At 73.8% G+C, this 46718-nt stretch carries 48 protein-coding genes and 1 pseudogene; 29 read left to right on the top strand and 20 right to left on the bottom strand.

The window, feature by feature from the left end; genetic code table 11:
• Positions 1-254: 254 nt before the first annotated feature.
• Complete coding sequence (locus LG396_RS37110) at positions 255-689, top strand: hypothetical protein (protein WP_225798067.1); 435 nt, start codon at positions 255-257, stop codon at positions 687-689.
• 107 nt (positions 690-796) lie between these two features.
• On the opposite strand, the gene LG396_RS37115 is transcribed toward LG396_RS37110, so the two are convergent.
• Together LG396_RS37115 and LG396_RS37120 are read right to left on the bottom strand one after the other, a co-directional pair.
• Positions 797-1477: a hypothetical protein gene (locus LG396_RS37115; RefSeq protein ID WP_225798068.1), complete on the bottom strand. Its 681-nt coding sequence runs from the start codon at positions 1475-1477 to the stop codon at positions 797-799.
• A gap of 157 nt (positions 1478-1634) precedes the next feature.
• Positions 1635-1916, bottom strand: a complete 282-nt coding sequence (locus LG396_RS37120; protein ID WP_225798069.1) for a hypothetical protein — start codon at positions 1914-1916, stop codon at positions 1635-1637.
• Positions 1917-2390: 474 nt separating this feature from the next.
• On the opposite strand from LG396_RS37120, the gene LG396_RS37125 reads away from it, so the two are divergent.
• Positions 2391-3197 (top strand): TrmH family RNA methyltransferase, encoded by an 807-nt coding sequence (locus LG396_RS37125; RefSeq protein WP_037751857.1) that lies wholly within the window; start codon positions 2391-2393, stop codon positions 3195-3197.
• 101 nt (positions 3198-3298) lie between these two features.
• On the top strand, positions 3299-3640 hold the full coding sequence (locus LG396_RS37130) for a DUF5713 family protein (protein WP_018840591.1): 342 nt from the start codon (positions 3299-3301) through the stop codon (positions 3638-3640).
• A 189-nt stretch (positions 3641-3829) separates the two neighbouring features.
• Here LG396_RS37130 and LG396_RS37135 read toward each other — a convergent pair whose 3' ends face one another.
• Positions 3830-4390 (bottom strand): hypothetical protein, encoded by a 561-nt coding sequence (locus LG396_RS37135; RefSeq protein WP_037751860.1) that lies wholly within the window; start codon positions 4388-4390, stop codon positions 3830-3832.
• Positions 4391-4662: 272 nt separating this feature from the next.
• Between LG396_RS37135 and LG396_RS37140 the strand changes: the two genes are divergently transcribed.
• Positions 4663-6225, top strand: a complete 1563-nt coding sequence (locus LG396_RS37140) for a carboxylesterase/lipase family protein (RefSeq protein WP_225798070.1) — start codon at positions 4663-4665, stop codon at positions 6223-6225.
• Positions 6226-6241: 16 nt separating this feature from the next.
• Here LG396_RS37140 and LG396_RS37145 read toward each other — a convergent pair whose 3' ends face one another.
• From LG396_RS37145 to LG396_RS37160, 4 genes are all read right to left on the bottom strand, one after another.
• Positions 6242-6487 carry a hypothetical protein gene (locus LG396_RS37145; protein ID WP_225798071.1) on the bottom strand — a complete coding sequence of 82 codons (246 nt, stop codon included), beginning with the start codon at positions 6485-6487 and terminating at the stop codon, positions 6242-6244.
• A 149-nt stretch (positions 6488-6636) separates the two neighbouring features.
• A complete protein-coding gene (locus tag LG396_RS37150) occupies positions 6637-7599 on the bottom strand; it encodes an IS481 family transposase (protein ID WP_225798072.1) in 963 nt (320 codons plus the stop codon).
• Between the two features lie 110 nt (positions 7600-7709).
• A complete protein-coding gene (locus LG396_RS37155; protein ID WP_225798073.1) occupies positions 7710-8120 on the bottom strand; it encodes a GatB/YqeY domain-containing protein in 411 nt (136 codons plus the stop codon).
• A gap of 65 nt (positions 8121-8185) precedes the next feature.
• Positions 8186-8953: an SDR family oxidoreductase gene (locus LG396_RS37160; protein ID WP_225798074.1), complete on the bottom strand. Its 768-nt coding sequence runs from the start codon at positions 8951-8953 to the stop codon at positions 8186-8188.
• A 103-nt stretch (positions 8954-9056) separates the two neighbouring features.
• Between LG396_RS37160 and LG396_RS37165 the strand changes: the two genes are divergently transcribed.
• Positions 9057-9884, top strand: a complete 828-nt coding sequence (locus tag LG396_RS37165; RefSeq protein WP_225798075.1) for a helix-turn-helix domain-containing protein — start codon at positions 9057-9059, stop codon at positions 9882-9884.
• Positions 9885-9992: 108 nt separating this feature from the next.
• On the opposite strand, the gene LG396_RS37170 is transcribed toward LG396_RS37165, so the two are convergent.
• The gene (locus LG396_RS37170) at positions 9993-10991 is read right to left on the bottom strand and encodes a GNAT family N-acetyltransferase (RefSeq protein WP_225798076.1); all 999 of its coding nucleotides are present in this window, start codon (positions 10989-10991) and stop codon (positions 9993-9995) included.
• Positions 10992-11205: 214 nt separating this feature from the next.
• On the opposite strand from LG396_RS37170, the gene LG396_RS37175 reads away from it, so the two are divergent.
• From LG396_RS37175 to LG396_RS37185, 3 genes are all read left to right on the top strand, one after another.
• Positions 11206-11967 carry an SDR family NAD(P)-dependent oxidoreductase gene (locus LG396_RS37175; RefSeq protein WP_225798077.1) on the top strand — a complete coding sequence of 254 codons (762 nt, stop codon included), beginning with the start codon at positions 11206-11208 and terminating at the stop codon, positions 11965-11967.
• Positions 11968-12050: 83 nt separating this feature from the next.
• Positions 12051-13019: a LysR family transcriptional regulator gene (locus LG396_RS37180; RefSeq protein ID WP_225798078.1), complete on the top strand. Its 969-nt coding sequence runs from the start codon at positions 12051-12053 to the stop codon at positions 13017-13019.
• A 410-nt stretch (positions 13020-13429) separates the two neighbouring features.
• On the top strand, positions 13430-13918 hold the full coding sequence (locus LG396_RS37185) for a hypothetical protein (RefSeq protein WP_225798079.1): 489 nt from the start codon (positions 13430-13432) through the stop codon (positions 13916-13918).
• A gap of 218 nt (positions 13919-14136) precedes the next feature.
• Here LG396_RS37185 and LG396_RS37190 read toward each other — a convergent pair whose 3' ends face one another.
• Both LG396_RS37190 and LG396_RS39880 read right to left on the bottom strand, forming a co-directional pair.
• Positions 14137-14937, bottom strand: coding sequence for a DJ-1/PfpI family protein (locus LG396_RS37190; protein ID WP_225798080.1), 801 nt, complete (start codon positions 14935-14937; stop codon positions 14137-14139).
• Positions 14934-15947 carry a GlxA family transcriptional regulator gene (locus LG396_RS39880; RefSeq protein WP_308190159.1) on the bottom strand — a complete coding sequence of 338 codons (1014 nt, stop codon included), beginning with the start codon at positions 15945-15947 and terminating at the stop codon, positions 14934-14936. The genes LG396_RS37190 and LG396_RS39880 overlap by 4 nt, the downstream gene beginning before the upstream one ends.
• 85 nt (positions 15948-16032) lie before the next feature.
• On the opposite strand from LG396_RS39880, the gene LG396_RS37200 reads away from it, so the two are divergent.
• The 4 genes from LG396_RS37200 (at position 16033) to meaB (ending at position 21553) form a co-directional block, all read left to right on the top strand.
• The gene (locus LG396_RS37200) at positions 16033-16500 is read left to right on the top strand and encodes an SRPBCC family protein (protein ID WP_225798082.1); all 468 of its coding nucleotides are present in this window, start codon (positions 16033-16035) and stop codon (positions 16498-16500) included.
• Between the two features lie 77 nt (positions 16501-16577).
• On the top strand, positions 16578-18389 hold the full coding sequence (locus LG396_RS37205; protein ID WP_225798083.1) for a methylmalonyl-CoA mutase family protein: 1812 nt from the start codon (positions 16578-16580) through the stop codon (positions 18387-18389).
• On the top strand, positions 18386-20563 hold the full coding sequence (scpA, locus tag LG396_RS37210) for a methylmalonyl-CoA mutase (RefSeq protein WP_225798084.1): 2178 nt from the start codon (positions 18386-18388) through the stop codon (positions 20561-20563). The genes LG396_RS37205 and scpA overlap by 4 nt, the downstream gene beginning before the upstream one ends.
• A 12-nt stretch (positions 20564-20575) precedes the next feature.
• A complete protein-coding gene (gene meaB / locus LG396_RS37215; RefSeq protein WP_100302123.1) occupies positions 20576-21553 on the top strand; it encodes a methylmalonyl Co-A mutase-associated GTPase MeaB in 978 nt (325 codons plus the stop codon).
• Positions 21554-21703: 150 nt separating this feature from the next.
• Here meaB and LG396_RS37220 read toward each other — a convergent pair whose 3' ends face one another.
• The 4 genes and pseudogenes from LG396_RS37220 to LG396_RS39990 form a co-directional block, all read right to left on the bottom strand.
• Complete coding sequence (locus LG396_RS37220; protein ID WP_027745931.1) at positions 21704-21952, bottom strand: acyl carrier protein; 249 nt, start codon at positions 21950-21952, stop codon at positions 21704-21706.
• Positions 21953-22013: 61 nt separating this feature from the next.
• Positions 22014-23030 carry a beta-ketoacyl-ACP synthase III gene (locus tag LG396_RS37225; RefSeq protein WP_225798085.1) on the bottom strand — a complete coding sequence of 339 codons (1017 nt, stop codon included), beginning with the start codon at positions 23028-23030 and terminating at the stop codon, positions 22014-22016.
• 52 nt (positions 23031-23082) lie between these two features.
• Positions 23083-23373 carry an AvrD family protein gene (locus tag LG396_RS37230; RefSeq protein WP_225798086.1) on the bottom strand — a complete coding sequence of 97 codons (291 nt, stop codon included), beginning with the start codon at positions 23371-23373 and terminating at the stop codon, positions 23083-23085.
• A 163-nt stretch (positions 23374-23536) separates the two neighbouring features.
• Positions 23537-23740: pseudogene (locus LG396_RS39990) on the bottom strand (AvrD family protein); the annotation flags it as partial.
• 837 nt (positions 23741-24577) lie between these two features.
• Here LG396_RS39990 and LG396_RS37240 point away from each other — a divergent pair.
• The 8 genes from LG396_RS37240 (at position 24578) to LG396_RS37275 (ending at position 29609) form a co-directional block, all read left to right on the top strand.
• A complete protein-coding gene (locus tag LG396_RS37240) occupies positions 24578-25186 on the top strand; it encodes a hypothetical protein (RefSeq protein ID WP_225798087.1) in 609 nt (202 codons plus the stop codon).
• Positions 25187-25300: 114 nt separating this feature from the next.
• Entirely contained in the window at positions 25301-25999 is a 699-nt protein-coding gene (locus LG396_RS37245) for an AAA family ATPase (protein ID WP_308190160.1), read from the top strand.
• Between the two features lie 78 nt (positions 26000-26077).
• Entirely contained in the window at positions 26078-26656 is a 579-nt protein-coding gene (locus LG396_RS37250) for a flavodoxin family protein (protein WP_225798088.1), read from the top strand.
• 31 nt (positions 26657-26687) lie between these two features.
• Positions 26688-27104, top strand: coding sequence for a nuclear transport factor 2 family protein (locus LG396_RS37255; RefSeq protein ID WP_225798089.1), 417 nt, complete (start codon positions 26688-26690; stop codon positions 27102-27104).
• Between the two features lie 70 nt (positions 27105-27174).
• A complete protein-coding gene (locus tag LG396_RS37260; RefSeq protein ID WP_225798090.1) occupies positions 27175-28176 on the top strand; it encodes an AvrD family protein in 1002 nt (333 codons plus the stop codon).
• Positions 28177-28225: 49 nt separating this feature from the next.
• On the top strand, positions 28226-28540 hold the full coding sequence (locus LG396_RS37265; RefSeq protein ID WP_225798105.1) for a 3-oxoacyl-[acyl-carrier-protein] synthase III C-terminal domain-containing protein: 315 nt from the start codon (positions 28226-28228) through the stop codon (positions 28538-28540).
• Positions 28495-28707 carry an acyl carrier protein gene (locus tag LG396_RS37270; protein WP_225798091.1) on the top strand — a complete coding sequence of 71 codons (213 nt, stop codon included), beginning with the start codon at positions 28495-28497 and terminating at the stop codon, positions 28705-28707. The genes LG396_RS37265 and LG396_RS37270 overlap by 46 nt, the downstream gene beginning before the upstream one ends.
• Before the next feature lie 20 nt (positions 28708-28727).
• The gene (locus tag LG396_RS37275; RefSeq protein ID WP_225798092.1) at positions 28728-29609 is read left to right on the top strand and encodes an aromatic prenyltransferase; all 882 of its coding nucleotides are present in this window, start codon (positions 28728-28730) and stop codon (positions 29607-29609) included.
• A 21-nt stretch (positions 29610-29630) separates the two neighbouring features.
• Here LG396_RS37275 and LG396_RS37280 read toward each other — a convergent pair whose 3' ends face one another.
• Entirely contained in the window at positions 29631-31160 is a 1530-nt protein-coding gene (locus tag LG396_RS37280) for an MFS transporter (RefSeq protein WP_225798093.1), read from the bottom strand.
• Between the two features lie 34 nt (positions 31161-31194).
• Positions 31195-32004, bottom strand: a complete 810-nt coding sequence (locus LG396_RS37285; RefSeq protein ID WP_225798094.1) for a nuclear transport factor 2 family protein — start codon at positions 32002-32004, stop codon at positions 31195-31197.
• Positions 32005-32360: 356 nt separating this feature from the next.
• Between LG396_RS37285 and LG396_RS39885 the strand changes: the two genes are divergently transcribed.
• The 3 genes from LG396_RS39885 to LG396_RS37300 all read left to right on the top strand — a co-directional run bounded on the left by LG396_RS39885 (position 32361) and on the right by LG396_RS37300 (position 37112).
• Complete coding sequence (locus LG396_RS39885; protein WP_308190161.1) at positions 32361-32699, top strand: winged helix-turn-helix transcriptional regulator; 339 nt, start codon at positions 32361-32363, stop codon at positions 32697-32699.
• A gap of 77 nt (positions 32700-32776) precedes the next feature.
• A complete protein-coding gene (locus tag LG396_RS37295; protein WP_225798095.1) occupies positions 32777-36058 on the top strand; it encodes a family 78 glycoside hydrolase catalytic domain in 3282 nt (1093 codons plus the stop codon).
• 292 nt (positions 36059-36350) lie between these two features.
• Positions 36351-37112, top strand: a complete 762-nt coding sequence (locus LG396_RS37300; protein WP_225798096.1) for an aminoglycoside adenylyltransferase family protein — start codon at positions 36351-36353, stop codon at positions 37110-37112.
• A gap of 20 nt (positions 37113-37132) precedes the next feature.
• Here LG396_RS37300 and LG396_RS37305 read toward each other — a convergent pair whose 3' ends face one another.
• Complete coding sequence (locus tag LG396_RS37305; protein ID WP_225798097.1) at positions 37133-37888, bottom strand: helix-turn-helix domain-containing protein; 756 nt, start codon at positions 37886-37888, stop codon at positions 37133-37135.
• 54 nt (positions 37889-37942) lie between these two features.
• Here LG396_RS37305 and LG396_RS37310 point away from each other — a divergent pair, with 54 nt between their 5' ends.
• The 4 genes from LG396_RS37310 to LG396_RS37325 all read left to right on the top strand — a co-directional run bounded on the left by LG396_RS37310 (position 37943) and on the right by LG396_RS37325 (position 41573).
• Complete coding sequence (locus tag LG396_RS37310; protein WP_225798098.1) at positions 37943-39115, top strand: MFS transporter; 1173 nt, start codon at positions 37943-37945, stop codon at positions 39113-39115.
• 133 nt (positions 39116-39248) lie between these two features.
• On the top strand, positions 39249-40304 hold the full coding sequence (locus tag LG396_RS37315) for an ABC transporter substrate-binding protein (protein WP_225798099.1): 1056 nt from the start codon (positions 39249-39251) through the stop codon (positions 40302-40304).
• Positions 40301-41125, top strand: a complete 825-nt coding sequence (locus LG396_RS37320; protein ID WP_225798100.1) for a siderophore-interacting protein — start codon at positions 40301-40303, stop codon at positions 41123-41125. Before LG396_RS37315 ends, LG396_RS37320 begins: the two co-directional genes overlap by 4 nt.
• Before the next feature lie 64 nt (positions 41126-41189).
• Positions 41190-41573 carry a VOC family protein gene (locus LG396_RS37325; RefSeq protein WP_018840555.1) on the top strand — a complete coding sequence of 128 codons (384 nt, stop codon included), beginning with the start codon at positions 41190-41192 and terminating at the stop codon, positions 41571-41573.
• Between the two features lie 31 nt (positions 41574-41604).
• On the opposite strand, the gene LG396_RS37330 is transcribed toward LG396_RS37325, so the two are convergent.
• A complete protein-coding gene (locus tag LG396_RS37330; protein WP_225798101.1) occupies positions 41605-43137 on the bottom strand; it encodes an MFS transporter in 1533 nt (510 codons plus the stop codon).
• A 47-nt stretch (positions 43138-43184) separates the two neighbouring features.
• Here LG396_RS37330 and LG396_RS37335 point away from each other — a divergent pair, with 47 nt between their 5' ends.
• Positions 43185-45209, top strand: a complete 2025-nt coding sequence (locus LG396_RS37335) for an AfsR/SARP family transcriptional regulator (RefSeq protein ID WP_225798102.1) — start codon at positions 43185-43187, stop codon at positions 45207-45209.
• 70 nt (positions 45210-45279) lie between these two features.
• Here LG396_RS37335 and LG396_RS37340 read toward each other — a convergent pair whose 3' ends face one another.
• Complete coding sequence (locus LG396_RS37340; protein ID WP_225798103.1) at positions 45280-45669, bottom strand: MerR family transcriptional regulator; 390 nt, start codon at positions 45667-45669, stop codon at positions 45280-45282.
• A 92-nt stretch (positions 45670-45761) separates the two neighbouring features.
• Here LG396_RS37340 and LG396_RS37345 point away from each other — a divergent pair, with 92 nt between their 5' ends.
• Positions 45762-46454 carry an SDR family NAD(P)-dependent oxidoreductase gene (locus tag LG396_RS37345; protein ID WP_263980059.1) on the top strand — a complete coding sequence of 231 codons (693 nt, stop codon included), beginning with the start codon at positions 45762-45764 and terminating at the stop codon, positions 46452-46454.
• A gap of 14 nt (positions 46455-46468) precedes the next feature.
• On the opposite strand, the gene LG396_RS37350 is transcribed toward LG396_RS37345, so the two are convergent.
• The coding region (locus LG396_RS37350; protein ID WP_225798104.1) for a hypothetical protein at positions 46469-46718 on the bottom strand (250 nt) is incomplete at its 5' end.

Genomic DNA, 46718 nt, shown 5'->3' on the forward strand with positions numbered 1-46718 from the left:
ACACACACAGCGAGGCGGCATCGCCCTCTTCACCAGGCCGTTTCTCGGCGGCCCAGGCAGGTCGCCGCGTGCGGGCCGTGGCGGTCCGCGGGTGTGCGGCGGCGTCGGACTGCCACGTGGCCGGCCGTCGGACTCGGCCACCGGCATATCGAGCTCCTAACGGCCGGTCCTCGACCGCCCGTCGCGGCTTGGGAGGGGTCCCGCGGCGGCCGCTCTACGCTCCCGCCGTCGGGTCGATGCCGAGGAGGGTGCAAATGGACGAAACCGGGTTCCAGCCCATGGTTCTGCCGGACCGCCGGCCCCGGTCGGTCACGTGGGTAGTGGTGCTGATCTGGGTGCAGGTCGTCGCCAACGCCTTCGGCGGCTGGCTGCTGCTGTACCTCGCCAAGGAGGACGAGGACCACGGTCGAGAGGTCTCCGACCTGGTGTACGTCCTCGGCTACGCGTCCTTCCTGGCGGCGGCGCTACTCGCGGTGTGCGCCGTGCTGCTGACGGGGCGTCGGCTCGCCTGGCCGCGTTACACGGTCATCGTGGTCGAGTGGCTCCTGATCACCGCATGGTTCATGACGCTCCTCAGCGCCGAGGGCGGCGGCGCCGGAATCCCTCCGGTCATTCCCGCGATCGTCGCCATCCAGCTCTCCAAGAGGGACCTGGCCTCCTGGTACGACGACTCCCCCTATCGGCGGTGAGTGGGCCCGTTGGGTTCTTCGATTGCGGGTTTGGGCAATTTACGAGTTCGGGGCTTCCCTGCGCACCTTCGCCCGGCCAGCGGCGTCCCGGAATTCCGCTACGGGCCTCAGCCCCCGCCGGTGGCCTTCGCTTCCTTCGCCGCCTGGTCGAGGTCCTCACGGGCGTACGACAGCAGGTCGTCGAGGCCTGCCTCCTCGGCCTCCGCCCCCGTGAGCGACCGCCGTAGCCAGTCGGCCGTGGTGAGCGCCAGCGCCGCGGCCCTCTCGACCTTCCCCTCCGTCAGGAGCGCCTCGATCCGGTAGCCGAGGTCGGACAGGGTTTCCGCGTCCGTCTGCGGCACGAGGAGTTCGCGCAGTCCCGCCGGGTACGGGTCACGCTCCCGGGAGCGGCGCAGGGCTTCGACCACTTCCGGGGTGCCCCCGTACTGGTCCAGGAGGCCCAGGAGTGCGTAGATCCGGGCCGTGAGCCGCGGGCGGCCCGGGTGGGTGTCCAGCCACTTCATCAGCTCGTCCTCGCCGCCGAGGTGGGCGATGAGCTCCTGGAGCGCCTGCTTCAGCTTGTACGGCAGGTCCCAGCCGTGCGGCAGAAGTTCGGCCACTTCCCGGGCCAGGGCGGCTTCGTCCTGTGCGCCGAGCGTGCCCGCGCTGAAGTCGCGCACCTTCACCGGGTCGAGTACGAGCTCCCCGGGGCCGGTCGTCCCAGCCGTCTCGGGCGGCCGGGTGCGGTGGCGCCTGCGGTGGCGGTCGGTGAGCCTGCCGGCGGTCCTGTGGAGCAGCTTCTCGTGCACGGAAACCTCCTCGCCACCGGTAGCCGCCGGTGCCAGGACGTGTGCCCCTCTCCATCATGCGGGCGCCCCGGGTGATCCGCGACTCGGGCTCCCGGGTCCGGAAGCGGGAGCGGCCCCCGGTGCCGGGTGGGCGCCGGGGGCCGTAGTGCGCGAGCGGCTACCCGACGGGCTGCCAGTCGCCGTCCTCGTCGTCGATGTCGTCCTCCGTCAGCGCGACGAGCGACAGGGAGCCGTCGTCGAGCTTCTGCAGGGCCACGCCGTACGGCATCTCGTCGCCGCCTCCGACTGCGCCGGTGGTTCCGGTCGACGCGAAGGCGGGGGCCTTCTCCTTGCCGCTCTCGACGGGTGCGGCCGAGGCCGCCGGGGCGGCGGTCAGCGCCGTGAAGCCGAGCAGCGCCGCCGACGAGAGCGCGACGGCGAGAGCACCAGTCCTGCGCATGCATCCTCCTGGATCCGGAGAGCGGCCCGGTGCCGCCCTGCGTGCACCAAGAACAACAGGGGCCCGCGTTCAGCGGGATAAGCGTTCTGGGGGTGCGGCCCGCGGTTCTCTTACATCTCTGCAATCCGCCGCCAGAACCTCTCGGTCCGGAATTTCTCCACGATGTGAATTCCGTGCCCCTGCCCTCCGGTTTCCGTCGTGCACCACGCGACGAATGCTCCCCCGGCCGCGTACCCGGCGAGTACGGCGATGTGCCCGCCGGCCCGGTCGAGGGTGTCGAGGAGAAACCCGCCGGGCGAGCATGGGCGGCCTCTGTCCTGTGTCGTCCGGCGATGGTGCAGGAAAGTACCCGCCGCGCGGATCCGGGTGTCCTGAGTACGCCTACTCACCCGCCGCCCGCCTCGCGGTTCTCGTTTTGCCGCTCCCCACCTGCTTCGATACGCTCGCCCGGGCCCGCGACCGTGGAAGAGCGTCATGACCGACATCATCAGCAGCGCCGCCAACCCGCTCGCGAAGCGCGTGAAGCTGCTCGCAAACCGCAAGCACCGGCGGCGCGAGGGGGCGTTCGTCGTCGAGGGGCTGCAGCCGGTGTGGGCTGCCGTCGAGGCGGGCTGGGAGGTCGAGACGTTCCTCGTCGCCCCGGGACTGCTGACGCATCAGCCGGCTCTGCGCATGGTCGAGGAGCAGGAGCGGGCGGGCGTGGCCGTGGCGCGGTTCGCGACGGAGTTGTTCCAGCGGCTCGTCGACCGCGACGGGCCCAGCGGCATCGCCGCCGTCGTGCGCAGCCGGGCCGGCGGACCGGAGTCCCTCGACGTGCGGCCCGGGGCGGTCTTCGTCGCCCTGCACCGCATCGCCAACCCGGGGAACCTCGGCACGATCATCCGCACCGTGGACGCCGTGGGCGGGGCCGGTGTGGTCCTGATCGGGGACACGGTCGACCCGTACGCGCCCGCGGCGGTCAAGGCCAGCATGGGGTCGCTCTTCGCCGTCGACGTGGTGCACACCCCCGGCGCCCCGGAGTTCTTCGCCTGGGCCGCGGCGCACGGTGTCGAAGTGCTGGCCACGTCGGGTTCCGCGGACGAGGACCACTGGAGTGCCGTGTACGAACCGCCGCTGGCGTTCCTGCTCGGCAGCGAGCGGGAGGGCCTGCCGGCGGACCTGCTGGACCGGGCCTCCCGGCAGGTGCGCATCCCCATGGTGGGCACGGTCGACTCCCTGAACATCGGCGTGGCCGCGTCGATCATGTTGTACGAGGCCAGGCGGCGCAGTGAGAGCAGGTGAGCCGCCTCCCCGCGGCCCGGGGAGGCGGGCGGGGGCGCTCCGGTGTCAGTAGGGTGATGCAGGATCGGGTCGTCGGCTTGTCGAGAGGGCGCGGAGGGGCTGTGGCGATCGGCAACGAGCAGGTGGCGGAGCGCGTGTTGCTGCGGCCGCTGTACGAGGACGACTACTTCCCCGACCACCTCCTCGACAAGGGCAGAGCGATCCTGCTGCGGCTCTGCGAGCGGATCGAGACCGAGCGGCCCGCGGACCTCGCGGCCCTGTACGCGCTGACCCGCGGTGCGACGGAGGAGTTCAACCTGCTGGAGGCGGAGTTCGAGGCGGCCGGCAGCGAGTTCGAGACCGTCGCGCGGGAGGAGATAGGCGAGGAGTTCTGGTTCATCGCCACCGCGTACGGGTTCGCGGATGCCGACGCCGAGGAGCTGATCGCCGCCCGGGACTGGTGAACGCCCCGGGTCCGCCTACGTGTACCCGGCGATCTGGATCAGGTTGCCGCAGGTGTCGTCCAGGGTCGTCGACGCACACGCTGGTGAGGTTGATCTTCATGGGGTCTTCTCCTGGTCGTCAGCCGGCCGCGGATCTCGAACAGCGACTGGCCGTCGCGTTCCGACAACCGTCCGGCCGTCCGCCGCGGGTCAGTCGGCGACGTCCTCCGCCGACGTCGGGCCGAGCTGCGTGGCGTCGGCGTACTCCGGCATCGTCATGGGCTGGTCGAACAGGAAGAACGACTGGTTCGTCCCGACCGTGAACTCCAGGTACGCACCGGTCGTCGCGTCGAAGCCGAAGTAGGCGTTGCACGCCGAGCCCGAGTCGTACGTCCCGTCCATGCCCGGCTGCGCCACGACGACCTTGCCGTTCGACGACGAGTCCACCGCCTCGGTCGGCGTGAGCTTCTTGCACCGCGGCACGGGCAGGCCCTTCATCACGAAGTACCCGTACTCGCCCCTGCCGTTCTGGATGTAGACGTACGACAGCTTCCCGCGCTTGCCCCAGGTCTCCACCCACCCGTTGATGGCCTCGCGGGTCGGCGAGTACGTCATCTTCCCCGCCGGCTGGTTCGCCACCAGGGCGTCGTAGTTGCTCTGCTTCGCGTCGTTCTCCTTGCTCCGGCTGGAGTCGTCCTCGCAGGCCGCGAGGCCCAGGACCGCGATGAGCGCCAGCACGGACGCCATGGCGATACGGGCGATCGTCTTCATGTGAGCCGTTCCTTCCCTGGATGCCGACGTCGTCGGCGCAGGCCGTGGGTGCCGGCGGCGTCCGGACGGAGCGGGAGGCCGTGGTCGCGCAGGGCGGTGCGAGGTGCGGCGGGATCGGTCGCGTACGGACGCCGCGCGGCGGCCTGCCGGCTCCGATTCTGCGGCGCGGCCCCCGGGAGGGGTCCCGGCCAGGCGGCTACGCCGCGGGGAGTAGCGGCGGTGCCGCCCGCCGGGGGACGCGGGCCGGTGAGGTGCGGCCGATGCTGTGGGGCATGTCCTTACGTGCCTGTGTCACCGCGCTCTGCCTGGCCGTTGCCTCCGTGCTGTCCCTGGTGGCCGTGCCGGCGCCCGCCGCGGCTCCCGACCCCGACCCCGCCCTCGTACGGGTGGACGGCGGGCTGCTGCGCGGCGAGCCGGCCGGCGACGTCGTGCGCTTCCGGGGGGTGCCGTACGCGCGCCCGCCGGTCGGCGAGCTGCGCTGGCGTGCGCCCCGGCCGCCGCGCCCGTGGCCGGGGGTGCGCGACGCCACCGCCGCCGGGCAGAAGTGCCCACAGCCCTCCGGCGGCGGCGAGGACTGCCTGTACGCCGACGTCACCGTGCCGCGGCGGCCGGGGCGGGCCGGGCCGCTGCCGGTGATCGTCTGGCTGCACGGCGGCGGCCTGACCAGCGGCAGCGGGTCGGACTACGACGCCGCCCGGCTCGCCGCCTCCGGCGATGTGGTCGTGGTGAGCGTCAACTACCGCCTCGGCGCGCTCGGCTTCCTCTCCCACCCTGCGCTGGCCGACCGGGCGGGCGGCTCGGGCAACTACGGCCTGATGGACCAGGCCCGGGCGCTGGCCTGGGTGCGTACCAACGCGGCCGCGTTCGGCGGCGACCCCGGGCGCGTCACGCTGGCGGGGCAGTCGGCGGGGGCGCGCAGCGTCTGCGCGCACCTGGCCTCACCCGCCTCGCGCGGCCTCTTCCAGCAGGCCGTCGTGCAGAGCGGAGCCTGCGCCAACCCGGTGCTGACGAAGTCCGCCGCCGACGCCCGGGGCGCGCGGGCGGCCCGGGACGTCGGCTGCGCCGGCGGCGCGGACGTCGCCGCCTGCCTGCGCCGGGCTCCGGCCGCCGACCTGCTCGACGCGCTCAAGGACGTCGAACCGCCGGTCACCGGGACGATCACCGACGACGCCTGGGGACCGGTCGCGGGCACGCCGTTCCTCCCCGTGCAGCCGGGGACGGCGCTGCGGCGCGGCTCGGCGGCCGGGATCCCCCTGCTGATCGGCAGCACCCGCGACGAGATGCGCTCCTTCGTCCCGTACGAGTACGACCTCGGCGGGGAACCGCTCACCGCCGGGCGCTACGCCGACGTGGTGGCCGGGACGTTCGGCGCCGACGCCCCGGCCGTGCTGCGGCGCTATCCGGCCGACGGCTACCCGAGCCCCGTGCTGGCGCTGTCGCGCGTGCTGACCGACTGGGGTGGGCGGATCGGCGCGTGCCCGACGCTGACCACCGCCACCTCCGCCGCCCGGCACGCGCCCGTGTACGCGTACGAACTGGCCCAGGACAGCGGCACGGTGGTCGACGGCTTCCCCTTCGGCGCGCACCACAGCTCCGATCTGCCGTACCTGTTCGACCTGCCGTGGGCGCAGCCCGGCCCGCCGGACCTGACCGCCGCGATCACCGGCTACTGGAGCGCCTTCGCCCACCGCGGCGACCCCAACCGCGCGGGCCTGCCCCCGTGGCGTCCGGTACGGGCGGAAGGGCGGGCCACGGTGCTCGGGCTGGCCGACGGCGCCATCGCGCCCACGCCGTTCGCGGCCGAGCACCGGTGCGGCTTCTGGGCCGGCCGGTGACCTCGAAGGCCGCGTACTACGTGGGTGCGGGGCCGGTCGCGGCCGCGGGCAGCGGCGTCAGCCGGCGCACGGCGGCGAAGAACCGCGGCTCGTTCCCGGCCAGCCCCGCTGCCGCCAGCGCCCGGTCGGCGTCGGCCAGCGGCCCGGCGAGCACCGCCGCGGCCAGCCCGTGCCCCCCGGGCTCCGCGAGCGCCGCCTGCGCGCTGCGCACCAGCCGGCGGTATGCCTGGGCCGCGGTCACCTCGGCGGTGTCGTCCGCCATCGTCGCCTCCGTTCGTCGGACGTGTCTCGTACGCCCCCAGTGTGCCGAGGGGCACTGACATCGCCCGTCCGAACTCCCCCGCCGCCGGGGCCGGTTGGCCGCCGCGGCGGCTCGCGGGGCGCTGACCGCCCGCGGTGCGGGCGGGTGACCTAGGTGTGCTGTTTGGAGAGGTTGGTGACGCGGCTGGCTGGGGTTTGGCCGTCGATTCCGGTGTGGGGTCGGTGGTAGTTGTACCAGTCCAGCCAGTCGGGGAATGCTGCTTGTCGTTCGGTGTCTGAGGTGTAGGGCCGGTGGTAGGCCCATTCGTCGAGCAGGGTGCGGTGGAAGCGTTCGACCTTGCCGTTGGTCTGCGGCCGCCACGACCTGGTCCAGCGCGGGCTGATGCCCAGTTGGTGGCAGGTCTGGCGCCAGGTGTTCTTGGTGTAGGCCCAGGCGTTGTCGGTCAGGACCCGCTCGATGATGACGCTGTGTTCGGCGAACCAGGCGGTGGCGCGGGTGAGGAAGGCCGCACACGTCGCGGCGGTCTCGTCTGGCAGGTCTTCGGTGTAGGCCAACCGGGAGTGGTCGTCCAGGGCGGTGTGCAGGTAGGCGTATCCGGCACCGTTGCGGCGGTCCTTGTTGGGGCTGCTGGCCGCACGGCCCAGTACTTTGTGGCCGCCGCCCCCGGGGATGCGGCCGAGTTTCTTGACGTCGATGTGGACCAGTTCGCCGGGCTGGGCGCGCTCGTAGCGGCGGATGGGTTTGCCGGTGGCCCGGTCCAGCGTGGCCAGTGCGGGCAGGCCGTGCCGGCGCAGGATGCGGTGGGCGGTGGAGGCGGCTATGCCGGTGCGGGCGGCCAGCCGCACCGGTCCGATGCGGTACTCGCGCCTCAGGCGGACGACCTGCCGCTCGATCCTGGGCGGGGTACGGCGGGGCTGGTGGTGAGGTTGGCTGGAGCGGTCGTGCATGCCCACCGTTCCCTGGCGCCGGTACCGTCCAGCCCAGCGGGCCGCGGTCGTGTGGCTGACCTGGAAGCGTTCCGCAGCCCGTCGAAGCGGCCAGCCGTCATCCACGACGCACCGGGCCAGACGAAGACGGCCGGTCGGCGTCAGCGGGGCATTACGGTGGGACACGAGGGCCTCCTGGCGGTCGGCGTAGATGTCGCAATCCACACCGAACCCAGAAGGCCCTCACCCGTTCAAGCACCAAGCACGCGTGTCACCAACGTCCCCGAACAGCACACCTAGCGCGTCAGGTACGCGCCGAGCGTGTCGGCTTCGCGGCGCAGCCTGGCCGCGGCGTCGGACTGGCCGCCCGTCTCGTACACCCCGGCCTCGGTGCGGCGTTCGTCGATCTGCGCCCGCAGCAGGGCGCGTACGTCGTCGGCGGAGAGCACGCGTCGGGCGGCCTCGGCCGAGCCGACGCCGGCGGTGGCGCCGGCGACGTGCTCGCTCTGCTGCCCGGCGGGGGCGTCGGGGGCCTGGACGGCCTCGGCGTTGTCGATGGCGGCGAGCGCGGTGCGCAGCGCGGAGACGGCCTCGCGGTCGCGTGCCTTCATCGCGGCGCGGAGGTCCGCGCGCAGGAGGGACCGCAGTACCTGCGCGTCCTCGGCCGTTCCGGGGTCCGTGGGCGGGTCCGCCGCTGCCGCTGTCATGCGCCCAACGTACCGGTCGCACCCGCCGCCGCGGTCCCCCGGCCGCGGCGGCGGGCCGCCGCAGGTCAGCGCTGGCGGGCTGGGCGTACGACGATCTCGTTGACATCCACCTCCGGCGGCTGGGACAGGGCGTACGAGACGGCGGCGGCGATGGCGCCGGGGGCGATCGCGTGGGCGCGGTAGGTGCGCATGGCTTCGGCCGCGCCGGGGTCGGTGATGGTGCCGGCGAGTTCGGAGGTGACGACGCCGGGCGAGACCGTCGTCACCCGCACCGAGGGGTCGGACTCCTGCCGCAGTCCCTCCGTGATCGCCCAGGCCGCGTACTTCGTGGCGCAGTACACGGCGCCGGTGGGCACGACCTCGTGGGCGCCGACGCTGGCGACGGTGACGAAGTGCCCGGAGCCCTGTTCGCCGAACACGGGCAGCGCCGCGGCGATGCTGTGGAGCAGCCCGCGGACGTTCACGTCGATCATGCGGTCCCACTCGGCGACGAGCAGGGAGTCCAGCCGCGACAGCGGCATCACCCCGGCGTTGGCGACGAACACGTCGACGCGGCCGTGGCGCTCGCGGGCACCGGAGACGAAGTCCTCGACGTCGGCGCGGTCCGTGACGTCGAGGGCCACGGGCTCCAGGGAGCCGCCGGCGCGGGCCGCGGCGCCGGCCGTGCGCTCCGCGAGGGCCTTCAGGCGGTCGGTGCGGCGGGCGCCCGCCACCACCCGGTGGCCCCCGGCGGCGAGCCGGGCGGCGACGGCCTCGCCGATGCCGCTGCTGGCGCCGGTGACGAGGACGGTCTTCGCGCCAGCGGGGGTCTGTTCTGCGTGCTGTGTGGTCATGGCCACGAGGCTGGGCCGCCCTCGGCGCCCGCGGCAGAGGCGGCTTCCTCCTGGGTGCGGCGCACCCAGGCACGGCCGGGCGCGGCGCGCCTAGCATGGCGGCATGGCACGGACCGAGCTGGGCGCCTTCCTCACCGCGCGCCGCGCCGGCGTCACGCCGGCCGCGGCGAACCTCGCGGTCACGGGGCACCGCCGGGTGCCGGGCCTGCGGCGCGAGGAGGTCGCCCTGCTGGCCGGGGTCAGCACCGACTACTACGTACGGCTGGAGCAGGGCCGGGAGCGCTCGCCGTCCGCGCAGGTCCTCGACGCGCTCGCCGCCGCGCTGCGGCTGGACGAGGACGGCCGGCTGCATCTGTTCCGGCTGGCCGGCGTGGGGCCGCGCGCCCGCGCCGCCGCGGTGCCGGACCGGGTGGAGCCGGGCCTGCTCGCCCTCATGGACGCCTGGCCGCACAACCCTGCGGTCGTCCACAACCGCGCGTACGACGTACTCGCCTCGAACGCCATCGCCGACGCGCTCTTCCTCGGCTGGCCGCACTCGCGCAACCTGATGGAGGTCGTGTTCACCGACCCCGCCGCCCGCTCCTTCTACCGGGACTGGCCGGACGTGGCGCGCAACTCGGTGGCCGGCTTCCGCCTGGGCCACGGCGCGGCGCCGGACGACCCGCGGGTGCGGCAGGTACTGGCCGGGCTGCTGGAGTCGAGCCCGGAGTTCGCGGAGCTGTGGGCGCGGCACGACGCCCGCGGGAAGGCGCTGGAGCAGAAGCGCTTCGCGCACCGCGACGTGGGTCCGCTGACGCTGACGATGCAGACCTTCGACGTGCGGGCGGCCCCGGGGCAGGAGTTGGTCGTCTACCACGCGGAGCCGGGCTCGCCCGGCAGCGAGGCGCTCGCGCTCCTCGGCTCCCTCGCCGCGACCGCGGGGCGGGACTGACCTGCCAGGCACTGACAAATGACAGATATCAGATACCAGATGACGGCTGACGGCTGACGGCTGACGGCTGACGGCTGACCGTCGACGTCCCGCGGGGCGGTTTCGCGCTCAGCCGGGCAAGTGCAGCCGGTAGGTGTGGGTGCGCCGGTACGGGCGGAAGCCGAGCTGCTCGCCGAGGGCGAGCACCGCGGCCTCGCCGTCGGCCGCGGCGGTCTCCACCTCGTTGATCTGCGGGTGCTCCGCGTGCAGCCGGCGCAGCATCTCGGCCGTGACCCAGCGGCCGAGGCCGCGGCGGCGGTGGGCCGGGACGACGGCGAGGTGGCTGTGCTGGGCGCGCGGGGCGGGCGCGGGCGGGATGAGCACCTCGGTGTAGCCGGCGACGGCTCCGGTGTCCCTGTGCAGCGCGGCCACCGTCAGCAGCCGGCCGCTTTCCGGCGGCGGCGCACCGGTGTCCGTGCGGAAGGCGAAGCCGGGCACGGCGGCGGCGAGGCCGTCGGGGGCGGCGGCGGGCTGCGTGAGGCCGGTGCGCGGTGCGGCGGGTGTCCCTCGGGCGGGGACGGCGGGGGCGTACCAGGTGGCGAGGCGGTAGCCCGGGTGGTCGGTGTAGACCAGTTCCGCGAGCCAGGCGCGGTGCACCTCGGCCAGCGGGAGCAGCAGGTGGTGGACGACGCGCTCGCGGACGAAGCCGTGCCGCAGGCAGAAGACGTCCGCCGGCGTGCAGGCCGGGGCGGCGGCGCGCAGGGTGGCCCAGCCGTCCTCGCGGGCCGCGGCGGCGACGGCGGCGAGCAGCAGGGTCCCGGTGCCGCGGCGGCGGGCGGCGGGGTGGACGTAGAGCTGGAGGTCCGCGGTCGTACGGGCGGGGCCGGGCGAGGCCGGCCGCACCCCCGCGACGGCCGTCACCTCGCCCTCCGCCCCCGTGGCCGCCCAGGCCGGCGGCATCCTGCCGCCGGCCTGGGCGTCCCCCCGCAGTCCGGCGAGGACCTCTTCCCGTACCGGCGCCGGGACGCCGGGCAGGTCCGTCGCCCGCGCGGCGGCGACGACCGCGTGCCAGGCGGCCGCGGCCGGCGCGGCGTCGCGTACGACGGCGATCTCCACCGGTGAACTCATGCCTCCAGAGTCGCCGCCGCCGGGGCCGGTGAACAACGGCCGATCGCGGAACGTGCCATAACCCGTCGGTTATCGATGGGGGCGGGGGATTCATAACCGACGGGTTATCCGTCGTTGCCGGATCGGCCGTTGTTCGCGGGGCACGGCGGGCCGAGGCTGGTCCCCGCAGACGAAAGAGCAGGAGCAGGCAGCCACCGAAGGGGGCGCAGCGTCCATGACCGCCATCGCACGTACGGGCAGGGTCTGGTTCGTCACCACGGCAGGACACGGCGCGGGCCGGGCCGTCACCGCGGCCGCGCTGGCGCGCGGCGAACGGGTCGCGGCCGTCGTACCGGACGAGGCGGCCCGGGAGCGGCTGCTCGCGCGGCACGACGAGCACCGGCGCAGGTTGTTCGTCCGGGCCGTGGACGTGGCCGACAACTGGTCGGTGAATGCCGCGGTGTGCGCGGCGTTCGACCGGTTCGGCCGGCTGGACGCGGTCGTGAACGATGCCCGGCCGCCGCGCCGCTCCCCCGCCGGTGGTGGTGCGGCGGCCGCCGGGGATGCGGCCGCCGCGGTCGGGTGGATTCCGGAGGAGGCGGCGCGGGCGCGGCTGGAGTCGGCGTTCTTCGGTCCGCTGTGGGTCGCGCAGGCGGTGCTGCCGCTGCTGTACGAGCAGGGTTCCGGGCATCTGCTGCAGCTGTGCGGGTCGGTCGCGCCGCCGGGGGCGCCGGGGGCCGCGCTGGACCGGGCGGGCGCGTGCGCGGTGGTGGCGTTGAGCCGGGCGGCGGCGTGCGAGGCGGCGCGTGCGGGCGTGGACGTCAGTGTCGTCGGGGGGCGTCCGGACGCGGGTGCGCTGCTGCGGCTGGTCGACGGTGCCGCGGACCGCCGCCGGTCGGCCGCCGGGTCCGCCGCCGCTCCGGCCCCGGCGTCGGCCGCGGCGCCGTCGTCCGCGTCGTCCTCCGCCTCCGCCGCAGGTCACGGGGCGGCGGCCTGAGGGTGACGGGGGCGGGGCAGGCGGGATACGCTCCCGGGACAGTGCCGGTTTCCGGCGATGGCCAGGCGATACGGGGGTGCGGGATGGAGCTGCGGGACATAGAGATCTTCCTCGCGCTCGCCGAGGAGTTGCACTTCGGCCGTACCGCGGAGCGGCTGCATGTCTCGCAGGCGCGGGTGAGCCAGTCGATCGCCAAGCAGGAGCGCCGTATCGGGGCGCCGCTGTTCGAGCGGACCAGCCGCCGGGTGGAGCTGACGGCCATCGGGGCGCAGCTCCACGGTGATCTGCAGGCGGGTTACCGGCGGATCCAGGACGGTATCGACTCGGCCGCCGCCGCGGCCCGGGGGACGACGGGTGTGCTGACGCTGGGGCTGATGTGCGCCCAGGCGTTCGACCAGGCGTCGATCCTGGCGCGTTTCAAGGACCGGTACCCGGGTGTGGAGCTGCGTTTCCGCGAGGTGGTCTTCAGTGATCCGTTCGGGATGCTGCGGGCGGGCGAGGTGGATCTGGAGGTCACCTGGCTGCCGGTGCGCGAGCCGGATCTGACGGTGGGGCCGGTGCTGGCCCGTGAGCCGCATGTGCTGATGGTCGCCGAGGGGCATCCGTTCGCGGCCCGCGGTTCGGTGAGCATGGAGGATCTCGCGGACTGCGTTTTCCCGCAGCCGGTGAGTCCGGTTCCGGCGTACTGGATGGAGGCGCTGATGCCGGCGCGTACGCCGTCGGGGCGGCCGATCCCCGCGGACGGGCCGAGGATCGCGACGTTCCAGGAGGCGCAGGCGGTGGTGGCGGCCGGGGACGCGGTGTGCGTGGTGCAGGGCGAGGCGGCGCGGCACTTCCCGCGGCCGGGCATCGCGTATGTGCCGATCACGGAGCAGCCGATGGGCGTGTGGGGGCTGATCTGGCGTACGGCGCACGAGACGCCGCTGGTGCGGGCTTTCGTGCAGTCGGCGGTGGACACGCTGGCGGCCGCGGGCGAGGCGGCGTCTGCCGCGGAGGTTCCGCAGGTGCCGGGGCCGGCGCGTGCGGTGCCGGAGCCGGCGGTTGCCGGGTGAGCCTGCGCGGTGTGGCTGCCCGCGGGTGAGCCTGCGCGGCGGTTTCAGAGCCGGTCGTTCTGTTTGAGTACGGCGATGGCGCCGACGGTGCGGTAGCCGCGCCATTCCAGTGCGGCGGCGGGTGAGTACGAGCCGAAGTCGACGGTCCAGCCGCCGTCTTCCTGCTGGTCGGCGGCCAGTCCGCGGAGTTCGGCGTCGATGGTCTCCGGGGCGTAGAGGGTGCGGGTGGGGCGGCCGGGTTCGGGTGCGATGTCGAGGGGCCGGATGGCCTCGCCTTCGGCGCCGCCGGTGACGGGAAGGACGCCGTCGTCGGGGATGAGGGGGCGCAGTCGTTCCAGGAGGGCGGCGGCCTGCGGGCGGGTGTCCGCGGCGGCGTCGAGGAAGCGGATGGCGAAGGACAGTTCGATGGCGTGCGGTTCTTCGCCGATGGCTTCGACGGCGTCGAGGCAGTAGCGGGTGGCGCGTTCGAGCCAGGGGTGGGCGGCGACGGCGGGGTCGTGTGCGGCGAGGCGCAGGGCGGTGCCGGCGGCGAACGCGGTGCTCTGCAGGGTGGAGGTCTGCGGGTCGGCCTGTGTCCAGAACGGTGCGCAGCCGGCGGGGTCGGCGACGGGGAGCGCGAAAGGGAGGCCTCCGTCGGGGAGGGTGGTCTCCAGCAGCCAGTCGCAGAGGCGTGCTGCGTGCGGGGTGGTGGCGGGGGCGGCGTCGACGAATGCTTCGAAGGCGTGCAGTGCGCCGCCGGGCTGGCTCTCCGGTGCGCGCAGGTCGGGTTCCAGGCCCCAGCCGTAGCCGCCGTCGGGGTTGCGGTAGCCGTCGACGGCGGCGAGTACGGCGGCGGGGTCGGTCTCGCCGAGGAGGAGCGAAGCGGCGGCGGTCGAGGAGCCGGGCGTGGGTGGCCATGAACGAGGCGGCGGCGCGGAGGTCTGCGGTCATACGGCCACGATGGCAGTGGCCCGGTCGGTGGTCTTGAAGGTTTCGGACGTGTCCGCCGGCCGGGACCGGTTCGGGGGACGGCCGTGTGCGGCGGGCCGCCTTTCCCCAGGTCGGCGGCGCTCCCCGGCGTCCTCCGTACGCGCCCCCGCGGGGGCGCGTACGGAGGTCAGGTGGCGGAGGCGGACTCCTATTGCTGGGACTCGGCGAGGAGGCGCAGCGCCAGCTCCTTCAGTTCGGGGCTCGCCTCGGCCGCGTTGCCGGAGTCGTACGGGGGCTGCGGGTCGTACTCGACGGCGAGTTGGACGGCGCGGGCCGTCCGTTCGTCGGTGAGCAGGGCGGCGAGGTGGAGGGACATGTCGATGCCCGCGGAGACGCCGGCGGCGGTGATCACCTTGCCGTCGTGGACGTAGCGTTCCGGCACATAGGTGACTCCGAAGGTCGTCTCCAGGTAGTCCTTGGACGCCCAGTAGGTGGTGGCGCGGGTGCCGAGGAGGCCGGCGGCGCCGAGGACGAGGGAGCCGGTGCACACCGAGGTGGTGAAGCGGGTGCGGCGGTGGGCGCGGCGCAGGAAGCGGCGGATCGCCGGGTTCTCCATGGCGGCGATGGTGCCGCGGTTGCCGGCTCCGGGTACGAGGACCACGTCGAGTTCGCCGGTCTCGGCGAAGGCCCGGTCGGCGACGACGGCGGTGTGTCCGGTGTCCGTGCGGACGGGGCCGCGGCGTTCGGCGATCATCGTGATGTCGGCGCCGGGCAGCCGGGAGAGGACCTCGACCGGGCCGGTGGGGTCGAGGAGGCTGAAGCCGTCGTACAGCACGACGCCGATCCGCGGGCCGTCGGCCGTCCGCCCGGCGGTGTCCCCCTTCGTGCCGGCGTGCGCGGCGGCGGCCGGGAGTCCGGCGGTCAGGCCCGCCGCGGCCAGCGCGGCCGCGCCGCCGAGGGCGGCCCTGCGGGTCGTCGTCGTGTCCGTCCTGTTGTCGCTGTTCGTCATGTTCCGGGAGTCTGCCGCGCGGGCGGCGGGGGTGGCCGCGGCATGTCCGGCATCCTGCGAATCGTGTCCCCGGTGGCGCCGTAGTGGTCGAGGAACGCCTGCCGCAGCGTCTCGGCGGAGCGGAACCCGCAGCGGCGTGCGATGGCGGCCAGCGTCAGCCCGCTGGAGCGGACGAGGTGGGCGGCGCCCTCGGTGCGGGCGGCGCGCACCGCGCGCGCCGGGGTGGTGCCGAGGTGGCGGGCGAACAGCCGGGTGAGGTGGCGCGTGCTGATGCCGGCGCGGGCGGCGAGCGCGGGCGGTGCGAGGTCGTCGGCGAGGTGGGCGGCGACGTATCCCAGGAGGTCGCGGACGAGGCGGTCGCCGCTGGGCGGGGCGGCGAGGAACATGCTGATCTGCGCCTGGTCGGCGGGGCGGTGCAGGTACGTCACGAGTTCGCGGGCGATTCCGCGGGCGAGGGTCGGGCCGTGTTCGTCCTCGATGAGCGCGAGTGTGAGGTCGAGGGCGCTGGTCACGCCGGCGGAGGTGTAGACGTGCCCGTCGCGTACGTACAGCGGGGCCGGGTCGACGGCGACGGCGGGGTGGCGGGCGGCGAGTTCGGCGCCGTAGCGCCAGTGGGTGGTCACCCGCCGCTGGTCGGCCAGGCCGGCGGCGGCGAGGACGAACACGCCGGTGCACACGGCGGCGACGCGGCGGGCGCCGGTGGCCAGTCTGCGTACCTGCTTGACCAGTTCGCCGTCCACGGCGGCGCGTTCGTGGCCGATGCCGCCGACGACCATGAGGGTGTCCGGGCGCGCCGGGACCTCGGCGAGGCGCTGTCCGCCACCGAGGCCGATGCCGGCGGAGCTGACGACGCCGCGTCCGCTGGCGGTGGCCAGGGTGATGGCGTACGGCGGGGCCGCGCCGGAGCGGTTCGCGGCGTCGAGGGCGCCGCTGGGGCAGGCGATGTCGAGTATCTGCGCGTCGTCGTACGCGACGAGCACGACCCGGCGTACGGTGTCCGCCACCCGCACCCCGCCCTTCCGGCCCGCCCGGGCCGTGCGCGTACGCGTGCGGCGGCCTCCGGCAGGGTACCCGGCGGCACCCTAGCCTTGGGGCATGGCCCTGTTCGAGGTGGAGCGTACGGTGCGGGCGTCGGTGGTCGAGGTGTGGGGGCGGCTGACGGACTGGCCGGCGCACGGCGGGCGGGTTCCGCTGACGCGGATCACGGGTGTGTCGGTGCCGGCGTCGGGTGTCGGGGCGCGGTTCACGGCACGTACGGGTGTGGGGCGGGTGGGTTTCGACGATCCGATGGAGGTCGTCGTGTGGTCGCCGCCGGGCGCGGGGCGGGCGGCGGGGCGGTGCCGGCTGGTCAAACGGGGGCGGGTGGTCCTCGGGTGGGCCGAGATCGAGGTGCACGGGCCCGAAGCGAGCTCCGGCGGCGACGGCGGGGCCGGTGCGGTGCGGGTGGTGTGGCGGGAGGATCTCGGGGTGCGGGGCGTGCCGCGGGCGCTGGATCCGGTGGTGGCGTGGACTGCGCGCCGGGTGTTCGGCCGCGTCCTGGACGGGCTGCTGCGGGCCCCCTGACGCGGCCCGGACGAGAACATGGTCACACCCAAGGCGACCCTCACCCATTCATTAGCCGGTCTGGCTAACATCCGTCCATGACTGTCCTGCCCGATGACGGGCTCTCCCTGGCGACGGAGTTCGCCGACGTGACGCACGAGCAGTGGCAGCAGCTGGTGGCCGGCGTGCTGCGCAAGTCCGGCAGGGACGTCTCCGGCGCCGAGGCGGAGACGCTGCTGTCCACCGCGCTCGACGACGGGCTGCGCACCCCGCCGCTGTACACCGCACGCCATCGCGCACCGGACCCCGGACTGCCCGGCTTCGCGCCCTTCGTCCGCGGCGGCCGGCCGGAGGGCAGCGCCGCGGACGGCTGGGACGTACGGCAGCGGCACGCGGTGCCCGACGCGGAGGCCGTGCTCGGGGACCTGGAGAACGGCGTCACCTCCCTGTGGCTGGCCGTCGGGGACTCCGGCGGCATCCCGGTCGCGGCGCTGGCGGACGTCCTGAAGGACGTCTACCTGGACCTGGCGCCCGTCGTCCTGGACGCCGGCGCCGAGACCGAACCGGCCGCGCGCGAACTGCTGCGGCTGTACGAGGAGCGCGGCGCCGCCGGCGCGGCCCGCGGCGGCCTGGGCGCCGACCCCCTCGGCCACGAGGCGCGTACCGGCGAACCGCTGGACCCGGCCGCCGCGGCCGGTCTCGCCGCGCTGTGCGCGGAGCGCCACCCGGGCCTTCGGGCCGTCACCGTGGACGCACTGCCGTACCACGAGGCCGGCGGCTCCGCGGCGCAGGAACTGGGCTGCTCCCTGGCCACCGCGGTCGCCTACCTGCGGGAGCTGACCGCGGCGGGCCTGAGCGCCGCGCAGGCGTGCACCCAGCTGGAGTTCCGGTACGCGGCCACCGCCGACCAGTTCCTGACCGTCGCCAAACTACGCGCGGCGCGGCGGCTGTTCGCGCGGGTGGCGGAGGTCTGCGGGGCGCCCGGGGCGGGGGCGCAGCTCCAGCACGCCGTGACGTCGCCGGTGATGGCGACGCGCCGCGACCCGTGGGTGAACATGCTGCGCACCACGGTCGCCACCCTCGCCGCCGGGGTCGGCGGCGCCGACGCCGTGACGGTGCTCCCGTTCGACCATGCGATCGGCCTGCCGGACGCGTTCTCCCGGCGCATCGCCCGCAACACCTCCGCCATCCTCGTGGAGGAGTCGCACCTCGCCCGGGTCATCGACCCGGCGGGCGGATCCTGGTACGTGGAGCGGCTGACCGACGAACTCGCGCACGCCGGCTGGGCGTTCTTCCAGGAGATCGAGCGCGCCGGCGGCCACGCCGCCGCGCTGCGCTCCGGGATGGTCGGCGAGCGGCTCGCGGGGACCTGGGCGGAGCGCGGCAGGCGGCTCGCCACCCGGCGCGAGCCGGTGACCGGCGTCAGCGAGTTCCCCGACCTGGCGGAGAAGCCCGTCGTACGCGAGCCCGCGCCGCGGCCGCCGGCCGGCGGGCTGCCGCGGGTGCGCAGGGACGAGGCGTTCGAGGCGCTGCGGGCGCGCTCCGACGCGCACCTGGCCGCGACCGGCGCCCGGCCCCGCGTCTTCCTCGCCGCGCTGGGCCCGGCGGCGGTGCACACCCCGCGGCTGACGTTCGCCGCGAACCTCTTCCAGGCCGGCGGCGTCGAGCCCGTCACCGGCGGCGCCTTCGCGGACAGCGGCGCCGCCGAGGCGTGCCTGTGCTCCGGCGACGCGGTGTACGAGGAGCAGGGCGCCGCCGCGGCGGCGGAGTTGCGGGCGGCCGGGGCGCGGCACGTGTACCTCGCCGGGCGCCCGGGCCCGTACGACGGCGCCGACACCTACGTCCACGCCGGCTGCGACGCCGTGGCCGTGCTGACCGACGCACTCGACCGCATGGGAGTGGCCCGATGACCGTCCCCGACTTCTCGGACATCGAGCTCGGCACGCCGGCCCCCGCGGCCGGCACCGACGAGTGGCGCGCCGCCCTCAAGCGCGGCGGCGACGGCGGCGAATTGGGCTGGGAGACGCCCGAGGGCATCGCGGTCCGGCCGCTGTACACCGGCGAGGACCTGGCGGACCTGGACTTCCTGGACACCTATCCGGGCATCGCGCCGTATCTGCGCGGCCCGTACCCGACGATGTACGTCAACCAGCCATGGACGATCCGGCAGTACGCGGGCTTCTCCACCGCCGAGGAGTCCAACGCCTTCTACCGGCGCAATCTCGCGGCCGGCCAGAAGGGCCTGTCCGTCGCCTTCGACCTGCCCACCCACCGCGGCTACGACAGCGACCACCCGCGGGTGACCGGCGACGTCGGCATGGCGGGCGTGGCGATCGACTCGATACTCGACATGCGCCAGCTCTTCGACGGCATCCCGCTGGACCGGATGACGGTGTCGATGACGATGAACGGTGCGGTGCTGCCGGTGCTGGCGCTGTACATCGTCGCCGCGGAGGAGCAGGGGGTGCCGCCCGAGAAGCTGGCGGGGACCATCCAGAACGACATCCTCAAGGAGTTCATGGTCCGCAACACCTACATCTACCCGCCGAAGCCGTCGATGCGGATCATCTCCGACATCTTCGCCTTCACCTCGCGGAGGATGCCGCGCTACAACTCGATCTCGATCTCCGGGTACCACATCCAGGAGGCGGGCGCGACGGCGGACCTGGAGCTGGCGTACACCCTCGCCGACGGCGTGGAGTACATCCGGGCGGGCCGCGACGCCGGCCTGGACGTGGACGCCTTCGCGCCGCGGCTGTCGTTCTTCTGGGCGATCGGCATGAACTTCTTCATGGAGATCGCCAAGCTGCGTGCGGCACGTCTTCTGTGGGCGAAGCTGGTCAAACGCTTCGACCCGCGGAATCCCAAGTCGCTGTCGCTGCGCACGCACTCGCAGACCTCCGGCTGGTCGCTGACGGCGCAGGACGTCTACAACAACGTGACCCGCACGTGCGTCGAGGCGATGGCCGCCACCCAGGGCCACACGCAGTCGCTGCACACCAACGCCCTGGACGAGGCGCTCGCGCTGCCGACGGACTTCGCCGCCCGCATCGCCCGCAACACCCAGCTGCTGCTGCAGCAGGAGTCCGGTACGACCCGCGTGATCGACCCGTGGGGCGGCAGCGCGTACGTGGAGCGGCTGACGTACGACCTGGCGCGGCGGGCCTGGCAGCACATCGAGGAGGTCGAGCAGGCCGGCGGCATGGCGCAGGCGATCGACGCGGGCATCCCGAAGCTGCGGGTGGAGGAGGCGGCTGCGCGCACCCAGGCCCGTATCGACTCCGGCCGGCAGCCGGTGATCGGCGTGAACAAGTACCGGGTGGACACCGACGAGCAGATCGAGGTGCTGAAGGTCGACAACTCCGCGGTGCGGGCGCAGCAGATCGCGAAGCTGGAGCGGCTGCGCGCGGAGCGCGACGAGGCAGCGTGCCGGGGCGCGCTGGAGGACCTGACGCGGGCGGCGGACGGCGGGGGCAACCTGCTGGAGCTGGCGGTACGGGCCGCGCGTGCCCGGGCGACGGTGGGCGAGATCTCGTCCGCGCTGGAGTCGGCCTACGGGCGGCACGCCGGGCAGATCCGTACGATCTCCGGTGTGTACCGGAGCGAGGCGGGCGAGTCGCCGTCGGTGGAGCGGACCAGGGCGCTGGTGGGCGAGTTCGCCGAGGCGGAGGGCCGGCGGCCGCGGATCCTGGTCGCCAAGATGGGCCAGGACGGGCACGACCGCGGGCAGAAGGTGATCGCCACGGCATTCGCCGACCTCGGCTTCGACGTGGACGTCGGCCCGCTGTTCCAGACCCCGGCGGAGGTGGCGCGGCAGGCAGTGGAGGCGGACGCGCACATCGTGGGGGTGTCGTCGCTGGCGGCCGGGCATCTGACGCTCGTGCCGGCGCTGCGCGAGGCGCTGGCGGAGGAGGACCGCGAGGACATCATGGTCGTGGTGGGCGGCGTGATCCCGCCGCAGGACGTGGCTACGCTGCTGGACATGGGCGCCACCGCCGTGTTCCCGCCGGGCACCGTGATCCCGGACGCCGCGTACGACCTGGTGACGCAGCTGGCCGCCGGCCTCGGCCACGGCGCCGCGTGAGCGGGTGACCGGGTGGCCATCGACCTCGACACGTACGTCAAGGGCGTCCTGGACGGCAAGCGGGCGCTCGTCGCCCGCGCCATCACCCTCGTGGAGTCGACGCGGCCGCAGCACCGCGCGCTGGCCCAGGAGTTGCTGACCGAGCTGCTGCCGCACAGCGGCAACGCCCGGCGCATCGGGGTCAGCGGGGTGCCGGGGGTGGGTAAGTCGACGTTCGTCGACGCCTTCGGCAGCATGCTGACTGGGCTCGGCCACCGGGTCGCGGTGCTGGCCGTCGATCCGTCCTCCAGCCGCACCGGCGGGTCGATCCTCGGTGACAAGACGCGTATGGAGCGCCTGGCCGTCGACCCGGCCGCGTTCGTCCGCCCCTCCCCCACCGCGGGCACGCTCGGCGGGGTCGCGAAGGCGACGCGCGAGTCGATCGTGGTGATGGAGGCCGCGGGTTACGACGTGGTGCTGGTGGAGACCGTGGGCGTGGGCCAGTCCGAGACGGCCGTCGCGGACATGGTCGACTCCTTCCTGCTGCTGACGCTGGCGCGGACCGGCGACCAGCTCCAGGGCATCAAGAAGGGCGTGCTGGAGCTGGCGGACGTGATCGCCGTCAACAAGGCCGACGGGCCGCACGAGCGCGACGCCCGGGCGGCGGCGCGGGAACTGGCGGGCGCGCTGCGGCTGATGCACGGGAAGGGCGCGTTCTGGACGCCGCCGGTGCTCCACTGCAGCGCGCGCGAGGCGACGGGGCTCGACACGGTCTGGGAACGGCTGGAGCGCCACCGCGGGCTGCTGGAGAGCACGGGCCGGCTGGCCGGCCGGCGGCGCGATCAGCAGGTGGACTGGACGTGGTCCATGGTGCGCGACGAGCTGCTGGGCAGGCTGCGCGCCGACCCGGCGGTCGGCGCGCTGGCTCCCGATCTGGAACGGCAGGTCAGGGACGGCGAGTTGACGGCGACGCGGGCGGCGGAGCGGATCCTGGACGCGTTCGGCGGCTGACCGGGTCCGGTCCGGGTGCGGCGGTGCCTCAGCCCGCCGGCCGGCCCTCGCGGGCGTCCCGGCGGGTGCCGCCGGGACGCCTGCGAGGGCGCGCCCGCGCGGCCCTTCGGCCGGGCGCGGCACGGCGGGGCGGGGACCGCTCGAGGGCTGTCAGACCGGCACCCCTTTCGACTTCAGTAACTCGACGGTGCGTGCGATGTTCCCGGCCTCCTGGATTTCCTCGTGCGAGATGTCCGTGTCGAAACGCCGGCTCAAGTCCACGGCGAGTTCCACGAGCACCAGGGAGTCGAATTCCATGACTTCGTACGGCGTCTCTGCGGTGGTTCCCGCCGGGGCGCCGAATTCGGTGGTGAGAAGAGCCAGCAGTTCTTCGGCCGGTTGCCTTGTCGACGACGTCACAGGTTGACTCCGTTCCGTACTTGCTTGCTTTCCTTACGTGTGGAGTGCCGCGATCCCGTGTTCATACCGCGGCGATTTCCGGCCAGGTGAGTGCGATCGATCCCCACGAAAGTCCGCCGCCGAACGCGGCCAGGACGACGCGGTCTCCGGCCGCCAGTTCGCCCGCCGCGACGGCGTCGGTGAGGGCGAGCGGAATCGAGGCGGCGGAGGTGTTACCGACGCGGTCGATGTTGAGTACGAGGCGTTCCACGGGGAATTGCAGTCTGCGCGCCAGGGAGGTGAGGATGCGGATGTTCGCCTGGTGGCCGACGAGCCGGTCCACGTCGCCGGCCGCCCAGCCGACGCGCCCGAGCAGCGAGGTCACCGAGTCCGCCATGCGGGTGACCGCGTGGGCGAAGACCTTCTCGCCCTGCATCGTCAGGGTGTGCGCCGCCGGGTCGCGTACGGGCCCGGCGGCGGCCTCCCTCGAACCGCCGCCGGGCACGTACGCGAGGTCGAAGCCGGAGCCGTCGGAGCCGAGGTCGGTGCCGAGCAGCACGCCCGGGGCGGCGGCGTCCGGCACGGCGGTGAGCACGGCCGCGCCGGCGCCGTCGCCGAAGATCACCGCGGTGGTGCGGTCGCCGGTGTCCAGCAGGCTGGACATCGTCTCCGCGCCGATCACCAGCACGCGGCGCGCCTGCCCCGCGCTGATCTGCGCCGCGGCGGTCGCCAGCGCATAGACGAAGCCGGAGCAGGCGGCGCCCATGTCGTACGCGGCGACCGGGCCCAGCCCCAGCCGGGCGGCGACCCGCGGTGCCGTGGCCGGGCAGGGGTGGTCGGGGGTGGTGGTGGCCAGGACCAGGGCGTCGACGGCGCCGGGCTCGGGCGCCAGGCCCGCCGACTTCAGTGCGCGGTGGCCCGCCTCCACCGCCAGGTCGCCGGTGGCCTGCCCCGGGGTGGCCCAGCGGCGGGTGCGGATCCCGGTCCTGGTGGTGATCCACTCGTCGGAGGTGTCGAGGGTGCGGCTGAGGTCGTCGTTGGTCACCTGCCGGGGCGGCAGATGGGCCCCCAGCCCGATGAGCGCGGCGTGCTGCGTCATGTGAATCCCCTTCAGAGGGCGCGGAGTCGACTCGCGGGCGCACGGGCGGCGATCAGGGCAGCAGGTGCGCGACGTTGCAGGCCAGCCGCATGCCGGCGATGGTGCTGTGCAGTCGTCCGACACGCCGGGTGCCGCGTTCGGTCGCCGGCTTCACCGGCCGGCCGAGCACCACCCGCAGCCGGCCGTCGCCGTGCGCCGGCCCGTCGGCGGCCGCGGGCCGCTCGTCGAGGGCGATCGTGGTGGTGCGCGTCCACAGCGTGTGGGAGGCGGTCCGTTCGATGCCGTCGTAGCGGTGGAGGAGCACCTGCCCGTGTTGGAGGGCGGCCGCGAAGAAGTCGACCATCGTCGGCGGGAAGGCCGGCCCTCCGGGGGTCCCGGCCGTCGGTGACGGCCGGGTCCGCGCTCATCGCCTCGTCGTCCTCGGGGACGACGCCCGTGAGGAGCTGGCTGCGGTCGAAGTGGGAGGCGCCGAAGGGCGCGTCGTTCCAGAGGCCGGGCCGTTTGCGCGACCAGGTGCCGTCGATGCGTAAGCCCGCGCTGGCGTCGATGCGCTCGGGTGCGCCGCCTCCCGCGGGCCGGACGGCGATGTCGGTGAAGGCGTTGGTGACACGCTTGAACCCCTCACCGAGGAATCGCTCGCGCCGGTCTCCCAGAATGTCGTCCACGGAGCCTGCATACAGCTCCGGTGCTGTTTGCGCGATGACTTGCATAAGCGGGATCTCCCCCGTGCTGACGCATCTTCCGGTGACAACAGTCCCGTATCGGCGTGGGGTGCGCCGGGCCCTCTGCGCCGACTGCGACTCAGGCTGAGATAACGTTATCTCTCGAACTCCACCGTAGCCGACCCCCCTTACCGGCGGCGAGGAAGAATCCACCGGGAGGCCGTTTCTGCCAATATATTGCTACCGCCGACCAGCCGCGTTCCCACCGTGTCCGACTAGCACGGTGAACCGGTCCGCGTACGACCGAGACCCGGCATTCCGGCCGGTTCGCCCGAACCGCCCGGGACCGACCGAACCGAGGACTTTGCAGCGATGAAGATTGCCATATCCGGCACCTACTCCGCCGGTAAGACGTCGACCGTGACGGCCAAGGCTCTGCGTGATCGCGGGTTGAGTGGGATCGCTCGGCGATGGGCCCTCATGTCCGCTTGGTGCGGGGCCGGATGCAGGTGCAGGCACGGGCTCGGTGATCATGTGAGTGTCGAGTTCACGTGACCACAGCCGCAGGCCTGTACCTGCCGTCTCATCTTCTCCCACGCCCTCGGGCCTGGGGCAACCGGCCCGCACCGAAGCACCGCAGACACTGCCCGACGCGGTCTGCCTGGCCCGGTTCCTTGTCGGCCTGCCGGATCCGCGCGGCCGCCGTGGCCGGCCTTTCCCGCTGGTCGCGATCGTGTCGGCTGCCACGGCGAGTGTGCCGGCCGGTGCGAGGTCGCTGACCGCGGTCACCGAGCGGATCACGGACGCGCCCCGCTGGGCCCTGACCACCCCCAGCACGCCAACGGCGCCTGGCTACGCGAGCACAACGCGCACTGCATCGCCGCCGTGAAGGCCAACCACCCGGAGTTGCCGAGCCGGTTGAAGAAGCCGCCCTGGACGGACATCGGCCTCGACCACCCAGGAGCCTGTCAGGCCCTCCGGGCCGTGCGCTGGCGCAAAGACCTGACCAGCGGAAAGGTATCGATCCAGCGTCTGTACTTCGTCACCGGTCCGCCCATCGGCGCTGCGTCCGGAACCGAGTCGGCGGGATGGATCCGCGGCCACCGGAAGATCGAAAACCAGCTCCATCACGTCCGCAACACCCCCTACACCGAGGACGCCTCGAGGCCTCTGAATCACCTGACCAACCGGACAGATCGACTACACGCAAAGCCCCTGACCTCCGAGGGCCCGCAGAACCCCACAGTTGGCGTGATCTTCGTCACAGACGGGCGCGCTTGGCCTGCGCTGGGGAACGTGTCACTATTTCGGCGGACCACCGCTGCCCAAAAGCTGGTCCACGTCGGGGAATTGAGCGCCGAGCCCCCCGCCCCGCACCGACCGGAGCGGATGCGCATCAGGCGCGTGGCCCTGCCCCTCGTACGGCAACGGCCGAGTGCCCGCCTGCATCTACCTGATCCCCCAGGCCGTCTGACCGCGACGAAGGTCGCGTGACCGGCCGTGCGCGGACTCCTTTTCGCATGTCCTCAGTGACTGTCGCCCCATGAGGCGGCGTCTTGCGGCCGGCAAGGTGCTGTCTCGGAGCTGGAGACCCCTATGAAGATTTCCGTGTCCGGTACGTATTCCTCGGGCAAGACCTCGACGGTAATGGCGTTGTCGCACTACACCGGCATGCCGCGCTCGCTGGCCCGCACGATTCGGGAGATCATGCCGCAGGCACTGCCGGGGGTGCGGCTGGCGGACGTGACGCCGGCGCAGTTCCTCCAGTTGACCATGCGCCGCCATACCGGGCGTGCCGTGCAAGAGGCCCTGCTCGGGAACGACTTCATCTCTGATGGATCCTCCCTGCAGGAGTGGCTGTACGGGGAGGGGAGGCTCCGGTACGGCATGAACCCCAACGCCACCGCCGCGGGCGGGAACGGCCTCGCGGCCACGACCGAGGAGGAGATGGTCTTCTTCGGCAGGGTCGTCGAGCAGTACGGCCAGGTCTTCAAGCAGCACGTCAAGGCCACCTACGACGCGTATGTCCACCTGCGCCACGAGCTGCCGATCACGGCCGACGGGCACCGGCCGATGAACAACGAGTTCCGCACGACCATCGACACGATGCTGCTCGCCACGCTGGAGGAGCTCCAGATCCCGTACCACGTGGTCAGCGGCTCCATGGCGGAGCGGCTGGAGACCATCGCCGGGATCTTCGGGTGGACGCCCGTGATGGGCACGGCCGAGGCCATCGAGCTGGCCCGGCAGGAGTACGACCGTCAGGACTTCCGTATGGAGCACGAGCGGGCCGCGGCCCGCTCGTGAATCGCCCCTGCACCCGCACGTGAACGGATGCGGCCGCGCATCCTGAGAGGAGAACAATCAATGGTAGCTACACCCAAAATGGCCATTGCCTACCACTCCGGCAACGGCCATACCGAGGTGCTCGCGCAGTCCGTCCAGGCCGGTGCCAAGAGTGCGGGCGCCGAGGTGTCCATGGTGACCGTCGAGGCCATGGACGATGCCAAGTGGGCGGTCCTGGACGAGGCCGACGCGATCGTCTTCGGGGCGCCCACCTACATGGGATCGGCGTCTGGGCAGTTCCACAGCTTCGCCCAGACGACCAACAAACGCTGGGGGCGGCAGGCGTGGAAGGACAAGCTGGGGTCGGGGTTCACGATCAGTGCCTGCAAGGCGGGCGACAAGGACACCACCCTGGGCTACTTCGCGACCCTGGGCGCCCAGCACGGGATGATCTGGGTCAGCCTGGGGCTGCTGCCCGGCTGGCACCTCAGCCATGAAAGCGAGGACGACCTGAACCGCCTGGGCTACTTCAACGGTGCCGCCGGCACCCTGCTGGGCGACCTGCCCCCGGAAGACGTGCACAAGGCGGACATCGCCACGGCCGAGTACCTGGGCGGGCGCGTCGCCCAGATGACGGCGATCCACCTGGCGGGGCGCGCCGCCCTGGTCGCCCGGTAAACCCACGTCCTATTCAGGTAAGAGAGTTGACATGACGACAGCGCAGCAGCGGACGGCCACCGGGGCGATCGTGGACTTGTTCTTCGAGAGGTTCGCGTCGGGCGATCTGCCCGGTCTGCTTGAGTTGTTCGCCGACCGTGTGGACTTCCGGGTGGCGGGAAGCCCGGACGTGCCCTGGACGGGCACCCGCTCCACCAAAGAGGAGATCTCCGCGTTCTTCAAGGTCTTCCCCGAGGTGCTCACCGAGCCGCAGGGCTTTGCCCTCCATGCCCGCCTCACCGACGGGCAGCACGCGGTGGTCCTGGCCGAGTCCGCCTTCGGCGTCCTGGCCACCAAGAAGACCTTCACCCAAGCCTATGCTCTGCACTTCACCGTCGTCGACGGAAAGATCACGCGCTACCACATGTACGAAGACAGCTACGCCATCGCCGAGGCCTTCACCGCCTGACGCGGCGAGCGCCGGCCACTCCCGCCGCCGAGCGCGCAGGAGTGGCTCTTCGACGGGAACAGGAGCGCTTGTGCCATCCCTCGAATTCGCGTCCATCGACGACTTCCTCGGCCCGCGCGACAGCCGATTCCTCGGCGAAGGATTCAAACGGGTCGAACACTCGCTGACCGATCTCACGATATCGCCGGGCGCCGCGGGCATCGAGGCCGTGGCCCATCTCGCCATGCCCGACGCCTGGTCCCGCAAAGGCGAGCACCAGCAGAAGCCCCATCTCAGCTCCATCGACGTCATGCTCTTCGCCGCCCAGCTCACCGGCCTGTACGCGGCTCATACGTACGCGCTCGGCCCCGGCGCCCGCTTCGAGGTGCGGTCCGTCGACATGAGGGCCGGTTCGAGCCCGGACGAGGAGGGCCTGGAGAAGTTCCCGGTGAGCGGCCGGCTCGTCACCGCCGAGACCGGCGGCGAGACGTGGTCGACCACCCTGGACTGCCGCGTCGGCTCGCTGTCGGCACGGGTGCACGCGGTGCACGGCGCGGGTCACCGCTCGGGCGGCACCCGCAAGACGTACCACCTGGCGCAGGAGCTGCCCGGCCCTTGGAACGACCGGCCCTACGGCGTCCCGTGCGGTGCGCGGCAGCAGTTGCTCACCGGGGTGAACGTCACGGGCGACGGCGAGGAGAGCCTTCAGGCGTCCGCTCGGGTCGCGCTGATCCCGGACGGGGCGGAGGCCGTCCGGGACGATGCACGGGCCACCATGCTCGACGCCTTCCTCGTCGCCATGCAGCTCGGTCAGGTCCTGCTCTACACGCTGGACGGTCTCGACCGGGCCGACAGCAACAACCTCTGGATGCGGCGCGCCAGCATCACGGCCGGCACGAGCGCGCCGCCGGTCCGGGGCGACGACGCGGTGACGGCCCGGCTCGAGCAGGCCCGGGTGCTGCCCTCTGCGTCCGGCACCTGGCGGTCCGCCGAGCTGAGCGGCGCCCTGCACGGCATACAGGCCCGGGCGTCCGTCGTGCATCTACTCGGCTCATCGCCGGAGCACGGCGTTCGGGGAGGTGCGGGGCGATGAGCAGGCCCGCCGCCGTCCTCACCGGGCTAGGGCCTGTCGTTTGGATCTTGTGGCGCAGTCCTCGTCGGCCGTACTCGCCAAGGCCGGCTGGGGCGTTGACGAAGTCGACCATGTGGTTGGCCACCAGGCGAACCTGCACATCCTGCATGCGCTGGCCCGAGAGCTGGGCGTGGGCAGGGAACGCCTGGTCTGCCATATCGACCAGGTGGGCAACACCTCGGCCGCCTCCATTCCGCTGGCGCTGGCGGATGCCGCCGCAAAGGGCCATTTCCAGCTCCATGACCGGCTGCTCCTGACCGCCTTCGGGGCCGGCCTGGCTTGGGCTTCCGCCGCGATCACCTGGCCGGAGATCACCCTCGCCTGACCGTCACCGACTTCCAGAGCCTCGACCTGGATTCCCTGGTCCTGATCGAGCTGGCCGTGATCCTGAAGAAGCAGTACGGCGTCGAGGTGGACGGCAAGGAACTGGCCGCCGCCGGGACCGCCGCCAAGGCCGCCGCACCGGTGTCCAAGAAGACCGCGCACAGCTAAGCCGTACAAGGAGGACGCACATGTCCGCACAAGCCGACATCGAAACGGTCCACTCGGCCATCGAGGAGGCCGCCGGCCTGCTGAACCTGACCTGCTCGCCCGGCACGGTCCGGCCGATCCTGGAAGCGTTCGGGCCGTTCGAGGGCGGGGTCATCTTCAGCGCGTCGGCCGGCGAGGGCCACGCGGGAGATCTCGACCTCACCATCCAGGTGCCCCGGGCGATAGACGATCCCTATACCCATGCGCTGAAGCACGGATTCGTCCCGCACACCGACCATCCCGTCAGTACCCTGCTCTCCGACCTCAAGGAGCACGTCTCCGTCGACGAATGCCTCATCGACTTCGGGGTCATCGCCGGATTCAACAAGATCTACGTGCACTTCCCCCGTGACCTGCAGGGGGTGGCACAGCTCGCCGCCCTCCCCTCCATGCCGCGCGCGCTGGCCGACAACGCCGAATTCTTCGCCCGGCACGGCCTGGAGAACGTCGCGATGCTCTCTATCGACTACCACAAGCGGACCATCAACCCGTTCTTCACGTTCCCGAAAGGCCTTGAGGCCAAGACCATTTCGTCGCTCCTGCACGAGTTCGGGGTGGTGGAGCCGGACGAAGAACTGGTGGAATCCTCGAGCAAGATCTTCCGGGCCTACCCCACCCTCGGCTGGGAATCCTCGAAGATCGACCGCATCAGCTTCGCCCGCAGCCTGGACCTGCCGACCATCCGGCCCCGGGTGGAGCCGGAGATCGTGCGGTTCGTGACGGGCACGCCGTACACCTACGACGGCGAGCGGTTCAGCATCTCGATCGTCAAATGGTCGCCCGACGACACGTGGTTCAACGTCGGTTCCTACTTCCAGTTCGGCCCGATCCAGCGGGCAGTACTGGGCAAGGTCCTCAGATGAATGCCGTGCCGTAGGCCGCGGTCACCGGTTGGGGGCGGGGTCGACAGCCTCCTCACTGGTGGCCGCCTCGGCTGCTTCGGCGAGCGGGTCGCGGGTTTCGGCGCTCACCTTTTCCAGCAGCGCCAGGATGGCCACGGCGGCGGCGATGAGTACGGCGGCGCCGATGCGGAAGGCCAGTGCGTATCCGTCGGTCTGGGCCACTTGCGGGGACGTGCCGTCCTCGATGTGGTCGGTGACGTAGCGGAAGGCGATGGGGACCAGGGTGGCCAGGCCGAGGGCCGCGCCGGTCTGCTGCATGGCGGTCTGGACGCCGGAGGCCAGGCCGGAGTCCTGGCCGGTGACGCCGTGCAGTGCTCCGTTGATGAGGGCGGGGAAGGCGAGGCCGTTGAAGAAGCCGAACAGGATCAGGCCGGGCATGAAGCCGCTGGTGAAGGTGGCGTCGGCGGAGAAGCTGGCGGCGGCGAGGAGGAGGGCCGCGGCGCCGCCGAAGAAGGCGGTGGCCATCACCGCTTTCACGCCGATGCGGGGCATGAGCACGGTGGAGGCGCCCGCGCCGACGACCGCCATGATGGTCAGGGGGATGTAGGCGAGGCCCGTCTTCATCGGGGAGTAGTCGTGGACCTGCTGGACGTACAGCGTGAACAGGAACATGTAGGTGAAGAACGCCGCGAAGATGGCGACGCTGACCACGTTGGTGGTCACGCGGGTGCGGTTGGCGAAGAACCGCAGGGGGATCATCGGGTCCGCGGTGCGGGCCTCCCAGACGACCATGAAAACCAGCAGGGCCAGGCCGCCGAGCAGCGGCAGTAGTACGTCGCCCGAGCCCCAGGAGTGTTCGGCGGCCTGGAGCAGGCCGTAGACCACTGCGACCAGGCCGCCGGTGGCGGAGAGCGCCCCGACCGTATCCAGGCGGCGGCTCTTGCCGGTCATGCGGCTCTCGGCCATCACGCGCGGCACCAGGATCAGCGCGATGACCGCGATGGGGATGTTCACGAAGAAGATCCAGCGCCAGTTGATCAGGTCGGTGACCGTGCCGCCGACGACCGAGCCGACCGCTCCGGCCACCGCCGACAGGCCGCCCCAGATGCCCAGGGCCTTCATCCGTTCGCTGCGGTCGGGGAAGAGCACGGGGATCAGGCCGAGTGCCGCGGGCCCGGCCAGGGCCTCACCCAGGCCCTGGACGAAGCGGCTGGCGACGAGCATCCCGGAGTTGGCCGCGGCACCGCAGGCGGCCGAGGCCACGCCGAAGACCAGCACGCCGGCCATGAACATGCGCCGGCGGCCGAACAGGTCGGCCAGGCGCCCGCCCAGCAGCAGGAACCCGCCGGCCACCAGGACGTAGGCGTTGACCACCCAGGCCAGACCCTCGGGGGAGAAGTCCAGGCTGGACTGGATATCGGGGAGGGCGACATTCACAATCGTGATATCCATGACGAGCATGAACTGCATGGCCGCCACCACGGCCAGCGCCAGCCACCGCCGCGGGTCCCCGCCGGCCGGCCCGCCGGCCCCGCCCGACCCGCCTCGTAAATCTTTGTCCACGGAACTCATTGCCTTGCGTCTCCTCTGAGTGATCTGTTGCCGCTCACCGCGGCTGCGGGCCGGGCAGCGCGTCGACGACGTCCTGGAAGCGACGTGGGTCGAAGTAGTCGTGGCACGCGCTTATCAGCCCGTCCCGGAAGCGGAAGAGGGCGATGTTCTCGCCGGCGTATGCCGAACCGCCGCGGAGCGTTGCGCGGACCTTGTACTGCACGCAGACCGTATCGGAGCCCGCCGCCGGGTGCACACCCGTCAGCTCGGTCTCGGCCTTCTCGTACACCGCGAACAGCCGCCGGTAGGCCGCGGCGATCTCGCTCCTGCCCTCGATCAGGGACGCAAGCCCCTGCGGCGCGTACGGCATGGTGAGCGTCCCGTGCTCGTGCCACAGCTCGCCCCACGCCTGGAAGTCCCTCTCCTGCAACAGCTCGAAGAAGCGGCGCACCGCCCCGGCCCGGGCGGAGAAGACCGTCAGGAACGCGGCGGTGTCCACGTGCTCCGAGAACTCCGCGATCCGGCCCTGCTCAAGGCGGAAGAGCGAGGCCCCCCGGTTGCGGTAGGTGCCACCGGCGAGCAGATCGACCTCCATCGTCCAGGTGGCCAGCACCTTCTGCGGGTCCGCCATCGGCTCGGCGTCCCACGTCAGCCGTACCTCGCCGAACAACGCGAAGAACCCGCCCAGTCCGGCCACGATGACATCGCGCCCGGCGAACTCACCGGGCACACCGTCCGGGGTGGTCGGCACCCGGTACACCGCATCCGCCGTCCAGAGTTCCGCGAACGCGTCGATGTCCTTGGCCCGCAGGGCACGGTAGAAGTCATCCACGACACGAAGGCCGTGGCTGTGCTGCTCGGTCATGAGGCGATGTGCTCCTTACCGGTAGCGAATGGCGGGGGTTTCCCGCGGTGCATCCCTGGTCCGCTGGCCCATGGCCGGGTAGAGCGGGGCCGGAGACCCGTGATGGTACGGCCGAGGACTTCGGGCGACGGCGGGCGCATTGATCCGTGCGCGGCATCAAGATACCGCCCTGCTACTCGCGTTCCGCTCAAGTGCCGCGTGGGTACCGAATCGAGTGAGAGCCGAGCCGCAGCGCATCCGCCCCACCAACGGCGAGGTCGTGCCCGACTCAGGGCGAGCGCGAGTGAAGGCACCGGTGTCCGAGACCGCGCAGGCGCTGTGCGGCAATCACTACGGTCGCCTTAGCGAGGGCCGGGGTGCCCCGCCGGGTCGAGTACGAGCTGACGGACCTGGGGCGCACGCTGCTGCCGGCGATCGCGTCGCTGACCACCTGGGCGGAGAAGCACGGTGCGGCGGTGATCGAGGCGCTCGACGGGCACGGCGCACTCGACGGGGCCGGCGGTTCCGGCGATGCTCCCGGGGCCGGCGGAAGCCCCGGCCCGCGCCTCCGCCCGACCCCCGCTCCCCTGCTCTGCCGGCCCTCCTCCCTCAGCCCTCGGGCGCCCTTCCCGCCGCCCCCGCCGCCCTGTTCGCGGCGGGCGGCGGCTGCTGCCGTTCGCTGCACGACTCTTGAGCTGTCCGACCCGTCGATCTAGGATTTTCGACAAGTCCTGATTGAAACGTTTCAATCATCGGGCGCCGGACACGCCATCCTCAAAGCAAGGGACGTGCGATGAGCCACGAGCGCGAGACGAACAACGGAAGTGCATGGAACCGGCGGGCCTTTCTGCGCACCTCCGCCGCCGCCGGCGCGACAGCAGGCGTCATCGGCCTCGGCCAGGGCGCCGTCCCCGCCGCCGCGGCCGGCCGGGACGACGAGGACGGCGGCGCCGAGGGGCTGCGCGTCGAGCGCACCACCGTCGAGTACGCGCCCTCCCTCCTCGGCACCGACATCGCCGCCCCCAGGCTGAGCTGGGAGCTGTCCGCGCCGGGCAGCGGCGCTCGGCAGAGCGCGTACCAGGTCCGGGTCGGGCTGGACGCCGCGGGCAAGGGCCCCGCGGTGTGGGACTCCGGCCGCGTCGCCTCGGCGCAGAGCGTCGGCATCCCCTACGGCGGGCCGGCCCTGAAGACCCGCACCCGCTACCACTGGCAGGTGCGGGTCTGGGACGGCCGCGGCCGGCCGTCCGACTGGAGCAGACGGAGCTGGTGGGAGACCGCCCTGGCGGACGGCGAGTGGCGCGGCCACTGGATCGGCGCCGACGCCGCGCCCGAGCCGCCCGGCTTCGCCGGCACCTCGTGGATCTGGGCGCCCGGCGCGACCCCGCAGAACGCCCCCGCGGGCCCGGTCTGGTTCCGCGCCGCCCTCGACCTGCCCGCCGGGGCCGAGGTGTCGGCGGCGCAGATCGTGGCCACCGCCGACGACGACTTCACCCTGTTCCTCGACGGCAGCCAGGTGCTGCACGCCCCGCAGCAGACCGACGGCTGGCGCACCGGCCGGCTCGCCGACGTCACCGACGCCGTGCGCGCCGCGGACGGCCGGGTGGTCGTCGCCGTCCGGGCCACCAACCGCGGCGGCGCCTCGGTCAACCCCGGCGGCCTGCTCGTACGGCTGCTGGTCCAGCGCGGCGACGATGTCACCGAGCTGGTCACCGGGCCCGGCTGGCGGTGCGCGGACCAGGACCAGGACGGCTGGCAGCAGCCCGGCTTCGACGACGGCTCGTGGGCCGAGGCGGCGGTGCTCGCGCCGTACGGCCAGGGGCCGTGGGGCAGCGGCGCGCAGGTGCCGGCCGAGATACGGCCCGCGCCGCTGCTGCGCCGCGAGTTCACCGTCGGCCGGCCGGTGCGGCGCGCCCGGCTGTACATCAGCGGGCTCGCCTACTACGACGCCGAGATCAACGGCCGCCGCGTCGGCCGCCAGGTCCTCGACCCGGGCTTCACCGACTACGACGAGACCGTCCTGTACGCCGTCCACGACGTCACCGGCCTCGTCTCGCGCGGCGCCAACGCCATCGGCGTCACCCTCGGCCGCGGCTTCTTCGGCATGACGACGCCCAACGTCTGGAACTGGCACACCCCGCCCTGGCACGGCGAGCCCCGCCTGCTTGCCCAGTTGGAGATCGAGCACCCCGGCGGCGCCCGTACCACGGTGGCCACCGACGGCAGTTGGCGCCTGACCGAGGGCCCCACCCGCTCCGACTCCCTCTACGCCGGCGAGACCTACGACGCCCGCGAGCACCCGGAGGGCTGGACGAAGCCGGGCTTCGACGACTCCGCCTGGGCGAGCCCCGCCCGCCAGGAGGCGCCCAAGGGGGCCCTGCGCGCCCAGCCCCACGACGCGATCCGGGTCATCGACGACGTCCGGCCGGTGGCCGTCACCGCGCACGGCGACGACTGGATCGTCGACATGGGCCGCACCCTGGCCGGCTGGACCCGGCTGTCGGTGCGCGCCCCGGCGGGCACCACGGTGCGGCTCGCGCACGGCGAGAAGCTGAAGGCCGACGGCAGCGTGCACGCCGAGACCGGCCATGTGCCGGGCCGCTTCCAGACCGACGAGTACGTCTGCGCGGGCGGTGGCTCCGCGGAGGTGTGGGAGCCCAAGTTCTCGTACAAGGGCTTCCGCTACGTGCAGGTCAGCGGCCTGCCCGCGAAGCCGGACCCCGGCGACTTCACCGGCCGGGTGGTGCACACGCCGGTCGCCGACACCGGGACGTTCGGCTGTTCCGAGCCGTTCTACGAGCAGTTGGAGCGCGCCATGCGCCGCACCGTGCAGAACAACCTGCACGGCATCCCCACCGACACCCCGATGTACGAGAAGAACGGCTGGACCGGCGACGCGCAGGTCGGCGCACCCGTGATGATGTACGCGCTGGGCATGCACCGGATGCTCGGCAAGTGGCTGGACGACCTCCGCGACAGCCAGAACGCCGAGGGGCAGGTGCCGGTGATCGTGCCCAGCGGCGGCTGGGGCTACCGCGACCTCGCGCCCGCGCCGGAGTGGACGACGGTCTACCCGTTCCTGGTGCGGGAGATGTACCGGGTGTACGGCGACGAGCGCGTCGTGCACGACCACCTGCCGCCGCTGATCCGCTATCTGGACTGGGAGCTGGACCGGCTGGTGGACGGCCTGGCGGTCACCGCGCTCGGCGACTACCTGCCGCCCGGCTACGGCGGCAACCCGCCCGAGGACACCCGGCTTACCGCCACCTCGTACCTGCACCGGGCGCTCACCGACACCGCCGCGATGGCCGGCCTCGCGGGCGACGACGCCACCCGGGAGAGGTACCTGGCCGCCGCGGACGGGCTCAAGGAGGCGCTGAACGCCGAGTTCCTCGCGCCCGAGGGGCATTACCGCACGGCGAAGGACCCGGGCTACCGGCAGACGAACAACTGCATCCCGCTGGCGTTCGGCCTGGTGCCGGCGGGGGCGCGGGCGAGCGTCACCGCGTCGCTGCTCGCCGACATCGAGGAGCGCGGCAACCACCTCAACACCGGCGCGCTGGGCACGAGCGTGCTGCTGCGGGCCCTGACCGCCGAGGGCCACGGCGACGTCGCCCACGCCATCGCGACCCAGCGCACGTACCCGAGCTGGGGCTACTGGTTCGACAACGGCGCCGACACGATGTGGGAGATGTGGCAGCTCGACTCGCGCTCGCGGGACCACTACTTCCAGGGCACGGTCGTGCAGTGGCTGTACGAGAACGTGGCCGGCCTGCGGCCGGGCGACGCCGGGTACCGCACGTTCTCCGTACGCCCGGACGCGCGCACCGGGGTGGACTGGGCGCGCACCGAGCTGCACACGGTGCGCGGGCCGGCCGCCGTGTCGTGGTCGCGGATCGACGCGTCGGTGCGCCTCGCGGTCCGGGTCCCGGTGGGGTCGACGGCCGAGGTGCACGTGCCGAGCGCCTCGCGCGGGGACGTACGGGAGCCCGAGGGTGCGGAGTTCGTCCGGGCCGAGCCCGGCTTCGCGGTCTACCGGGTGCCGCACGGCTCGTGGACGTTCACCGGGAAGCCGTGACCGCAGCCGCGGATTGAAACCATTCAGTACGCCCGGGGCGGTGCCGGCCGTCCGTCGCCGCCCCGGCAACACCCGTGCCCGTCCGGGCGCCCGAGGTCTTCGACAACGGCGCCGGCATCACCATGCACTACACCGCGCGCGACCGCGCCAGCGACAAGCAGTGCATCGGCGTCGCCCTGTCCGCCACCCCCGGCGGCCCCGCGACGCCGCCGGGGCGCTCGACGGAGGGCCGTCGGACACATCGCGATCGCCTGAGTCCCGGCTGTGCCCGCCGATGACCGACACTGGCCGAATGGAAGATCAGCTGCGCGCGGTCATGACGCTGGTCGACGACGTGCTCGGTCCCGAGGTCGTCGGCGCCTATCTGCACGGCTCCGCCGTCCTCGGCGGGCTCCGTCCCGCCAGCGACGTCGACGTGCTCGTCGTCGCCCGCCGGTCCCTCGCCGACGGCGAGCGGCGGGCGCTCCTCGACGGACTCCTCGGGGTGTCCGGCTTCACCGGCGGGCTGCGCCCGGTGGAGCTGACGGTGGTCGAGCAGTCCGCGGTGCGGCCGTGGCGGTATCCGCCGGCGGGCGACTTCCTCTACGGGGAGTGGCTGCGCGAGGAGTTCGAGGCGGCCGGCCCGCCGCGGCCCGCGGCCATGCCCGACCTGGCGATCGTGCTCACGATGGTGCTGGCCGGCGACCACCCGCTGGCCGGTCCGCCGCCCGCGCATGTGCTGGACCCGGTGCCGTACGGGGACGTGGCGCGCGCCGCCGCGGCGGGCGTCCCCGAGCTGCTGGCGGAGCTGGCGGAGGACACCCGCAACGTCCTGCTCACGCTGGCGCGGATCTGGAGCACGCTGGCCACCGGGGAGATCCGTGCCAAGGACGCGGCCGCCGCGTGGGCGCTCGACCGGCTGCCGCCGGAGCACCGGCCGGTGCTGGAGCACGCGCGGGAGCTGTACCTCGGCAGCCGGTACGCGGACGAGGCCTGGAGCGCGGAGCTGACGGCGCGGGTGGGGCCGCACGCGGAGCACGTGGCCGGCGAGATCGCGAAGCTGTCCGGGCGCTGACCGGCCGCCGGCCGCGGTCTTCAGCCGCGGCGGTCGCTGCCCGGGGTGGTGCCGTAGGCGCGGCGGTAGACGTCGATGAAGGCGCTCGCCGAGGACCAGCCGCAGCGGTGCGCCACCGTCGTCACGGGGACGTCGTCGGCGAGCAGCCGCAGCGCGTGGTAGAGGCGCAGCCGCGTGCGCCACTGCGGGAACGTCATGCCCGTCTCGCGGCGGAAGAGGCGGCTGAGCGTCCGCTCCCCCGCGCCCGCCGCCCGGCCCAGCGCTGCCAGCGTGCGCGGGTCGGCGGGGTCGGCGTACAGCAGGTCGCAGACGGCGGCAAGCCGCGGGTCGGCGGGTGCCGGGAGCGGCACGGGCTGCCGGGCGGAGACGGCTCCGGCGGCGCGGATCCGGTCCAGCAGGACGGTGCGCAGCCGCTGCCCCGCGGGGGTGTCGTCGTACGGGTCGCCGGTGCGGGCGAGGATCAGCTCGCGCAGCAGCGGGCTGACGGGCAGCACGCCGGGGGCGCGGAGGCCGAGCGGGTCGGTGGCCGCGGGCACGCCGACGAGGTGCAGGTCGAGGTGGCCGTGCGCGCGGTGCGCGTGGACGCAGCCCGCGGGCACCCACAGCGCGCCGGTGCCGGGTGCGAACCAGGTGCCCGCGTCGGTGGTGACGGCGAGCACCCCGGAGCCGGCGTAGACGAGTTGGTGGTCGTCGTGCCGGTGCGCGTCGATGCGCTCGCCCGCGGCGAGCGTCCTGGCCCGCGTGGGCGCCTCGGGGGCGTGGCGGATGTCCGGCATGGATTGGCATTTTATCGGAAGTTCGCCAGGGGGTGGCTCGGTGACCATCGGGGGATGCCCGAGCCCCGTGCCGCCCGTTCCCGGCCCCTGACGCTGCTGTCCGTGGGGCACGCCTGCGTCGACGTGTACCAGGGGGCGGTGGCGGCGCTGGTGCCGTACTTCGTCGCCGAGCGGGCGTACTCGTACGCCGCGGCCTCCGGTGTCGTGCTCGCGGCCTCCCTGCTCTCGTCGGTGGTACAGCCGCTGTTCGGGGTGCTGACCGACCGGCGGCCGCTGCCGTGGCTGCTGCCGGTCAGCACGCTGGCGGCGGGCGCGGGCGTGGCGCTGGCCGGGGTGTCCGGCTCGTACGCCGCGACGCTGGCGGTGGTCGCGCTCTCCGGCGTCGGGGTGGCCGCCTACCACCCGGAGGCCGCGCGGGTGGCGCGGCGGGCGAGCGCGGGCAGCCACACCGCGATGGGCTGGTTCTCCCTCGGCGGCAACCTCGGCTTCGCCACCGCTCCCCCGCTGGTCGCCGCCGTCGCCGCGGCCGGCGGACTGCGGGCCTCGCCGCTGCTGGTGCTGCCGGCACTGGCGGGGGCGGTGCTGTGCGCCGCGGCGCTGCGCGCGCTGCGGCCGTACGCGCCGGGCGGGCCCGCGGCCGGCGCGGGCGCGGCGGGCGCGCCTGCGGGGCGGGACGACTGGGCGTCCTTCGCCCGGCTGACCGGGGCGGTGGTGTGCCGGTCGGTGGTGTTCGTGGGGCTGAGCGCGTTCGTGGCGCTGTACGTGCCCGGGCGGACGGCGGGCGGGGCGGCGGCGGGCACGGCGGCGCTGTTCGTGCTGTACCTGGGCGGCGCGGTGGGCACGGTGGCGGGCGGGCGGCTGGCGTCGCGGTTCGGGCGGCTGCCGGTGGTGCGGTGGTCGTACGCGCTGGCCGGACCGGCCGTCGCCGGGGTGGTGTTCGCACCGGGTCCCGCGCTCTACGTCTTCGTGGCCCTCACGTCCGCGGGGCTGTACGTGCCGTTCTCGCTGCACATCACGCTCGGCCAGGACTACCTGCCCCGGCACGTCGGCACCGCGGGCGGCGTCACCCTGGGCCTCGCGGTGAGCGCGGGCGGACTGGCCGGCCCGCTCATCGGCGCGCTCGCGGACGCCACTTCGCTGACCGTGGCGCTGAGCCCGCTGATCGTCCTGCCGGCGGTGGGGCTGCTGCTGCTGGGCCCGCTGCGCGAGCCGGGAGCGCCCCGCTGAACCGCCGCCGCCCGCCGGGGAGTCGGCGGGCCGGGCGAACGGGAGGCGCGGGAGCCTCGGGAGGGCCGGCCGGGCGGCCGTCACGGGCCGGGCCGCTCCCCCGGCCCGTGACAGTTAGGTTAGCCTAACCTTCATGCTGATACGCGACAGCCGATTCCGGCCACGCCCCGACGTCGCCCATCCCTCCCGCCGCGGCCTGCTCGCCGCCGGCGGTGCGCTCGGCCTCGGAGCCGTACTCGCCGCCTGCGGCGACGACTCCGGCTCCGGCGGCACGGACTCCGGCAGCGCGGACGGCGGTTGGCGCTTCAGGGACGACCGCGGCGAGGTGGCCAGGGTGGACCGCACCCCCGAACGCATCGTCGGCTACGTCGCGTCGGCCGCGGCGCTGCACGACTTCGGCATCGAGTGCACCGGCGTCTTCGGCCCGACGACGACGCCGGACGGCGGGCGCGACCTCCAGGCCGGCGACCTGGACGTGGACGGGCTGACCGTCCTCGGCAACGCCTACGGCCAGTTCAACGTCGAGAAGTACGCCTCGCTGCGGCCGGAGCTGCTGGTCACCAACATGCAGGAGCCGCCGGTGCTGTGGTACCTGCCGGAGGAGAGCACCGAGGAGATCACCTCCCTCGCCCCCGCCGTCGGCATCCGCACCTCCGGCACCACCCTGACGAAGGCGATCGGGCGCTACGCGGACCTGGCCGCGGCACTCGGCGCCGACCTCGGGGCCGACAAGGTCGTACGCGCCAGGTCCCGCTTCGAGAAGGCGGCGCAGACGGTCACCAGAACCGCGGAGGACCGCCGCGGCCTGAAGGTCCTCGCCGTCTCCGCCAGCGCCGAGATGCTCTACGCCGCCGTCGCCGAGGACTTCGGGGACCTGCGCTACTACGAGGAACTCGGCGTCGAGTTCGTCACCCCCGGCAAGCCCGGCGAGCGCGGCTTCTGGGAGGAGTCGAGCTGGGAGACGATCGACCGGTTCGGGGCCGACGTCATCATGGTCGACCGGCGCACCGGCAACCTCCAGCCGGACCAGCTCGCGGAGTCCAAGCCGACCTGGCGCCGGCTGCCCGCGGTCGCCGCCGGGCAGGTGATCCCGTGGCAGAGCGAGGCGCACCACAGCTACGCCGGCCACGCGCCGCTGATCGAGGCGCTCGCCGACGCCCTGCGGGACGCGAAGCAGGTGATCCGGTGAGCGCCGCGACCGCCAACCCGTTCCGCTTCTTCGACATCACCGTCGCCGGCGTCGAGCGCCTGTCGCCCACCATGGTCCGCGTCGCGTTCGCCGGACCGGGGCTCGCGGCGATGGAGTCCGCGGGCCGCGACCAGCGCATCAAGCTGTTCTTCCCGCACCCGGGCCAGAACGCGCCGGTCATGCCCGACGACGACGGCAGCAACTGGTACCCGGCCTGGCAGGCGCTCGACCCCGCGGTGCGCGGCATCATGCGCACGTACACGACGCGCAGCCTCGACCGCGCTCCGGACCGGCTCGTGGTCGACTTCGCCGTGCACGGCGAGGTCGGGCCGGGGTCCCGCTGGGCGCTCGGCGCCGCCCCCGGCGACCGGCTCAGCGTGCTGGCCCCGATCGTCGCGGAGAACGTGGCGTACGACTTCCGCCCGCCGGACGGCACCGACTGGATGCTGGTCACCGCCGACGAGACCGCGCTGCCCGCCGTCGCCGGCATCTTCGCGGCGCTGCCCGCGGGCGTGCCCGTACGCGCCTGGATCGAGGTGGCCGACGGCGGCGACCGCCTGGAGCCGCCCACCGCGGCGGACGCCGACGTCACCTGGCTCGTACGCGGCCGGGACGCGCCGGTGGAGGACGTGCTGCGCGCCGCGGAGCTGCCCGGGGGCACGCCGTACGCCTGGATCGCCGGGGAGTCGGCGACGGTCCGGGCCGTACGCCGCCACCTGGTGCGCGAACGGGGCTTCGACCGCAAGGCGGTGACGTTCTCCGGCTACTGGCGGCGCGGCACCACGGAGGACCAGCTGCTCGCGGCGGCGGAGTCCGCCTGACGGCGGTGCGCTGCCGGGGCGTAATCGGGTGGCGCCGTCCGGGGCCCTGGGGCAGGGTGCGTCCATGACCTCGGTAGTGCAGAACATCGCGATCGACTGTGCCGACGCCTACAAGCTGGCGGTCTTCTGGAGCAACGTGACCGGGAGCCCGGTCCATCCGGAGGACGGACCGGGCTCGCCGGAGACGCAGGTGCTCCTGCCCGAGGGCCCGGTGCTGCATTTCAACACCGTTCCGGAGCCCAAGACGGCCAAGAACAGGATCCATCTGTGCCTGCGGCCCGAGAACCGGCGCGAGGAGGAGGTGGAGCGGCTGCTCGGCCTCGGCGCGACGTTCGTCGCCGACCACCGCAACCCGGACGGCACGGGCTGGGCGGTCCTCGCCGACCCGGAGGGCAACGAGTTCTGCGTGCTGCGCAGCGCGGTCGAGCGGGAGGCGCCGCCGGCCTGAGCCACCGCCGGCCGGGCCCGGCCCGTACGGCTCAGCCGTGCCCGCCCCCGTTCCCGCCACCGTCCCCGTCCTCCGCGCCGATCGGGCGCAGGTGGCGCAGCAGCACGACGACCAGCACCGCGAGGCCCGCGTAGAGCCCGGCGGCAACCAGGGCGACGGCGGTCATCCCGGAGCCGAAGGCCGCGTGGGCGGCGTCGAGGAGGTCCCCGCCGAGGCCGTCCGGCAGCGTGGCCGCCACCGCGTCGGCGTCGGCGAGGGACTCCCCCGCCCGCTCCGGCGCCCCCGCGGGGAGGTCGATCCCGGCGGTGTAGACGGCGGTGCCGAGGCTGCCGAGCACGGCGATGCCCAGCGAGATACCCATCTCGCCGCCGGTCTCCGCGGTGGCCGAGGCGGAGCCGGACTTCTCCGCGGGCGCCGTGCCCACGATCAGGTTCAGTCCCAGCGCGCCGACCGGTGCGGCGCCGAGGAAGCCCAGCGTGAACCCGATCACCAGCGGCGCGAGATCGTCGCTGACGGCGACGTACAGGAACCCTGCCGCGGACACCGCAAGACCCGAGCTGACGATGACCGCGGGCCGCACGGTCCGCGCCAGCACCGGCGCCAGCAGGGAGCCGGCGACCAGCGCGAGCGCCGGGGGCGCCATCCAGAACCCGGCCGTCAGGGGCGAGAAGCCCTCGATCAGCTGGAGGTGCTGACTGAAGAAGAGGTACGTGCCACCCTGCATGAGCATCGTCAACAACAGGACGACAAGCGCCGCGGAGAACGAGCGGTTGCCGAACAGCCGCAGGTCCAGCAGCGGGTCCGCCAGCCTGAGCTGGCGGCGCGCGAAGGCGTAGCCGAAGGCGAGCCCGGCGGCGACGGCTGCGGCGGCCTGCGCGCCAGGCTCGTCGGCCAGTTCCTTCAGCCCGTAGACCAGCGGGATGACCGTCAGCAGCGACAGCGCCACGCTCGCCGGGTCCAGCCGGCCGCCGCCCTCGCCGCCCGACTCCGGCAGCAGCGGCCGGGCCGTGAGCACCAGCAGCAGCGCCACCGGCACGCCGAGCAGGAACACCGAGCCCCACCAGAAGTGCTCCAGCATCACCCCGCCGACGACCGGGCCCAGTGCCGCGCCGCCCATGAAGCAGGCGGTGAACACGCCGATGGCCAGGGCCCGCTGACGCGCGTCGGTGAACATGGTGCCGACCAGGGCCAGCGCCGAGGGCGCGAGCGACGAGGCCGAGATGCCGAGCAGCATGCGGGCGGCGATCAGCATCTCGGCGCTCGACGCGTACGCGGCGAGCACCGACGCCGTGCCGAAGGCCACCGCCCCGAAGGCCAGCAGCCGGCGGCGGCCGATCCGGTCGCCGAGCGTTCCCATGGTGATGAGGAAGCCGGCCATCATGAACCCGTACACGTCCATGATCCACAACACCTGCGTGGGGGACGGCTCCAGGTCCGCGGTCAGGTGCGGCAGCGCGAGGTACAGCACGCTGTTGTCGACCGAGGCGAGCAGCATGGGGAGGGCGAGAACGCTCAGGCCGAGCCATTCGCGGGGCCCGGCCTTCGTGGCGGTGGTCGTCGTCATGCGTCCACGGTCGCCGCGCGGTGTTCGGGTTTGCTTATGGTGGTGTCATGCGCTTCGGAGTGCTCGGTCCGGTACGGGTCTGGACGGACGACGGCCGGCCCGTCAGGGTCCCGGAGCTGAAGGTACGCGTGCTGCTGGCCGCGCTGCTCGCCCGCGAGGGGCGGCCGGTGCCGCAGGGGCGGCTGGTCGACGACCTGTGGGACGCGAGTCCGCCGGGCAAGCCGACGGGTGCGCTCCGGGCGAAGGTCTCCCAGCTGCGGCGGGCGCTGGGCGACGCCGAGCCGGGCGGGCGGGAGCTGGTCGTCTCGGACGCCGCGGGGTACGTGCTGGAGGCCGCCACCGACGCCGGGGACTTCGCCGAGCTGGTCCGGCGGGCCCGTACCGCGCCCACTCCCGCGCGCACCGCCGATCTGCTCACCGAGGGGCTGGCGCTGTGGCGCGGGCCGGCGTTCGGCCCGTACGAGGACACGCCCTTCGCCCGCGCCGCGGCCGCACGGCTGGAGGAGCAGCGGCTGACCGCGCTCGAGGAGCTGGCGCGGGCGCGCCTGGACCTGGGCGAACACGCGCCGCTGGTGGCCGAGTTGACGGACCTGGTGGACGCCCATCCGCTGCGCGAGCGGCTGACGGGCCTGCTGATGCGGGCCCTGTACGGCGCCGGCCGGCAGAGCGAGGCGCTGGCCGCCCACCGCGCGCTGCGGGTGCGGCTGCGCGACGAGGCCGGGCTCGACCCGGGCCCGGAGCTGGCCGCGCTGCAGCAGCGGATCCTGGCGGGCGACGAGGCCCTGGCCGCCGCGCCGCCCGCGGCCCCCCGGCTGCGCCCGCCGCGGCTGCCGGTGCCGCTGACGCCGCTGGTCGGCAGGGCGGCCGACCTGGCGCAGGCCGGGCCGCTGCTCGACGCGGAGCGGCTGGTGACGCTCACCGGCCCCGGCGGCGTGGGCAAGACCCGGCTGGCGCTGGCCGTGCTGGGCGAGCGCCCCGAGCCGGGCTACGTCGCCGAGTTGGCGGGCGCCGGCGACGGGAGCGTCGCCGACGTGGTGGCGACGGCGTTCGGCGTGCCGGACGAGGACGGGATCGCCGCCGCGCTGGGCGACGCCGCCGCGGTGCTGCTGCTCGACAACGTCGAGCACGTCGTCGACCAGGCCGCCAAGCTCGCCGACCGGCTGCTGCGCGCGGCCCCCGGGCTGCGCGTGCTGGCCACCGGGCGGGAGCCGCTGGGGCTGGCGGGCGAGGTCGTACGGGCGGTGCCGCCGCTCGCCGAGGCGGACGCGGTGCGGCTCTTCGCCGACCGCGCCGCGGCCGCGTCGCCGGGCTTCGCACTCGGCGCCGGGAACGCGGCGGAGGTCGCCGGCGTGTGCCGCCGGCTCGACGGCATCCCGCTGGCGCTGGAGCTGGCCGCGTCCCGCGTCCGCGGGGTGGGCGTGGCGGGCCTGGCCGCCGGGCTCGACGACCGCTTCCGGCTGCTGGCCGACGGCCCGCGGGGCCTGCCGGAGCGGCAGCGCACACTGCGGGCGGCCATCGAGTGGAGCTGGCGGCTGCTGGACGACCGGGAGCGCGCGGCCCTGCGGCGGCTGGCCGTGCACGGGGCGGGGTGCACGCTGAGCGGGGCGATCTACGTCTGCGCGGACAGCGGCGCCGGCCCCGAAGGCGCGGCGGAGGGCGCGGTGTCCATCGAGGCGGGCGGCGAGCAGGCGCCGGCGGGCCTGACGGCCGAGGAGGTGCCGGGACTGCTCGCCCGGCTGGTCGACCGGTCCCTGGTCTCCCGGGACGGCGAGCGGTACCGGCTGCTGGAGACGGTCGCCGCGTACGCCTGGGAGCGGCTGGAGGAGGCCGGCGAGACGGCGGAGGTGCTGCTGCGCCGCGACGACTACTACGCCCGGCTCGCGGAGTGCGCCGAGGCGGAGCGCGCGGGACATGCGCGGCAGCGCTGGATCGGCCGGCTGGACGCGGAGATCGCCAACCTGCGCGAGGCCCTCGACAGCGCCACCCGCCGCCGCGAGACGGCCCTGGCCGCCCGCATCAGCGGCTCCCTCGCCTGGTACGAGACGGCCCGCGGCCGGCCGGCGCCGCGCTGACGGCTGCGGCGCGCCCGGCAGGCGCCGCCGCCCCCCGTCAGGTGCGGCGCGCGTGGGCGGCCGGTGGTGTTCAGGAAGGCCCCCGGCCGGCGGCGGGGTCCGGGCCGGCGGTGCCCAGCAGGCCGGCGAGCAGCCGGCGGGAGTGGTCGAGCCGGTCGATGGCGGCGGTGAGCCGGGCGTGCTCCCGGGTCAGCCGGGCCACCACGCCGGGGCAGCCGGTCGTCGTCACACGGTGCGCGGTGCCCTGGTCGTCGACGCAGTCCAGGATCCCCGCGATGACCGCGGTGCGCAGGCCCGCGTCGAGCAGCACCCGGATGTGCCGCACGGCGGCGACATCGCCGTCGGCGTACTCGCGGTAGCCGTTGGGCAGCCGGACGGGGTGCAGCAGCCCCTGCTCCTCGTAGTAGCGCAGCAGTCGCCGGCTCACGCCGGTCCGGTGGGCCAGCTCGCCGATCCGCATGCTCCCCGTCCTCTCCCTTGACCTTCACACCGGTGGCACGCTCTAACGTCGCGGGAGCCGCGGATCATCCGCGGGGAGAGCGAGGAGAGGTCATGGCGGGAGCAGTGGTCATCGGGGCCGGGCCCGGGATCGGCGCGGCGGTCGCCCGCCGGTTCGCCCGGGAGGGCCTGCCCGTGGCGCTGGTGGCGCGCTCGGAGCACACGCTCGCGCGGGTCGCCGCGGGGGTCGGCGCGGCGGGCGCCGGAGTCGCGCCGGGGCACGGGGCGCTGCCGCTGGTCGCCGACGTCACCGACGAGGCGGCGCTGCGCGCCGCGCTCGACGCCGCGACCGACAGGTTCGGGGTGCCCGACGCCGTCGTCTACAACGCGGCCCTCGTCCGCGCCGACGGGCTCGGCGAGCTGGACGGGAGCGCCCTGCTGGCCGCCTGGGCCGTCAACGTCGGCGGCGCGCTGACCGCGGCGGCGCACCTGGCGCCGGCGATGGTCCGGCGCGGCGGCGGCTCGTTCCTGCTCACCGGCGGGATGCCCGAGCCGAAGGCGCCGTACGTCAGCCTCTCGCTGGGCAAGGCCGGGGTGCGCACGCTGGCGCGGCTGCTCGACCTGGAGTACGGGCCGGGGGGTGTGCACGTCGCCACGGTGACGGTCGACGGCGCGGTGGCGCCCGGCACGGACTTCGACCCGGACCTGATCGCGGAGCACTACTGGCGGCTGCACGCCCAGCCGCGGCCGCGCTGGGAGCACGACGTCGCGTACACGGGCGCGGAGGCGGCGGCGTCCGGCGCCTGACCGCGGCGGCGCCGCTATGCGCCGGGCTCCCGGCTCACCGCGACCGCCGCCTTCAGGTCCGCCCAGAACTCGGGCCGGGGCGCGACGCGGTGGCCGAGGCGGTAGACCGTTGTACGGGACCGGCCGCGTACGCGCAGGTGCACGTCGGAGGGGCCGGGGTGGGCCTGGAGCACGGCCTTGAGCCGGCCCACGGACTCGGGCGTGACCTGGGCCTCGGTGATGTCGAGGCGGACCGGGGCGCGTTCGCCGGCGGCGCTGAGGTCC

The organism is Streptomyces aculeolatus (assembly GCF_020400605.1).
GTDB lineage: Bacteria > Actinomycetota > Actinomycetes > Streptomycetales > Streptomycetaceae > Streptomyces > Streptomyces aculeolatus.

What these genes read in the sequence shown, in the direction of transcription:
- LG396_RS37110 (WP_225798067.1), top strand. Translation starts at nt 255, where the DNA reads ATGGACGAAACCGGGTTCCAGCCCATGGTTCTGCCGGACCGCCGGCCC.
- LG396_RS37120 (WP_225798069.1), bottom strand. Translation starts at nt 1,916, where the DNA reads ATGCGCAGGACTGGTGCTCTCGCCGTCGCGCTCTCGTCGGCGGCGCTG.
- LG396_RS37125 (WP_037751857.1), top strand. Translation starts at nt 2,391, where the DNA reads ATGACCGACATCATCAGCAGCGCCGCCAACCCGCTCGCGAAGCGCGTG.
- LG396_RS37135 (WP_037751860.1), bottom strand. Translation starts at nt 4,390, where the DNA reads ATGAAGACGATCGCCCGTATCGCCATGGCGTCCGTGCTGGCGCTCATC.
- LG396_RS37140 (WP_225798070.1), top strand. Translation starts at nt 4,663, where the DNA reads ATGTCCTTACGTGCCTGTGTCACCGCGCTCTGCCTGGCCGTTGCCTCC.
- LG396_RS37145 (WP_225798071.1), bottom strand. Translation starts at nt 6,487, where the DNA reads ATGGCGGACGACACCGCCGAGGTGACCGCGGCCCAGGCATACCGCCGG.
- LG396_RS37155 (WP_225798073.1), bottom strand. Translation starts at nt 8,120, where the DNA reads ATGACAGCGGCAGCGGCGGACCCGCCCACGGACCCCGGAACGGCCGAG.
- LG396_RS37160 (WP_225798074.1), bottom strand. Translation starts at nt 8,953, where the DNA reads ATGACCACACAGCACGCAGAACAGACCCCCGCTGGCGCGAAGACCGTC.
- LG396_RS37165 (WP_225798075.1), top strand. Translation starts at nt 9,057, where the DNA reads ATGGCACGGACCGAGCTGGGCGCCTTCCTCACCGCGCGCCGCGCCGGC.
- LG396_RS37170 (WP_225798076.1), bottom strand. Translation starts at nt 10,991, where the DNA reads ATGAGTTCACCGGTGGAGATCGCCGTCGTACGCGACGCCGCGCCGGCC.
- LG396_RS37175 (WP_225798077.1), top strand. Translation starts at nt 11,206, where the DNA reads ATGACCGCCATCGCACGTACGGGCAGGGTCTGGTTCGTCACCACGGCA.
- LG396_RS37180 (WP_225798078.1), top strand. Translation starts at nt 12,051, where the DNA reads ATGGAGCTGCGGGACATAGAGATCTTCCTCGCGCTCGCCGAGGAGTTG.
- LG396_RS37190 (WP_225798080.1), bottom strand. Translation starts at nt 14,937, where the DNA reads ATGACGAACAGCGACAACAGGACGGACACGACGACGACCCGCAGGGCC.
- LG396_RS37200 (WP_225798082.1), top strand. Translation starts at nt 16,033, where the DNA reads ATGGCCCTGTTCGAGGTGGAGCGTACGGTGCGGGCGTCGGTGGTCGAG.
- LG396_RS37205 (WP_225798083.1), top strand. Translation starts at nt 16,578, where the DNA reads ATGACTGTCCTGCCCGATGACGGGCTCTCCCTGGCGACGGAGTTCGCC.
- scpA (WP_225798084.1), top strand. Translation starts at nt 18,386, where the DNA reads ATGACCGTCCCCGACTTCTCGGACATCGAGCTCGGCACGCCGGCCCCC.
- LG396_RS37225 (WP_225798085.1), bottom strand. Translation starts at nt 23,030, where the DNA reads ATGACGCAGCACGCCGCGCTCATCGGGCTGGGGGCCCATCTGCCGCCC.
- LG396_RS37230 (WP_225798086.1), bottom strand. Translation starts at nt 23,373, where the DNA reads ATGGTCGACTTCTTCGCGGCCGCCCTCCAACACGGGCAGGTGCTCCTC.
- LG396_RS37250 (WP_225798088.1), top strand. Translation starts at nt 26,078, where the DNA reads ATGGCCATTGCCTACCACTCCGGCAACGGCCATACCGAGGTGCTCGCG.
- LG396_RS37255 (WP_225798089.1), top strand. Translation starts at nt 26,688, where the DNA reads ATGACGACAGCGCAGCAGCGGACGGCCACCGGGGCGATCGTGGACTTG.
- LG396_RS37275 (WP_225798092.1), top strand. Translation starts at nt 28,728, where the DNA reads ATGTCCGCACAAGCCGACATCGAAACGGTCCACTCGGCCATCGAGGAG.
- LG396_RS37280 (WP_225798093.1), bottom strand. Translation starts at nt 31,160, where the DNA reads ATGAGTTCCGTGGACAAAGATTTACGAGGCGGGTCGGGCGGGGCCGGC.
- LG396_RS37285 (WP_225798094.1), bottom strand. Translation starts at nt 32,004, where the DNA reads ATGACCGAGCAGCACAGCCACGGCCTTCGTGTCGTGGATGACTTCTAC.
- LG396_RS37295 (WP_225798095.1), top strand. Translation starts at nt 32,777, where the DNA reads ATGAGCCACGAGCGCGAGACGAACAACGGAAGTGCATGGAACCGGCGG.
- LG396_RS37300 (WP_225798096.1), top strand. Translation starts at nt 36,351, where the DNA reads ATGGAAGATCAGCTGCGCGCGGTCATGACGCTGGTCGACGACGTGCTC.
- LG396_RS37305 (WP_225798097.1), bottom strand. Translation starts at nt 37,888, where the DNA reads ATGCCGGACATCCGCCACGCCCCCGAGGCGCCCACGCGGGCCAGGACG.
- LG396_RS37310 (WP_225798098.1), top strand. Translation starts at nt 37,943, where the DNA reads ATGCCCGAGCCCCGTGCCGCCCGTTCCCGGCCCCTGACGCTGCTGTCC.
- LG396_RS37315 (WP_225798099.1), top strand. Translation starts at nt 39,249, where the DNA reads ATGCTGATACGCGACAGCCGATTCCGGCCACGCCCCGACGTCGCCCAT.
- LG396_RS37325 (WP_018840555.1), top strand. Translation starts at nt 41,190, where the DNA reads ATGACCTCGGTAGTGCAGAACATCGCGATCGACTGTGCCGACGCCTAC.
- LG396_RS37330 (WP_225798101.1), bottom strand. Translation starts at nt 43,137, where the DNA reads ATGACGACGACCACCGCCACGAAGGCCGGGCCCCGCGAATGGCTCGGC.
- LG396_RS37335 (WP_225798102.1), top strand. Translation starts at nt 43,185, where the DNA reads ATGCGCTTCGGAGTGCTCGGTCCGGTACGGGTCTGGACGGACGACGGC.
- LG396_RS37340 (WP_225798103.1), bottom strand. Translation starts at nt 45,669, where the DNA reads ATGCGGATCGGCGAGCTGGCCCACCGGACCGGCGTGAGCCGGCGACTG.
- LG396_RS37345 (WP_263980059.1), top strand. Translation starts at nt 45,762, where the DNA reads ATGGCGGGAGCAGTGGTCATCGGGGCCGGGCCCGGGATCGGCGCGGCG.